This window comes from Bacillus cereus group sp. N11 (assembly GCF_016483605.1).
GTDB lineage: Bacteria > Bacillota > Bacilli > Bacillales > Bacillaceae_G > Bacillus_A > Bacillus_A toyonensis.
The window spans coordinates 1-57,671 of the sequence record NZ_JAEHBN010000007.1; the positions used below are offsets into that span (position 1 = coordinate 1).

Here is a 57,671-nt window from a genome sequence, read left to right on the forward strand (position 1 = left end):
TAGGAAAATACAAATTAGTAGAGAAAGAAAGCTTACCAGGTTACAAACAATTAACAGAACCAGTATCGTTTGAAATCGAAAAAGGTATGACGAAAGTTTTATCATTGAAAGTAGAGAACGAACTGTTAGATAAAGGTTCAGTAGAGATTACAAAAGTGGACAAAGAAAGTGGCGCAGTATTAGCGGGCGTAACATTCGAAGTGCAAGACGAAAAAGATAAAGTAGTAACAAAAGTAACGACAGATAAAGAAGGAAAAGCAAACGTTTCAGATTTATCAGTAGGGAAATATAAGCTAGTAGAGGTAGAAAGCTTACCAGGATATAAAAAACTAGCAAAACCAGTATCGTTTGAAATTAAAAAAGGTATGACAGAAGTTTTATCACTAAAAGTAGAGAACGAATTAGTAGATAAAGGTTCAGTAGAAATTATAAAAGTGGACAAAGATAGCCAGAATGCATTAGCAGGCGTAGTCTTTGAAATCCAAGATGAAGCAGGAAAAGTAGTAACGAAAGTAAAAACAGATAAAGAAGGAAAAGCGAAAATTTCAGATCTATCTGTAGGAAGTTACAAACTAGTAGAAGTAGAGAATTTACCAGGCTACAAAAAACTAACAGAGCCAGTATCATTCGAAATTACAAAAGGTATGACGACAGTCTTATCATTAAAAGTAGAGAATGAGCAGTTAGACAAAGGCTCAGTAGAAATTACAAAAGTAGATAAAGACAGTCAAAAAGTATTAGAAGGTGTAGTCTTCGAAGTACAAGATGAGCAAGGCAAAGTAGTAACAGGAGTAAAAACAGATAAAAATGGTAAAGCAAAAATCTCAGACTTATCTGTAGGAAAATACAAATTAGTAGAGAAAGAAAGCTTACCAGGTTACAAACAATTAACAGAACCAGTATCGTTTGAAATCAAAAAAGGCATGACAGAAGTTCTATCATTAAAAATAGAAAATGAAATGGTAGATACGGGAAATGTAGAAATCACAAAAATAGATAAAGATAATAAGGCGCCGTTAGCAGGTGTAGTCTTTGAAGTTCAAGACGAAAAAGGCAAAGTAGTAACGAAAGTAACGACAGATAAAGCTGGAAAAGCAACAGTTGCAGATTTATCAGTAGGAAAGTACAAGCTAGTAGAAGTAGAGAGTTTACCAGGTTACAAAAAATTAGAAAAGCCTGTACCATTTGAAATTAAAAAAGGTATGACAAAATCTTTAGCGTTCACTGTAGAAAATGAAATGGTAGATACGGGGAATGTAGAAATCACAAAAATAGATAAAGACAGTAAAGCACCATTAGAAAATGTTGTATTTGAAGTACGTGATTCAAAAGGAAAAGTAGTTGCGAAAGTAAAAACGGATAAAGAAGGAAAAGCAAACATTTCAGATTTATCTATTGGAAAGTATGAGTTAGTAGAAGTAGAAACACCAGTAGGATACAAGCCACTTGAAAAACCAATTTCATTCGAAATTGAAAAAGGTAGAGTTACAGCATTACAATTGACTGTCGAAAATGAATTAGTGGATGTAGGAAATTTAGAAATTACAAAAGTAGACAAAGAAACGAAAGATGCTTTAGCTGATGCAGTATTTGAGATTCAAGATGAAGCAGGAAAAATAGTCGCTAAAATAACGACAGATAAAAAAGGACAAGCACAAGTTACTAATTTATCAGTTGGCACATACAAGCTAGTAGAAGTAAAAGCACCAAAAGGATATAAGCAATTGGTAGATCCGATTACTTTCCAAATTGAAAAAGGTATGACGAAATCTCTTGCTTTAACAGTAGAAAATGAAATGTTAGACAAGGGTAACGTAGAAATTACAAAAGTAGATAAAGATAGCCAAAAAGTATTAGAAGGCGTAGTCTTCGAAGTACAAGATGAGCAAGGCAAAGTAGTAACCGAAGTAACGACAGATAAAGATGGAAAAGCAATAATTTCAGATTTATCAGTAGGAAAGTATAAATTAGTAGAAAAAGCAAGCTTACCAGGTTACAAACAATTAACAGAACCAGTATCGTTTGAAATCCAACAAGGTATGACGAAAGTCTTATCATTGAAAGTAGAGAATGAGCAGTTAGACAAAGGTTCAGTGGACATTACAAAAATGGCTGCTGAAAGCAAGGAAGTATTAGCAGGAGCTGTGTTTGAAGTTCATGATGAAAAGGGCAAAGTAGTCGCGAAAGTAACGACAGATAAAGCTGGAAAAGCAAAAATCTCAGATCTATCTGTAGGTAACTACACACTTGTAGAAGTAGAAGCACCAAAAGGATATGAAAAATTAACTAATCCAATTCCATTTGAAATTACAAAAGGAATGATAAGTTCGGTTCAATTAGAAGTGTTAAACAAATTGAGTCATTTAGCACCACCAGGTCCAGAAAAGCCTGAAACAACAGATCCAGAAAAACCGGAAACAACGGATCCAGAAAAACCGGAAACAACGAATCCAGAAAAACCAGAAACAACAGATCCAGAAAAACCGGAAACAACAGATCCAGAGAAGCCTGGAACACCAAATCCAGAAAAACCTGAAAAAGAATTACCGAAGACAGGACAGAAAATGCCTGTGGAACCATATATGGGAGCATTTCTTGTAATGATGAGTTTTGGATTACTCGTATTAGGTAGAAAACAGCAGAGATAATAAAAGTGAAAAGGTATCCTTCAAGTATTTGAGGATACCTTTTTTATTTTATTTGGCATAAAAAAAGCATCTAGCAAAAGTACTAGATGCAAATAAAAATACAAGGGAAGATAAATGTCCTCACGTTTTCATAGTGTTTTGTTGAAAAAAGGGCTATCTATGTAATTAATTTTAACGCGTAAGGAAAGAAGTTTCTTTCCTTACATGTTTGAAGGGGGATAGTCCAACGGTAGGTGGGGAAAATAATGTAAAAAAACTATTGTATGTTTAAAAACGTTATGTTACATTTGTGTTACAGATAAGTTACAAAACGTAACTTTTGTTACGTTTTGTTTTCTTATGTTTTCGATAGATTACGAGTTGTAGTTCGTATTTCCAATCAACTGAGAATATTTAAAGTTGAAGAAATAACAAACTATAAACTAAAAATGGTTTTTCTATGTGTATGAGAGTGTGTAGTAAAGATTTTGAGTGGGAGCTTTATCCGCATTATTAAAATTCCTTTCGGTCTTAAAAGAAGAAGACTACCAACTATTTAGGAGTTTTAAGTAATGATAGTAAATGAAATGTACTTCCGTTCCCGCACACAATGTAGTACATATTTTACTGTTAGTCTAAGTACTACACAGATTTTTATACATATGATGTTATTGTTTTAGGAGTATATAGGGGGAGAGAAAATGAGAAAGTTATTAACGGTAATTGGACTTACATTTTTAATGTTGGCTGGATGTAGTAATGGGAACTTTGAAAAAGCAATGGATGAGGGAAAGACTGCACTAACGAATAAAGAATATAAAACAGCCTTATCGTCATTTGAACGAGCGCTAGATGAGAAAAAAGATGATTCAGATGTAAAAGTACTTATAGAACAAACGAAAGCAATGATTGAAGCAGTGAAGTTAAAAGAGGAAACAAAGGTAGAAGAGTCAATCAAGTCATTTGAAAAAGTAGAGAGCGTGAAGAATGGAAGTAATACGCTGATAAAACAAGCGAAGGAAGAACGAACAGCATTACTAGCCATCTTAGAACAAAAAAAGAAATATAGCGAGCAACTGACGAAAAGTGAAGAGTTCATAAGTAAGAAAAATTATGCAGAAGCGAAAGAGATATTAGATAAGCTAGTTTCCGAAACGAAAGGTAACAAGAACTTTGAAGAATATAATAAAAAAGCTGTAGGATTAGTTACTAAAATTGGTGAAGAGGAAAAAACTGCAAAGAGTGAAACAGCAGCACCGAAGGCACAAAAAACAGATGCAGGAACGAGTCAAAAAGTGGAGCCTGAAAAGAATCAAAAGGTAGCAACAGAAAAGAACCAAAAAACAGAGACAGAGAAGAATCAAAAGGTAGAGACAGGAAAGAATCAAGATGCATTTACTTTTGAGAAAGCTAAAGAATATATTAAAAATGAATATAAAGAAGAATATGATTACACGCTAGAGAATACGCAAGTAGAAAATGGAAAGAAATATTATCAAATAAGAGTGCGTACGACATATAAAATAGAAGGTGCAGCTGGATCAGGATTTACTGGTGTATTCAAAGTATTCGAAGATGGTACAATTGTTGAAGTGCACTAGATTGATGAAAAGAATATGATACAAAACAGTAATCTGTCAAAAATAGAGATAATAAAAAGGTATCCTTCAAGTACGAGGATACCTTTTTACATTTTAAATCGTTCTTTATGACTAATCTTTAATTATTAATCCGAGTAATGTTGCAAACTGAATAGCTTGATATGATGATACTTTACATCCTCTTAGATTGTTCACTGAAACGGTAAGTGTATCAAAATTAGAAGAACTAATATCTATTCCCTTCAGTGATGTTTGATCAAAATTTGCTTCGTCAAGGCTACATGAATTGAATTCAACTTTTTTTAGTTTACAGTCAAAAAAATCTGCATTATTTAATGAAGTTTCATTAAATATGATCTTTTCTAGTTTAGAATTTCCAAGTGAAGCTAAATTCAAAATTGAATTTTCAAATGTAACATTTCCTAAGCTAGATTCCGTAAAATTAACGCCAATTAATTTACTGTTTTTAAATTCGACTCTGTGAACAGAAGAGTTGCTTAAATTAACATTTGATAAATCGCAGTTCTCAAAACAAACATCTGTAATATCAATATTGCTAAAGTCTGTATTGGTAAACTTACAATTTTTTATCACTGCATTATATAAACGCACTCTATCTACAGATTCATTTTCAAAAGTGGAATCGATGATTTCACACATTTCTAATGTTGAATCTTCTTCATAAAAAATATCGTGAAAATTCTTTAAAGATAACTCTGGCGAAATTTTTGGTCTATCAATTTTCATATTATATCCTTCTTTCATTGAATTAGTTAGCTAGAAAAAATGTATCATCTATTTTAACCTCTTTTTTAAATAAATTCGATGATTGTAATGGCACCTAGTAACTTTTCTAAGACTGCCAAGTTGATTTTTAACCTCACTTATTTATAATCTTTTCTTTTAAGGTTTCCATATTTTACACGACCCATTTTTATTATCCTTCCACTAACTTTAACGATAAAATAATAACGTCTCCCTTTAGAGGAGAGTCAAGAATAAGGGGGCAATATAAATTGGAAAATTTATTTTCTATTGGTGAAGTTGCTAATATGAAAGGCATTACAATAAAAGCTTTAAGATATTATCATCAAACAGGCATTCTTATCCCAGTATATATTGATGCAAAAACGGGTTATAGATACTATTCGGTAGATCAATTTGTTTATATTGATATAATTAAAGTTTGTAGAGCTTTAGGAACGAGTACGAAAGAACTGCAAAAAATTTTCACGGAAAAGAATATGGATGAATTATTAAAATTTTTAGCATTAAAAAGAGAAGAAACTGAGCAAAAGATAAAAGAGATGCAAGCAGTCATTCATACGATTGATAAACTAGATAATAGTGTACAAGTCGCTAAAAAGGTACTAGTACATAATCAAATAACAATACAGTATTTTGAGAAACGTTATATCGTCACTGCTCCATGCAAAGAAGTGGGTAATTTTAAAGAATTCCTTTATTATTCAGAGGTAGATAAAATTATTCAGGAGAGAAATTTAGAAACAACGATGGAGATTGGTATAGCATATACGGTTCATTCAAAATATAGATTTGAACCAAAGTATGCTTTTTCTGTGTTATGTAAATATGATTACACACAGAAAGAGCAAAATATAGATATCTTACCAGAAGGTAACTATTTAACGCTGGCCTATAAAAAGAATAATAAAGAAGAAAGTATGGAGAAATTAAAAGATTATATAGAGAAAAATAATGTAACAATTAAAAATTGCATTGAAGTGGAATTATTAGATGAGTTTTTTAGTACGGATTCTTACAGTTGCCAAATGCAATTGCTTATAGAGAATGAATGAAAACGAACTTTAGAGTATACTCAGAAATAATATAAACTAGAAAATGAAGCTGGATTATGTAAGTACAATTGTTGAAAAGGTATCCTCACATACTTTGAGGATGCTTTTTAGTATAAAAAAAGGCATCTAGCAAAAGTACTAGATGCAAATAAAAAACACAAGGGAAGACAAAATTCTTCCCTTTTCCCGTATGTAATTATATCAAAAAATTTATAAAAAACTAGCTTTATTTTTTATATAATTGATGTGTGAAGCCGTGAAAGGAAAAGATTACACTATTTTCGTAGTTTTTTGTTAAAAAAAGGAGCTGTACATATGATTAATTTTAAACCAGAAAATTTAAATCAATTATTAAAAGTGACGCTCATAAGTGCGAATAAGTCTTATGATGCGATTAAAGATTATGAGTTTACAAAAGAAGCAGTAGTATTCCGTATAGACTTCGAATATATTGACGTTTCTCTTATGATTGTAGATATGCTAGGAAGATCGGCGGCGAGATTTAACATTTTGCCATTTGCTAAACCAGATACGAATGAGATAGATTACATCCAGTTTCAAGTGTATTCGATTAATGAAGGGAATTTTAAAGAAATGCTTGATACGATGTAAAAAACTATAATTTTACAAAAATGTATATACCAACTAATATATAAGTAATACATTCATATAATTGGAGTGATGAGATGCAGCCGTTAGAAAGGGAGATTCATTCTAATATGCTGAAAGTGTGGCGAATTCACGCTTTAATTGGGGCGGCAGTTATACTAGCAGTCGTAATTGCGTATTTCTTTTTTATGATTAACTTTAACTGGTGGGGTTGGCTGTTCGGATTGTTAGTAACAGGCGCTATTACATTTATCCCGCTTGATTATTTTGTATTTCCAAATTTACGTCAACGCTATTATAGTTACAGATTAAATGAAGAAGAGATTGAGATTCAAAAGGGAATGTTCGTTGTAAAACGTGTACTTATTCCGATGATCCGTGTGCAGCACGTAACGATTGAGCAAGGGCCGATTATGAGAAAGTATAATTTAGCAGAATTACACATTTCAACAGCAGCAACTTCTCATAGTATTCCAGGTTTAACGAAAGAAGAAGCAGAACAACTGAAAAGACAAATTGGAGAACTTGCGAAAGTGAGTGATAAGGATGTATAAGAGGCAACATCCGATCACGATATTATTGGGTATTCGAATTTCGGGTTTATTTCCTTTTATCCTTCTTGTAATATTTCGCTCTGATGAAAATGAGCCTTGGTATTTATTTTATTTTGTTTTATTGTTTCTTTTATTCGTGATGGCTATTTTCTCCGCTGTGAAATGGTATTTCAAAGTGTACTGGATTGAGAATAATATTTTACATATAAAGCATGGTGTGTTTGTAAAGAAAGAAAGCTACTTAAATAAAGAACGTGTGCAAAATGTTAGTACATCTTCTAACATCATTTATCAAATACTTGGACTTACAAAATTAAATATAGAAGTTGCAGGCGGCGGTAGTGAGCCAGAAGTGATGTTAGCTGGTATTAAAGAAGATGAAGCGAAGGAACTAATTGCTTTATTGCATAAAGAAAGAAGCGTTGTGGCTGAAGAGGTGCCTGCGGAAGAAGGTAGTAAGACAGTTTATCAGTTAAAAGCGAAAGAAATTTTATTCGCATCTATTACATCTGGTAGATTTGGATTAGTGTTTTCTATGTTAGTAATCCTTTACACAGAGTTTAATCAATTTCTACCAGAATGGCTCATCAATAAAGTGGAAGCGTATGTGATGGATAACGGTGTATATGAATTAATCGTTATGACCGCAATTTTAATGGCAATTTCTTGGGTTATTTCAACAGCAGGCTATGCGTTAAAATATGCAAACTTTAAAATTGAGCGAAACGGAAATGAAATTCGCATCGTACAAGGGTTATTTGATAAGAAAGAGTTTGTGTTAAAATTGCACCGTATTCAAGCAATTACTGTGAAAGAAGGCATTCTCCGTCAGCCTTTCGGTTATTGTTCTGTGGAAGTAGAAGTCATTCAAAGTATAGAATCCGCTGGGAATGAAGTGATGTTACATCCTTTTATGAAGAAAAAAGATGTGCAGCAGTTACTCGCATATTTACAGTTGCCGTATGAAATGGAAGAGGAAATCGTTCATTTACCGAAAACGGCATTGCGCCGTTACATCATCATGGGCTGGATTACAACTGCTGTGCTCGCTGTGTCGATCGTTAGTGCGAGTATATATTTCAAACAATATATCGCGTTATTCACTCTTATCCCGCTATGTATCGGAGTTACAATACTCGCATACGCTCGTTATACTAGCGGCGGTTATATGATGAGAGAAAATCAATTAACGATGGTGTACAGAGGTCTTGCGAAATATACAGGAATCATGCGTAGAAGGCATATTCAAGCGGTGGGGTACAATCAATCATATTTTCAAAAGAAAGACGAGTTATGTACAGCTGCCGTATCGGTAGCAGGGCATCGTTATAAAGTGAAGCACATGCGAAAAGAGGACACACTTCGTATATATAATTGGTACAAAGAAAAAGGAAACACCAGTGCGTAGTGGTGTTTCCTTTTTTGTTATTAAATGGATATCTTTAGTCGAATCGTTGATATATTTCAAGATGTGATAGATATATTCGAAAAATCGTTGATATATTTCAAGATGTGATAGATATATTCGGAAAATCGTTGATATATTTCAAGATGTGATAGATATATTCGGAAAATCGTTAATATAATTTCACGTACTGATAGTGTTGTATTACTTTTTAATTAAACTAACACATCAAAAGTAGTCACAAAAGAAGGACGAGAGAAAATACTCTTTTGCTGTTCTGCATGTGGATGTGCCTGAGCCTGTGATTGTCCCTCTGCTTGCGTGGGGCGTTTTTTATGAGCGTTTTCGAATGAACGTGATTCTGTCCAGTCTTTAAAGTTTTGCTCTGTTTCCCACATCGTTAAGATGACATATGTATCGTTACTTAATGGGCGTAGAACGCGGATCGCTTGAAATCCTGGTTCGTTTTCAATAAGGCCTGCACGGTTTTTAAAACGGTTTTCAAATACCGGGCGACCTTCGTCTGTGACAGAAATGTTATTACAAACAATATAGCCAGGTTGTCCTTTAAATTCGCCAACAGCATCTAGTACGTCATATTGAAGAGATCCTTCTACAGATTCTTCTGTATTTTCTTTATAAAACATATCTTTTTCATTATATTTTGCAGTGAGATGTGCTTGTTCTAGAGGTGTTTCGTATGAAATAATAGCCTTCATTTTAATGCCCCCTTACTTATTTGTTTCTATTATATCAACTCTCTTAAAAAACTTCGAAGATTATATACATAAAGATACTTCTTTTTCAAATAATAAATGTACCATCATTTGGAAAGAAGGCCGATGTATGAAGAAAGTAAAGTGGACTTTATTAGGTGGGTTAGCGACGCTTGTATTAGCGATTGTAATCTATAAACTTATTGTGTTAGCTGGTGGCTATATGATGGATGAAAAGCAGCTCGTTTTCCACTCTTCATCACGTATCGTTGACCAGAAAGGGAAAGAAATTACGAAATTATACGTAGAAAATAGAGACCTCGTACCAATCGAGCAAATTCCAAAATACGTGCAGCAGTCGTTTATTGCGGTGGAAGATTCTCGTTTTTATGAGCATCAAGGAATTGATTATCCGTCAATATTCCGTGCTCTTTATAAAGACACGTTAGCTGGAGAGAAGGTCGAAGGCGGTAGTACGATTACGCAGCAACTTGCTAAAAACGTCTTTTTAACTCGTGAAAAAACATTTACGCGTAAGTTGAAGGAAGTCGCAATCTCCCTTCAATTAGAGCAAAAATATACGAAGCAACAAATTCTTGAAATGTATATGAATCATATTTATTTTGGACATGGAGCTTACGGTATTCAAGCTGCAGCAAAGTTGTATTTTAATAAAAATGTAGAAGATTTAACAGTAGAAGAAGGGGCAATGCTTGCAGGTCTTCCGAAGTCACCAAACGGATATTCACCGTATTTCTCTCCAGAGAAGAGTAAGGAGCGCCGTGATCTCGTATTGTCACTTATGCATAGACAAGGTTATTTGACTGCTGAAGAAAGCGTTCGCTATCAAGGAAAGACAATTGCTCTATATAAAAACTTAGATGAGAATGAACTCGCATATATGCCGTATATTGATATGGTCATAGATGAAGCGGCTCGTTTATACGGATTGTCTCATCAAGAAGTACTTCGCGGAGGATATACGTTTGTCGTATCGATGGATGAAAAGATTCAAAAGGTGGCGTATAACCAGTTTCAAGATGCGCGAAATTTCCCTGGTAAAGAAAATGGGGCGCAAGGTGCATTTTTATTAATGGATAATCGTACGGGCGGGATTAAAGCTGCGATTGGCGGAAGAAAGTATGTCCCGAGAGGATTTAATCGTATTTTTGCAAAAAGGCAACCGGGCTCTGTTCTGAAACCACTTATCGTCTATGCACCAGCATTAGAAACGAAAAAGTATAATCCGTATTCGTTATTAACAAATGACAAAGCTTCTTTTGAAGGTTATGAACCTCGAAATTACAATCGTCAATATACGAAAGAAATGACGATGTATGATGCGATTTTAGATTCAGCAAACGTACCGGCAGTTTCTTTATTAAATGAGTTAGGGGTCGAAGAAGGAAAGCAATATTTAGAGAAAGGAAATGTTCATATTGCAGATACTGGGTTAAGTACAGCGCTTGGTGGGCTGAAAAACGGTGTTTCACCATTTGATCTTGTAAAAATGTATCGTGCATTTTTAGCAAACGGCAATATTATTGAGCCACATGTTATTGATAAAGTGTTAAATAGACACGGCGCAGTCATTGGAGAATCGCCAAAAGTAGAGACGAAAGTCTTCTCGAAACAAACAGCATGGTATATGACGAAAATGTTAGAAGGAGTTGTAAAGGAAGGGACAGCCAAAGTAGGTGTCTATAACGGTGCGTTGGCTGGAAAAACGGGTACCACTTCAATTCCTAATGATGATAATGGAGCAAGGGATATGTGGTTTGTTGGATATACGCCGAATTTAGTGGGAGCAGTTTGGGTCGGCTATGATCACACGGATAAAGAGCACAAATTGCAAGGCGAAAGTGCAGCTGCAACGAAGTTATTTAAGAAAATTTTAACGAAGGCAAATGTAGAACAGAAAGAAAAGTTTATGCAGCCAGAAGGTGTAGAAACGATTGGTGCCCCAATTCGGTTGCACAAGATTGAAGATGTAAAAATGAAACTATCATTTAGTCCTTTCGGTTTATTTAAAGCAAAATTAAGCTGGACACCACTTCCAGATGAAAGAATTATGTATCGAATTTATAGAGTGGAAAACGGAATTCATACGCATGTGAGTACTGTAACAGGTGTCGGAGAATATGAGGAAAAGTTTATTAACATATTCTCAAAACCGAGTTTTTACGTTGTGCCATTTAACACACAAACGAACCGTGAAGGAGAAAAGTCAAAAGTAGCTAAACCGTAGATTTTCTCTGTGTTATAATAAGAATGTTGTGAAAATAGTAAGCGGTTTTACGAATGTTTGTGTCAATTTCATGAACAACGTACATAATGTTATGCAATTTGTTTTTACAAGCTGTATAGTAAAAAAAGATAAATATCGGAATAGAACGTATTTAAAGCAAAAGCATTGGTAGGGAAGGGAGCAAGGGTCTTGGTAAGAACTATAAATGAGACATTTTTAAAAGCATGTAGGGGGGAACGTACAGAGTATGTACCAGCATGGTATATGCGTCAAGCAGGTCGTTCGCAGCCGGAATATAGAAAGATAAAAGAAAAATATTCTTTATTTGAAATTACACACAATCCAGAGTTATGTGCTTACGTTACAAAGTTACCAGTTGATCAATATAACGTAGACGCAGCAATTCTTTATAAAGATATTATGTCACCACTACCTGCAATTGGTGTGGATGTAGAAATTAAATCTGGTATTGGACCAGTAATTGATAATCCAATCCGTTCTTTACAAGACGTAGAAAAACTAGGGGAAATCAATCCAGAAGATGACGTACCATACATATTAGATACAATTCGTTTATTAACGACAGAAATGTTAGATGTACCGTTAATCGGTTTTTCAGGAGCTCCATTTACATTAGCGAGCTATATGATTGAAGGCGGTCCATCTCGTAACTACCATAATACGAAAGCGTTCATGTATGCAGAGCCAAAAGCTTGGTTCGCTTTAATGGATAAACTTGCTGATATGGTTATTACATATTTAAAAGCGCAAATTAACGCAGGAGCAAAAGCAGTTCAAATTTTCGATTCATGGGTTGGAACAGTAAATGTAGTAGATTATCGCGTATTTATTAAACCAGCAATGGAACGTATTTTTGCAGAAGTTCGTACGATGGGTGTACCGATGATTATGCACGGCGTAGGAGCTGCACATTTAGTGAACGAATGGCATGATCTGCCTCTTGATGTAGTCGGTTTAGACTGGCGTTTACCGATTGAAGAAGCGCGTGCACGCGGCGTTCATAAGGCGGTACAAGGTAATATGGATCCTTCGTTCCTACTTGCACCATGGTCTGTTATTGAAGAACATGTAAAAGGTATTTTAGATCAAGGGATGAAGCAGCCGGGTTATATCTTTAACTTAGGTCACGGTGTATTCCCAGAAGTAAATCCAGATACATTAAAACGTTTAACTACATTTATTCATGAGTACTCTAAAGAACAGTTAGCGAAGTAAAGGAGATTGGCTGTATGAAAAAGAAAATTGGTTTGCTTGTAATGGCATACGGAACGCCATATAAAGAAGAAGATATTGAACGTTACTATACACATATTCGCAGAGGAAGAAAGCCAAGTCCTGAAATGCTAGAAGATTTAACAGAGCGTTACCGTGCAATTGGTGGTATTTCTCCTTTAGCTACTATTACATTAGAGCAAGCTAAAAAGTTAGAAATGCGTTTAAATGAAATACAAGATGAAGTAGAGTACCACATGTATCTTGGTTTAAAACATATTGAACCGTTTATTGAAGATGCGGTACAAGCTATGCATAACGATGGAATAGAGGATGCAATCGCACTTGTTCTTGCGCCTCACTATTCTACATTTAGCGTGAAATCATATGTTGGACGAGCGCAAGAAGAAGCTGAGAAACTTGGAAACTTAACAATTCATGGCATTTATAGCTGGTATAAAGAACCGAAGTTTATCCAGTATTGGGTCGATGCAGTGAAAGGTATATATAACGGTATGTCAGAAGCAGAACGTGAAAAAGCAGTATTAATCGTATCTGCTCACAGCTTACCAGAGAAAATTATCGCACTCGGCGATCCATATCCAGATCAATTAAATGAAACAGCTGATTATATTGCAAGGGGCGCTGAAGTAGCAAACTATGCAGTAGGATGGCAAAGTGCAGGAAACACGCCAGATCCTTGGATCGGTCCGGATGTACAAGATTTAACGAGAGAATTAAATGAAAAGTACGGTTATACTTCATTTGTTTATGCACCAGTTGGATTTGTTGCGGAACATTTAGAAGTTTTATATGATAATGACTTTGAGTGTAAAGTGGTGACTGATGAAATTGGCGCGAAATATTATCGTCCAGAAATGCCAAACGCATCGGATGCATTCATTGATTGCTTAACGGATGTTGTATTAAAGAAAAAAGAATCTGTATTGTAAGAAGAAAGGGGGAGCCTGCTTGAGGAAAAAAGTTGTGATCATCGGCGGTGGTATCACAGGATTAACAGCTATGTATCACTTACAAAAAGATATTCGTGAGAAGGACTTGCCGATAGATACATTACTTGTAGAAGCGTCGGGTAAACTTGGCGGGAAAATTCAAACCGTTCGAAAAGATGGATTTACAATTGAACGCGGACCGGATTCTTTTTTAGCACGAAAAGAAAGTGCGTCTAGATTGGTGAGAGAATTAGGTCTTGGCGATGAACTTGTAAATAATAAGGCCGGTCAATCATTTATTCTCGTAAACAATCGGTTACATAAAATGCCGAGTGGATCAATGATGGGAATTCCAACGCAAATTACACCGTTTCTATTTTCCGGGTTGTTCTCCCCAATTGGTAAATTAAGAGCTGGTTTTGATCTGTTAATGCCTAGATCAAAACCAGTATCTGACCAATCACTCGGGCAGTTTTTCAGACATCGCCTCGGAAACGAAGTGGTTGAAAACTTAATAGAACCATTATTATCGGGTATTTATGCAGGGGATATTGATGAAATGAGCTTAATGTCGACCTTCCCGCAAATGTATCAAATTGAGCAGAAACATCGCAGTATTTCACTCGGTATGCGTACGCTCGCTCCGAAAGAAGAGAAGGCTGAACCGAAAAAGGGAATCTTCCAAACGGTGAAAACAGGTTTAGAATCTATAGTAGAATCTCTCGAAGTGAAGATGCATGAAGGTACGATAATAAAGGGAACTCGCATTGAAAAAGTTGCAAAACTGGGGGATGGTTACACGATTACTCTTAGTAACGGAAAAGAAATAGAAGCGGACGCCATCGTAGTGGCAAGCTCACATAAAGTATTGCCTTCTATGTTTGCGCAGTATAAACAATTTCGTTTCTTCCGCAACATTCCGTCCACATCAGTTGCGAATGTAGCACTTGCTTTTCCGAAATCAGCCATTCAGCGCGATATTGATGGAACGGGATTTGTCGTATCACGAAATAGTGACTTCTCCATTACAGCATGTACGTGGACACATAAAAAATGGCCGCACACAACGCCAGAAGGTAAGGTACTTCTTCGCTGTTACGTTGGACGCCCTGGTGATGAAGCGATTGTAGAACAAACCGAAGAGGAACTCGTTCAGCTCGTACTAGAAGACTTACGAAAGACGATGGATATTATAGAGGACCCGGAGTTTGCAATCGTAAGCCGCTGGAAAGAAGCGATGCCTCAATATACAGTAGGTCATAACGAGCGAATGAAAAAGCTTACAACATTTATGGAGAAAGAATTGCCAGGTGTGTACTTAGCTGGAAGTTCTTACGCTGGTTCTGGTCTGCCAGATTGTATTGGGCAAGGTGAGTTGGTAGCGCAACGTGTGTTATCATATATTGAAAAAATAGTAGAATGTGAACGAGATGCTTTGAATGTATAAAAAACTACCACTTCCTAATGAAGTGGTAGTTTTTTATTGGAAAATAGAAGTTTGTACCTTACATATTCCATCTGTTTTTAGCATAAGTAATTTTTGTTTTAAACGTATAGCTGAGATTAATTTTTTGTAAAACTTGTCGAAATATAGTTCTATATAACGAATCATTTGTTATGATAGATATGCTGAGAAAATATGAAATAGGGAGAGGAAAATAGCTGTGAAGAAATTGTTAAGTGTCTTTTTATCATTATTACTATTGCTTTCATTTACTGGAACTTTAGCACAAGCAGAAGAAACTACTTCTATGTCGGTAGAAAAAGCAATTCAAGTATTCAAGCAGCAAGGGAAAACGAAGGGGATAGTAGAAGGATATATTGTCGGATATACGCAAAGTCCTTCTAAGTACACGAGGGATCCGGCTAAGTTTGACGACACAAATGTGGCAATTGCCGATTCACCAAACGAAACAAATCCAGATAAAATCATGCCTGTTCAGTTGCCAAAAGGCGATGTGAGATCGGCAGTGAATGTGAAAGATCATCCTGAAAATATTGGGAAGAAAGTTAGCTTAACAGGGACGCTTGAATTATATTTTAGTAGTCCGGGTTTAAAATCAGTAACAGCCCATAAGTTTCAAGGGGAAGAACAAAACCGTGTTAGCGATGTAGTGGCTTCACCTGGGGGCGGGGAAGTTGCGAAAGGAACAGCGGTAACATTAACAACGAATACAGAAGGAGCAACAATTTACTATACGTTAGATGGTTCTAATCCTACAAATAAGAGTGTTCGTTATAGCGGACAAATTGTAGTGAATGAAAATAGTGTGATTAAAGCAATCGCAGAGAAAGAAGGACTTACTTCTTCGGCGATTTCTACATTTTCATTTATTATCGTAAATAATGAACCAGTTCGTATTCATGATATTCAAGGGAAATCACATATTTCTCCTTACAAAGGGAAGAAAGTAAACAATGTGGAAGGCGTTGTAACAGCGCTTGATAAAAATGGTTTTTATATAGAAGATAATAAACCGGATAATGATCCAGCTACTTCAGAAGGTATGTACGTATACAAAAAAGAGGCAAATGTAGCAGTTGGAGACCTTATTCAAGTTGATGGAGAAGTAGAAGAATATGTTGGGCCTGGATATGCAGAAAGGTTTGAAACAGACTTAACAACGACGGAAATTAAGGCGAGTCGCGTTGCTGTAATCGCAAAAGATCAACCTTTACCAGCACCCATCGTACTCGGAGAAAACGGTGTGAAAATTCCTGATCAAATTATCGATAATGATGCATTCGGTTTATTTGATCCAAATGAAGATGCAATCGACTTTTATGAAAGTATAGAAGGTATGCGCGTTACGATGCCAACACCAAAAATTATTGCACCTCAGAAAAACGGAAATTTATATGTAACAGTAAAAAATAGCGGGGATAAAGTAGTAACGAAATATGGTACACCTCTTTTAGATGAAAATCAATTAAACCCAGAGCGTCTTTCTGTAAAAGTACCTCGTGATTATGTAGCAAAAGTAGGAGATACTTTCACAGGAGATATAACAGGGGTAGTAGGATATGATTACGGTTCGTTCCGTATTTCGCCAGTGACGGAATTACCATCTGTAGTGGACGGTGGGTTTAAGCGAGTAGGGGCAAATATTCAGCCACGTCTTGATAAATTAACAGTTGCTACATATAACATTGAAAACTTCTCAGCAAATAAAAAAGAAACGACGGACGAAAAAGTAAAAGAGTTAGCGTATTCTATTAAATACAATTTAAAAATGCCAGATATTATCGGTGTAGAGGAAATGCAAGATAATAATGGATCAATTAATGATGGGACAACAGATGCTTCATTAAGCGCAAAACGTATCATTGATGCAGTTCTAGAAATTCGCGGACCGAAGTATGAGTATGTAGAAATTGCGCCAAGCAACAATCAAGACGGGGGAGCGCCTGGAGCTAACATTCGCGTCGGTTTCTTCTATAACCCATCACGTGTGAAATTAGCAACAGTACCGAAGTTACTTGATAAAAATGTAGTTCGTATTGGAGACGAAAATGCATTATTTGATAGTACACGAAAACCGTTAGCAGCAGAATTTACATTCCAAGGACAAAACGTTGTTGTCGTTGCAAATCACTTAAACTCAAAACTAGGAGATGCAACGCCATTTGGAAAAGTGCAGCCGCTCGTATTAAAGAGTGAAGAAAAACGAATTCAATTAGCGCAAGAAGTAAATCATTTCGTACAAGGTATTCAGAAAAAGAATGCAAATGCACCTGTTGTTGTATTAGGTGATATGAACGATTTTGAGTTCTCGAAACCACTAAAAGCATTAGAGGGAACAATCTTAAAAGATATGCTAAACACTGTGCCGAAAGAGAATCGTTACACGTACATTCATGAAGGGAATGCACAAGTGTTAGATCATATTTTAGTAACGAACAACATCGCACCGCACACAATTGTAGACCCAGTACACTTAAACTCAAACATTATGAAAGAGCATGGACGTGTAAGCGACCACGACCCAGTACTTGCTCAAATTGATTTGAAGAAAGCTTCTTAAAGTGAGAGAACGCTTAGGTAACTAAGCGTTCTTTTTTTGTTTTTGCATCGTCATTTAATTACAAAGAGGGGATTCTTTTTTTTGTAATCTGACGATGTAATTAATCGAATATTCTGTTTTATAGAAAGGGAGGTGTAGTTATATGGTAGCCCAACTAAATGGGAAATTAATGAATCAACTAGCGATTTTTTTGAGTGTTTTTATATTGATTCAGTTTGTAGCTGATGTAACAGGTCTTACGCAATCACTAGGTATTCATTATTTAGGTACAATAAGGCAGAGCATCACTTATACAGCATTTGGTTTAGCTGTGATTTTTACTATATTGGGTATGAAAAAGGAATTAAGTAAATATGCAATTATTTCTTTATGTTCGGCGATAGGAATACAAATAATTTATATAGTTGTTATTGTAGTTTTATGGATGTTGGCAGGGACACCGTAAAGTATTGTTCGTTTTTTTATAGAAAAACCTATTATTATGAAGTGCACCTCCAATTGTTAGACACGGTCTAACAATTGGAGGTGCACTTTTATTCCGATTATTAGTCTTCCCCAATCGGGCTTTTACGAGCAGTTGATTTCCCACCTGACTTCCTTGTATTCACTGAATTTTGAGGTGGGCATCTAGCTATTTAGAGCTTGATTTCTGTGGGGAATTTTAGGGTTTCTTAAGCAAACCGTAGCGGTGGTCATTTTATTTGGAAAATAGAGTGTAACTAATTGCAAAAGATTATATATAGAAACTCTTTTTTGTAAAATTCATGGTAAAATTAATTGAATATTCAGGTTTTTAAAAAGGGGGGGGCAACGATGCAGGTACAACTAAATGGAAAATTAATGAATCAAATCGCAATCTTTTTTAGTAGTATCGCCATGCTTCAGTTTATAGCTGAAGTAACAGGATTTACGCAAAATTTAGATATTACGTATAACTTAATAAATACAACAACGTCATATATAACATTTAGCTTGGCAGTGATTTTTACTTTAATAGGTGCAAGAAGAGAATTGAGTAAATATGCAATTGTTTTATTATGTTTAGTAGTAGCTATTAAAGCGATTTATTTTGTAGCTATTGTTATTTTATGGGGATTGGCTGGTACGCCGTAAATGAATAAAAAACCTAATTTCCAAGAAGACATGAGGAAATTAGGTTTTTATGCTTGAAACGCTTTTCTACACCGATCCCTTCTTTGCAATCTTCTTTTGTACCTTTTTCTATCACGCTGTACGCCTTTTATATACATGCATAGGCTGAAGAAGAAGAAGAAGGCACATTGTATCGTTAATATATACGATGACATGCCCTGTAACGGTTGCTTTGGATCATATAAATGAATAGGTGCTCCGCCTATTGTAGGGAATATCGTATTGAGCAGGACGTAAGGAATGGAGGTAACTGCAAATGGAAACAGAATCGCCATATAGTCCTTTTGTGACCATGCAGATGCAGCAAGTCCTAAAAGAGCCATTAACCCTGCAAATAAAAAATTAATTCCGATATATACAATAATATAAGTGATGGGGGAGCCGTAATATAAGTTTGCGAACATCCCGTTGTCATTTATAATACCTGAACCGGCTGCGGGTGCTCCGTTTGGAATGGTTAATTTGCAAAATAATAATGATAAGATAAATGGAAACGTATAAAGAAGTCCTCCGCAAAAAAATGTAACGATATATTTCGTTACTGAATAAGGAAGTAACGAAATTTCTTTACTTATAAATGTCTTAAAACCATCTGATTTATCTGAGTTGTAACTTGTACTAAAGGGGAGACTTGCAATCACAAACATCCATTTCATTGTCGCGAAATCCAATCCATTTAAAAGCCGTTGTTACAAACGCATCCGTTCCGTCTCCAATATAACGAATTACATAATAATAATGATAGATAGAGATAAGAGCTAATCCACTAAACATAATAATTAAAGAAACACGATTACAAAAAGCTTGCTTTATACTTAAACGAAGCGCACGCATCATGACTGAAAAAGCCTCCACTATTTTGATAAACTTGTCTATTTTCTATATTACTATTAATTGTAAAGATTTTCTTGTTTTTTTATTTGATTATTTGAAAAAGAGGAATTTTGTTGTTGTTAAGTAAGGTTTATCTGAAAGTATATTTTCTAAAATATGGTTGACAATTAAGTATTACATTTGTAATCTTAATTGTAGATTACAAATGTAATACGAAGGAGTGAAATATCTATGACAAATCAATTACCTAAAATATCTGAAGCTGAATTAGAAATTATGAAAGTACTTTGGTCTAATTCTCCACAAACAGCGAATGAAATTATAGAAGAATTAGAAGATGCAATGGAATGGAAACCGAAAACAATCCGTACATTAATTAATCGGTTAGTACAAAAGGAAGCCGTTTCGTACCATCAAGATAAAGGGCGTATGTATGCTTATTATCCGTTAGTATCACAAGATAATTATTTGCAAGTTGAAACGAAATCTTTGCTAAAGCGTTTTTGCGGCGCTGCGTTTAAGCCATTACTTGTTAATTTCTTAAAAGAGGAAAAATTGTCTTCAGAAGATATTAATGAACTAAAACGCATTTTAGACGAGAAGACAGAGGAGAATAAGAGGAAGGATCGATAAAAATGATAGACACGCTTATAAATGTATACCTTCCTCATTTTTTTGATTGGCTTATAGAAACGTCACTTATGGCCAGCATATTAGTTGGATTTATTTTATGTATAAAAGTTCTATTTAGAAATAAATTAACGCCCCGGTGGCAATATATGCTGTGGATCGTATTAATGATAAGACTCCTTTTACCATGGTCGCCAGATAGCTCTTATAGCATTTATTCATTACTTTCTTATAGTTCTAGCGTATCGGAAGTTATTCCAAAAAATATGCCGTCGTCTAATGAGAGTATGATGAACATAGAAAGTGATCATGCAGTGGAATTAGAATCAAATGCTGAAACTGTGATAAAAAATAGCGAACAGAAAGTAAGTACGAGTACGGAGCAACAGACTACATTTTCTTTATCCAAAATTGTTTTGTATGTTTGGTTAGCTGGGGTAATCATATTAGCAGTCATAACGTTTATTACAAATAGGCGGTTATATTCGTACATAAAGAAACAACCGGATATTTCGGAGAAACAGGTCGTTACAGTGTTTAATCGCTGTAAGCAGTCTATGAAAATGAAGAAGGCAGTTTCATTACGTTTAGCAGGAAAGATTGCGAGTCCAACTGTTTTTAGTTTCTTTCGTCCGAAAGTATTACTATCGAAAAAACATATGAAAGTATTAAATGAGCAACAATTACAATATGTCTTTTATCATGAGTTAGCTCATATTAAGAGAAACGATGTAGCTGTAAATTGGATTATGTATAGCCTACTGCTATTAAATTGGTTCAATCCGATTCTTTGGTACGCCTATTTCTGTATGCGAGAAGATCAAGAATTAGCCTGTGATGCATATGCGCTTACTTTTATAGATAAAGAGGATCAAATTGCATACGGTCATACAATTATTACCCTTCTAGAACACTATTCCTATCAAGCACCAAGCCTAGCAAATTTAAGTAGAAATAAACGAACACTAAAAAGGAGAATCGTTATGATTAAAAAGTTCCAAAAGAAATCGTATCGTCTTTCTTTACTTGGAGTTATTGCTATAGTTGCTATAGCATCTCTTTCTTTATTCAACGCACGTGCAACGGAAGGGAAAGAAAAACAAGAGGATAAAGTAGAGCAGTCAAAGGATGCTTTCCAAAATGCTGTAGATATGCTGTTTGGTACAGAAGAAAATGCGAAAAAAGAATATCGTTATTCAGCAAGAGTGTATGAAGAAAAGACGGATTACTTATATTTAGCTGAAAAGGCTTTAACAAAAGATGAGTTTGAGCAGTACATAAAATTATATAAGAAAGTTATTAATATCCAGAAAAAAGGTGCTCCGAGAGATTCTGATTACGAGTCAATAATTTTTAGAGAAGAACGTTTAACAAAAGCTGATCGTGAAAAATTATATGTACTTTATGATCAGTCAAAACCATTTGATGACAAAGTGCACGAATCTATAAATTACACGGTAAAGGAAGCGCAGGAACATGTTGATTTTCAAATTAAGAAGCCAACTTACACAATCGAAGGATACAATCTGAAGGATGAAAAGGTAAGTTATTTTATTAAGAGAAGACCTGAGTTAATTATTGAATTAGAGTATACAAACGGAAAAGGGAACTATACAACTTATCAATCACAAGTTTTTGGAGAAAGTAAAGATCCGTTCCATGCTTTATTTGTTGTAGAAGAAAACATTGAACAGTACGAATTAGAAGGTAATCAAATATTCTATGCGACTCATAACTCAGATAGTAATTTACAAGGTATGAAGATGATTGTTCCTGCAAAAGGGAAAAATAGTGCGTATCAAATTGTCATTATTAATCATAGTTTAGAGGATCCTGGAGAAGCAGTATTTGATAAAAATGTAAATAAAGAAGAGTTAGAGAAGGTTATGCTTTCTATGTTGAAATGATAAAAAGGTGTTCTTAAGATGTATATCTCTAGAACACCTTTTCCTTTTCTCTTTTCTTCTGATAAACTATGGACAGTATGGTATACACTGACTTTAATTTTTTATACTGGAAATAATAAAAAAGAGAACTTGTATAGAATGTAAGCGTGTGGTAATATCAAATATGTACTGATTGACTATATTATCCAATTGGTCATTTTTGGAGGTGACGATGTGGCGATAGATCGAAAACGTTCTATTATTGAAGCTGCAACAAAGTCTTTTTCAGCGTTCGGTTATAAAGCAACAACGATGGATCAAGTAGCGAAATTAGCGAATGTAGGAAAAGGAACGATTTATACTTTTTTCAAAAATAAAGAAGAGCTATTTGGCGAAATTATTTCTAATTTAATTACAGAAATGAAGCAAGTGGCAGAAAACGCAATTCGTTCAGATGTTTCATTTTTTGAAAATGTACATAAAGCATTATATAGCATCTTGGAATTTAGAAAAGAACATCAGCTCATGATTAAGTTAATTCAAGAAGAGCGCGATATGGGAACGAAAGAAGTACAAGAAGTGATGCAACAAGTAGATGTGGAAATCGTTTCTGTCATTCAATCGTATTTAAAGATTGCGATTGAAAAAGGTGAAATTAGCAAATGTGACCCAGAAATTACAGCATTTATTATGCTTCGCCTATACGTATCACTTATTTTTGATTGGGAAAAAAATCATGAACCGCTAGAAAAAGAAAAAATTGCAGAATTATTTGAACTTTATTTATTAAAAGGATTGTCAAACTAAGATAATCCTTTTATTATTATAAAAAGTGACCATTTGAACAAAGTAGTCATATATTTATTTTAGGAGGGATAATATAAATATTCACTTCATAGTAAGGAACAGTTGCATAGTATAAATTCGGGGATAAGGCATATGTATGAATAAGTATAGCCTTTTTGTTTGGGTGAAAATGACTAAATGAACATTTTGGTCATTTCGATAAAGGGGGAGAAATGATGAAATGGAATCAGTTACTTCGTAAAGAGTTTACTGAAATTATAAAAAGCAAAAAAATATTAATTCCAATTATCGCAGTTCTATTCGTGCCGATTTTATATGCGGGTATGTTTTTATGGGCCTTTTGGGATCCATATAAACAGTTAGATGATTTACCAGTTGCGGTAGTCAATTTAGATAAAGGTGCAGTATTTGATGGGAAACCAATTGAGGTCGGAAAAGGGCTCGTTGATAATTTAAAAGATAATACAAGTTTTAAATGGGAATTTGTAAGTGAAAAAGAAGCGAAAAAGGGAATGGAAGGTAGAAAGTATTACATGTTAGTACGCATTCCAGATGACTTCTCAAGTAATGCTACAACGTTATTAAAAAATGATCCAAAGCCATTAAACTTAGAATACATTCCAAATGAAAGCTTAAACTTCTTATCTTCACAAATTGGCGGAACAGCGATTGAAAAAATTAAAGGTGAAGTAGCAAGTACGTTAACGAAAACATATGCAGAGAAAATGTTTGATTCTATTCAAGACGTCTCAAAAGGATTAGCAGATGGAGCGGAAGGTGCAAATAAACTGCACGACGGATCAAGTGAGCTGCATGATGGTTCAAGTAAAGTGACGGATGGCCTTCATACACTTCGAGGGAAGTCTGGGGAGATGAAGGATGGAGTTCAGAAATTAGCGGATGGATCAAATAAATTAGTAGATGGGTCAGGAAAAGTAACAAACGGTTTAAATACGCTAAATAGCAAAACAGGTGAAATGCAGGTAGGTATAGGGAAATTAGTAGATGGGTCAGGAAAAGTAACAGATGGTTTACATGTATTAAATAGCAATACTGGTATCGGAAAATTAGTAGATGGCTCCGGAAAAGTAACAGGTGGTTTACATGCACTAAATAGTAAAGCAGGTGTAGGGAAATTAGTAGATGGCTCCGGAAAAGTAACGGACGGTTTAAATACGTTAAATAGCAAAACGGGTGAAATGCAAAAAGGAATTGGCGAATTACGTGATGGATCTGAGAAAGTGACGGATGGCTTGAACAAATTAGTAAGTAAATCTGGTGAATTTAAAACAGGAACAACTGATTTATCAAATGGTATGGAACAGCTGGTTGGGGGACAAAGCAAACTAGAGGAAGCTTCTCAAAAAATTGAAAAGGGTTTGCAAGATTTGAATAGTAAAGTGAAAAGTTCTGCTGCCGGTTTAGAGGAAATGCAGTCGAAAGGCCCTTCTATATTGAATACAGTAAAAGAAAAAATAGATGGAGCTGGGGCAAATGTAAATCAATTAAATGAACTTACGCAATCAACAGCAGGAGATGCAAAAAATGCAGCGCAAGATGTAGCGAATTTACAAAAGCAAATTGAAAGTTTACCGAAAGAATATCAAGAGCAGTTACAACCATTCATAACAACTGCTGTAAAAAGTACAGCGACAGTTCAGCAAAAAGCTGCCGGAGTAGCAGGTGGAACAAATAAATTAAATGAAGAAGTAAAACAATTAAAAGGTGAAATAGATCAAAGAACAAGTGATGCACAAAACAAACTACCGAATACAGCAGGATTGCAAACTTTAACGAGTGGTATTGATGAATTAGCTAGTGCACAAAAGGGGTTTGTTGAAAAGTTCCAAGGATTTGGAAGGAATTTAAATGTAGCAAAAGAAGGCGCAAATAAATTTAAAAACGAATCCGGCCAATTTATTGATGGAATAAATCAATTAGCAGATGGCTCAGGTCAAGTAACAGACGGTTTAGGTACATTATCTGAAAGAGCAAATCAAATGGCAGGTGGAATAAATCAATTAGCGGATGGCTCAAGCCAAGTAACAGGTGGTTTAGATACATTATCAGTAGGAGTAACAAAATTAGCGGATGGCTCAAGCCAAGTAACAGGTGGTTTAGATACATTATCAGTAGGAGTATCCAAATTAGCAGATGGCTCAAGCCAAGTAACAGGTGGTTTAGGTACATTATCAGTAGGAGTAACAAAATTAGCGGATGGCTCAAGCCAAGTAACAGGCGGTTTAGATACATTATCAGTAGGAGTATCCAAATTAGCAGATGGCTCAAGCCAAGTAACGGGTGGTTTAGGTACATTATCTGTAGGAGCAAACCAAATGACAGGTGGCATAACGCAATTAGCGGACGGTTCAAGTCAAGTAACAACTGGATTAGGCACTCTAAATGGCGGCCTAAATAAAATGTCAACTGGCTCAACACAGCTAATCGACGGCGTAAATAAACTAGCAGATGGATCAGGAAAAGTAACAGATGGCCTCGTCAAAGTAAACGATGGTTCAGGTGAACTTGCTGAGAAACTTGGCGAAGGGGCAGAGAAAACTGGTGAAGTGAAAGGGACGGATAAAACATATGATATGTTTGCAAACCCTGTAAAAGTGAAGACAGAGAAACTAGCGGAAGTTCCAAACTACGGAACTGGATTTACACCGTATTTCTTATCACTCGGTTTATTCGTTGGGGCATTACTATTATCTATCGTATACCCATTACGCGATACAGTCGGCGTTCCAAAATCAGGATTTAGCTGGTTTATTAGTAAGTTCGGCGTTTTACTATCAGTCGGTATTATTCAAGCGATAGTAGCAGATGTCATATTACTGTTCGGATTAGGTGTAGAAGTGCAAAGCATTCCATACTTCATACTCTTTAGCATCGTTACAAGTTTAGCGTTTATCGCATTAATTCAATGTTTAGTAACAGCATTCGGTGATGCAGGGCGATTTATTGCCATCATCACATTAATTATTCAGCTTACAACAAGTGCTGGAACATTCCCACTAGAATTGATTCCGAAGTTTTTACAACCATTTAATACGTGGTTACCGATGACATACTCTGTATCAGGATTGAAAGCAGTCGTATCAAGCGGAGACTTTAACTTCATGTGGCAAAACATAGGAATACTCATGATCTTTATCGTCGTATTATCACTTGGAACAATCGCTTCCTTAACTTGGATGCACAAACGACAATTTAGAAATGTTGTTGAAAATCAATCGATTGAAGTTTAAAAAAAGCACCTTGTAGGTAAATATTTATAATAACGAAACATTGGAATGAAGAGCCTGTATCAATAATTACTCAGTGATTATCGATACAGGCTCTTTTTATTGGATCTGTTCATAAAGATTGTTGTTACTAGAGCATTTTTCTTTTCGTTCTTTCATTCCATTTTTATTCTTTTTAATGCTAATTCAGCTGCCATTTTCCCGTTATGTTGTCCGTGTTCTTTAACCCAATTTAGTTTTTCGCTAGCTGGCACGTATCTATGGAAACCTAGAATTTCAGCCGCTCTCTCTTGTACCCACATATCCGATTCGTCCAAGAGGGGAAGTATTTCATGCAATTGTGTGTAAGGAGTTAAAGCCATAATTGAAAATAAATATTGAGCTCTTTTTTCTTCCGTTAATTCAGGTTTTTTAAGAAGGTTTTTCAATTCTTCAATGGCTTGTACATCTTGCTGTAGTTGCAGTTCATCCGTATTTTCTTTGGAACAAGGATAATCTTTAACTTCTAATTGCAGTCTAAACGAAAGAAAAGGACTTACAGCAATTTACAGAGAAAACTAGAATAGGGGAGTTGATATGATGAAACAAAAATCTCGCTTCTATTTTATAATATATCCACTAATCACCTTCTTGGTTTATACACTATATCCGATTTTATTTCACAAAAAAGAACATACGAGCATAAAGGATATATTGGGAATGATTGTAACGTATTACATTTTAATTAGTGGATATTACTTTATTGATTTTTTAAGTGAAAGAATAAAGAAAAACGGTAAAGAAAAACAGTAAAGTTTCACTATTTAAAAGCTGATGGAGGATAACAAAATGACCGAAAGCGAAATGAAATTTAGGGATACGAACATTCGTAACTTTTTCGATAAAGAGAATCGTTTAAAATCGATTCCAGGTCAAAAAAAGAAAAAGTTAGTGTTATTAGAACATTTGATTAGCAAGTTAAACGTTGAAAATCAATATACAGAGAAAGAAATAAATGTGTTCATAAAACAATATCATGATGATTTTTGTACGATTAGAAGAGAATTTATCGTGCATGGGTTTATGGATCGAGAGGATAATATGTACCATATAAATGGGAGAGAAGTTTGGACGAAGTGGGAGGAGTTATAAATGTAATGAGTAATTCCTAGTTTGCCTCTCTTATCTAAAGAAGGAACTATTATGGGCTTTGGTGGTAGTTGCGGTGAATTTGCTTTATTAGTTATATTGTTTATTTTATTAATCATCGTTGGAGCTGCTTGCTTTTGCTAAAAAACTATGGAAAAGACACTCTTATAAGAGTGTCTTTTCTTTATGAAGATGTAATCCCACAAAAACATTTATTTATGGGGGCTTGCCAAATACTCATCAACCTAAGAAAATAGATCACCTCATAATGAAAAATTCACGTTTTTACAGTTAGTACTGAAAATTCGGCTCATCCTTTTCGTTTTAGAACAAGTAATATTTTAAGTTGATAGATGTGTAATATCACCTACAATGTAACAAAAAAGTGAATTTAATGACGTTAATTCTACTTTTATTTTATTTTATTTAAAAATATTACGATTATATTACAAAAACTATTGATTATATCTAAATAGCGTAATATAATACTGTTTGTGGAAATAAAAACAAAAATTATTCATTATTTGGGGGATATAGAAAATGAAGAAAGTTATTTTACCAATTTTAATGTCTGCTATGGTTATAGTTCCGGCGGTATCACATGCTGAAAAACAAGATAATGTGAAACAGACTACTGCAAAAACAGAGCAGACAATTCAACAAAGTGGTTGGGTAAAAGAAGGGGATACATGGTATTTCTATGACCAAAAAGGTATGAAGAAAACAGGCTGGTTACAAGATGGTGGAAAATGGTACTATTTTGATGGTAATGGAAAAATGAAAAAAGGATATATTCGAGATGAAGGTACAGATATAGGCTATTTATTAGGAACAGATGGTGCCATGTATTCAAATAAAGGTTGGGTTCAGTACGAAGGAGATTGGTATTACGTTCAACAAGGTGGAAGTCTACATTATGGTACTCTTAAAGATAACGGTAAAACCTATCATTTGACCCCAGATGACGGGAAAATGTGGAAAAACAATTGGATAGGTGGATATCCTAATGGAGTCTATTTCCTTGCAGATGGGTCGATGGCAACAGGGTGGAATTTAATTAATAATCAGTGGCATTACTTTGGTAATGGAGCTGCTTATAATGGTTGGCTAAACTATCAAGGAAGTTGGTATTATTTAGCGGGTGCTAAGATGCAAACAGGTTGGGTACAAGATAATGGAAAATGGTACTACATGAATACAGACGGCACAATGAAAACAGGCTGGGTAAAAGATAATGGAAAATGGTATTATCTGAACTCAAATGGCACGATGAAAAGTTCAGAAAATGGATGGAAAGACTGTTGGTTAGATGAAGGAGGAAAGCGCTACTTTTTCGATGACAGTGGTGCTATGCGTACAGGGAAACTAGCTGAAGGCGGCACTTCATGGTATTTTAATCCAGATGGATCTATGGTGACTGGATGGAAAATAGTGGATGGTGACTGGTGTTACTTTGATGAGAAAAGTGGAGCGAATCATGAAGGTTGGTTAAACTACAATGGCAAGTGGTATTACTTTTATGATGGCCCAATGACAACTGGTTGGGTACAAGTGAATGGCACATGGTACTACTTGAATGAAGATGGAACGATGAAAACAAATTGGTTACAAAAAGATGGAAAATGGTACTATTTACAATCCAATGGTGCAATGGCAGTGGGCAAACATTTCATTAATGGAAAATGGTATTCATTCAAAAATGATGGCGTTATGATGTAACAAAGATTTTTAATTGAATAAATGACAATAGATATCTATTTTAAGATATTTCTATGATGAAAAAAACACCTGTGAAGGTGTTTTTTTCATCTTTACAGTTAGTTATTACTTATTCCTCTTATTCTTGCACTTTTCGTTTTCACTAGTTTATTAGCGAGCATGGCTGGATTTATGCAGGAAATATCTAAACTGTAAGGATATGTGGGAAGTAGAATTATAAAACTTTTGTTTCCAATCTTTCTTTCTGACGAAGATGATGTGCAAAATGCATAGAAATGAGCTGAAACCATTCTGCCGCATTTAAGTAACCAAGCCCAGGGTGTTCGACTTTACAAGCACTTCGAATAGAAGTAATTGTTGGTTCAATGTCTTTAACAACTGTAATTAATTTCAGAAAACGCTCTTGTACTTCTTCTTTGTTAATTGGATTTTCTGGCGTATATCCAGGATGATTTGGTACTTTGATTTGTATGTCTGGGAAAGCACCAAGTTTATATACTTTTTCACCCATATCCGTTTTTTTGTTAGTTACTGATGGTGTTTCGCCTTTACATTTTGTGATTGCATCTAATTGCATGTATGTGGAAGCAATTAAATGATTATACATTTGACCGAGAGACCATTCCTCACTAGAAGGCTTCATCCTAAATTGCTCTATAGAGTATTTTTCTAATTCCTCTATGTAATACGTTGCTAACTCCTCAAATTTATTCATATTGTTAACTCCTTTTTATGAAAATGTATTTGTTAATACCTACTATAAAGGAGGGATACTGACAACATTATGTCAGTAGTGAAATTAAAGTTTTAACATTTTTTTTGCTTCATCACGGATTTTCTCAGAAAGAATTTTTGGCTCAAGTACTTGCACTTGGCTTCCCCAGCTCAATACCCATTGAAACACTTCGTCTATGTTTCTTGATTTCAAAAAGACGTGAAAACTGTTATCTCTATGTTCATATGAATCTATAAAAAAATATCGTGATTCAATAATTTTATGTGCAATATGAGATGGAAACAATAAATGGATTGTAACAGTACGATTGCTTTCAGGCTTATAGTTTTGTAAAGAAAAGTCCTTCGGTTTTGTGAAAAATTCTTGTTCTTGCTGTAATGTATCCATACGGTCTAAACGAAAATTACGTATTTGTTTCCGAAGTAAGCAATGAGCAACGATGTACCAAATTCCTGAAATATTGACTAAACCGTAAGGATGAACAGTCCGCTCTATTTTTGTGGTTTCTCTTGGCTTACGATAAGAAAAAGAGATAGCTTGCTCGTTTTGAATTGCTTCTTGTAGCAAGAAAAGTTGGTTCTCTAGTTTTTCTTGCTCGGCTTGCTGGTTTGAAAATATAGGAGAAAGGAAACGGAAAGTACCTCGTAACCCCTCAACTTTCTTTTTTTGATCAGTAGGGAGGATAACCTCAAGTTTCTCTTTTGCCGATTGTGCATGTGCAGAAAAAGAAGAAGTGAAAGTTTTCTCGATATAATCACCGCCTAATAAAAGGGTAACAGCCTCTTCAGGGGTAAGCTGAATGGGTGGTAAGAAATATCCATCCATTAATGAGTAGCCGTGGCCGGGCATTGCAAAAATTGGGACACCAGATTCACTAAGTGCATCCATATCTCGATAAATAGTTCTTATACTTGTCTCAAATTTTCCAGCTAAACTTTGTGCTGTAACAGTTTGTTTTCTTTGTAATTCAATTAATATCGCTAATAAACGATCCGTTCGATTCATGAAATATCATCCTTTATTTTTATAAATATGATCACTGTAAATTTCTAAAAGTAATACATTTTCCCCTACTATTAACAGACTTTTCCCTATGTATAATATTAATATAGTAAAATCATAACAACCGATATTGCAGTTTCCAATAATATACTATATAATCAATTTAAGAAAACGTTTTCATGCAAAGGGGGAGAATTTCGTGTCGACTATCGAGGACGTGGCGAAATTAGCGGGGTTATCAAGGACAACGGTTTCTAGGGTGATCAATAATCATCCATATGTTTCAGATGAGAAGAAAAAAAGGGTTCAATTAGCAATGAAGCATTTAGGCTTCGTTCCTAATTCTGCGGCGAGAAGGCTTCGTAAACAAAAAACAGAAACAATTGCGGTGCTTGTTCCAAGGATTACAAATCCTTTTTTTAGTAGATTTATTGAAGCAATCGAGATTGCTGCTTCTGAGCATAAATATAAACTGATTATTTGTCAAACAAGATATTTACCAGAAAAAGAGATGGAGTATTTACAATTATTATCTACGAAACAAGTAGATGGGATTATTCTATGTTCACTAGAAAATCCGTGGGAAGATGTAGAGCCGTACTTACAGCACGGTCCAATCGTGTTATGTAATGAATATATTGAGGAAGCAAATGTTCCAACAGTGAAATTTGATCATGCACAAGGAGCATACATAGCTGCCAATCATGTATTAGAACAAGGATATCGTAATCTTATTTTTTGCCGTGGTAACGAAACCAAAGTTGTTAGCCAACAGCGGAAAATGGGCTTTTTACGTGCAATAACTGAGAAGAGCCGCCAAGTAGAAGCGATTGATTTTCTTGAAAACGCTTTCTCTTGGGATGATGGGAAGCGAATATTCCATGAAGTATTAAAGGACAAAAAAAATCCTACCGCGATTTTGGCAGGAGGCGACGAGGTTGCAGCTGGAATTATCTCAGAGGCGAAGCGCCATAACTGGAGTATTCCAGAGGATCTCGCTGTTATCGGTTTTGATAATCAAATTTTATCGCAGATTACTGAGCCAGGTATTACGACAATTGAACAGCCAATTGATGAAATGGCTCGAAAAGTTGTCGACCTGATGATGGATAAAATCCATACGAAAAATTATCGTAAAAAAGAATTGTATGAGTTTGAACTGGAGCTCTTGGTGAAAGGTTCAACGATGAAGGATACGATGTTATTAGCCTAGTAGACTATGTCTGCTAGGTTTTTTTTCTGTTCACAAACTACTACTCTTCGTGAACGCAGTCATCACATTTGTTATGGTATGCTTCGTGCTGCTCATCAATTTCTTTCCCGCAGTGCGCACAAGTTTTCGTCGGTAAATTTCTGAAAAACTCCATTGGTTGATCGATCATGTCAATTCCTCCATTTCCATTTCTTACTATCATTGTATTAGTACAAAAAATAAAAGTCAACAACTGTTTTATAACAAATTGAAAATTAATGAAAAAGTTTAGGAAATGGATTATAGTTAACAATGTAGGATGTAAGTAAAAAACTTTCTCAAGTACGGAGAAAAACTGCATTCCTACTCGGTTTTAGAAAGGATGGATACATATGAAAATGACTGTTGTCGGCTTTTGGGGCGGCTTTCCAGAAGCGGGAGAAGCAACGTCGGGGTATTTGTTTGAACACGATGGTTTTCGTTTACTTGTAGACTGTGGTAGTGGTGTACTAGCACAGCTTCAAAAATATATAACACCATCTCATATAGATGCAGTTGTACTTTCGCATTACCACCACGATCATGTTGCAGACATTGGGGTATTGCAATATGCGAGATTAATTACAAGTGCGACAAAGGGACAACTACCGGAATTGCCAATATACGGTCATACGTTTGACGAGAATGGATTCCATTCTTTAACGCATGCACCGCATACGAAAGGAATCGCGTACAACCCAGAAGAAACACTTCAAGTTGGACCGTTTTCTATTTCATTCTTAAAAACTGTTCATCCTGTTACATGCTTTGCGATGCGTATTAAAGCTGGTAGTAACGCTGTAGTATATAGCGCAGATTCCAGTTATATTCCTGAATTTATTCCATTCACAAAAGATGCGGATCTTTTCATTTGTGAGTGTAATATGTATGCACATCAAGAGGCTGCAAAAGCAGGGCATATGAATAGTACAGAAGTGGCAAGTATTGCGAAAGATGCGAATGTAAAAGAACTTTTATTAACGCACTTACCGCATATAGGAAACCCATCTGATTTAGTAACAGAAGCAAAACAAATTTTCAGTGGCCATATTACGTTAGCGCATAGTGGCTACGTATGGAATTCATGAGGTGATACGATGTTATTTATTGATAATAAAGGGATTACAGATCCTACGATAAACTTAGCGATTGAAGAATATTGTGTGAAGAATTTAGATATTAACGAAACGTATTTACTGTTCTACATTAATGAGCCTTCGATTATCATTGGTAAAAACCAAAACACAGTAGAAGAAATTAATGCAGATTACGTAAAAGAACAAGGTATTCATGTTGTTCGTCGTCTATCAGGCGGAGGCGCAGTATATCATGATTTAGGAAACTTAAACTTCAGCTTTATTACGAAAGATGATGGAGATAGTTTCAGCAACTTCAAAAAATTTACTGAGCCTGTAACGAAAGCGCTTGGTAAACTAGGCGTAAATGCAGAACTAAGTGGTCGTAACGACATTTTAGCTGAAGGAAGAAAAATTTCAGGTAACGCGCAGTTCTCAACGAAAGGTCGTATGTTCAGTCACGGTACGTTACTATTTGATTCTGAAATCGATCACGTTGTATCGGCATTAAAAGTAAAAATGGATAAGATCCAATCAAAAGGAATTAAATCAATCCGTAGCCGCGTTGCGAATATTACAGAGTTCTTAAACGAAAAAATGACGACAGAAGAGTTTAGACAACTTCTTCTAGAAACCATTTTCGAAGGTGAAACAGAAATTCCAACGTACGAATTAACAGAAGCGGATTGGAAAGAAATACACAAACTTTCTGAAGAGCGCTACCGCAATTGGGATTGGAACTACGGAAAATCTCCGAAGTTCAACTTACAACATTCGCACCGTTTCCCAGTTGGACAAGTTGACGTTCGTCTTGAAGTGAAAAAAGGAACAGTAACAGAATGTAAAATTTACGGTGACTTCTTCGGATCACTAGATGTTCATGACATTGAAGAACGCTTAACAGGCGTACAGTTCGATAAAGATGCATTCACTGCAGCTTTAGAAGGCGTAGATATCGCACGCTACTTCGGTAATATTACAACAGAAGATTTCTTACATTTATTCTTCTAAAAATGGGGGAGGCTGTCATAAAGGGCAGCCTCTTTCTTTTTGTGTGGATTGTCACTTTTGGTTTTGAGTTGCGGCTAATATAATTTCACTTATCACAAATATCTTCCTCAAAACACCACTCACAAGTCATCTGCCCCTTATAAAGGAATATACATAATAAAAGGAGGTGGATCAAAATGAAAAGAATAATGTGCGTTGTATTATTGCTCAGCTTCCTCATCGGGATGACAGCGTGTAACGATGAAACCTCCTCAAGTCGTACAACTTTATCTATTGGAAAACCAGCGAAGGATAATGTTATATATTATACGCATACTGATAACAAACGAAAGATAGATGATATACAAACTATGTTTCAAAATAAGAAATGGAAAAGAAATGAAATGTTTAGTACTGTTGGTAAAATACCAGATGTTGTCTTGTCTATAGATGAAGACGATACAGGGTTACCGATAGTATATGTTACAGTGTACTTTCATGAAAATGGAGCGGACGCGATAAACTTGTATGGAGAGCATACAAGTTTAAATAAAGAAGAACTTGAAAAGCTTAGAGAAACGATAGGTGCATATTATCCTACAATGATTTTTGTCCTCTTTTAATAATTTGCTGGTAAGTGAAATCACTATATTTTCCCAAAGTTATTCAATAGGAAGTACGCCGTGTATATGCAGTTAATAGGATATTACTTGCTACTTTAATTTTCTTTTAATATAATTAATTTAGAATTTTTAAATATTCTAAATTTTATAAAGGTGGGGTTTGTGTGAATCTCGTTCAATCTTTGGCTGAAACGGCAAAAAAGAAGGGGGATAAACCGGCTTATGTTTTTATGGATCAGTCGGTCTCATATGACCAATTAAACAAAATGGTCACAAGGTTTTCTAGCAATTTAGCAGAAATGGGCATTGGAAAAGGGGACAATGTCGCATTAGTTGTTGGGAATTCACCACATTTTTTAGTCGGTTTATACGGAACAATGAAAGCCGGGGCAACTGTTATACCAGTTAATCCAATTTATACAGCAGACGAAATGCATTATATTTTACAAAATGGAGATGTAAAAACAATCATCGTACTCGACGTCCTTCTACCTGTTATACAATCTCTTACAACAAGACTTCCTTCACTAGAGAACATCATCATATGCGAAACCTCATCAGATTTTAATCATATAGAAACCGAAAAAATGAAAACGTTTACTAGTTTTATAGGAACTGGAGATGCGACTTACGAAGGTCCGGAACTAGATGAAGAAGATGTAGCGGTTATCCTCTACACTTCAGGCACAACTGGAAAACCAAAAGGTGCTATGTTAACACATAAAAATTTATATAGTAACGCAAGCGATGTGGCGTCGTATTTACAATATACGGCCGATGATCGCGTCGTTGCGGCACTGCCGATGTTCCATGTATTCTGTTTAACAGTTGCGGTAAATGCACCGATTGTGAACGGGGCAACGATTTTAATGTTACCGAAATTTAGTCCGAAAGAAGTATTCCGTATTTGTCGTACGTACGAACCAACGATCTTTGCTGGCGTACCGACGATGTACAATTATTTATATTTATTTGAAGAAGCAAGCGCAGAAGATGTGAAGACGCTTCGCCTTTGTATTTCCGGTGGTGCATCGATGCCTGTTGCTCTTCTGCAAAACTTTGAAAAACGTTTTAACGTTATTGTTTCAGAAGGATACGGTTTATCAGAAGCATCACCAGTTACTTGTTTCAATCCGCTAGATCGTCCTCGTAAACCAGGGTCGATTGGCACAAATATTTGGCATGTAGAAAATAAAATTGTAAATGAACTTGGGGAAGAAGTACCTGTCGGCGCAGTCGGTGAATTAATCGTTCGCGGACCTAACGTTATGAAGGGTTACTATAATGCACCAGAAGATACAGCTGCGACATTAAAAGATGGCTGGCTATATACAGGAGACTTAGCGAAAATGGATGAAGAAGGTTACTTCTATATCGTTGATCGTAAAAAAGATATCGTCCTAGTTGGTGGTTATAACGTCTACCCTCGTGAAGTAGAGGAGGTACTATATACGCACGAATCAGTAGCTGAAGTTGTCGTAATTGGTGTACCAGACGAAAACTTAGGAGAAGCAGTGCGTGCTTTCGTCGTTCTGAAACAAACGAACGTAACAGAAGAAGAGCTGATGCATTATTGCACGTTACATTTAGCAAAATATAAAGTGCCAATGAGCATAGAGTTTTTAACAGAATTGCCGAAGAATACGACGGGTAAGTTGTTAAGAAGAGCTTTGAGAGAAAAAGCGATGCAAGTGTAAGAATGGGGGCAACCAGCTTTATGAAGTTGGTTGCCTCTATTTTTTGCATTGGTTAAGCTATGACGCCATATATTTAAACCGTAATATGACTAGTAGGGAGGAGATATACATGGAGCAGAAGGAATTACGTTTGCGGCGAGTGCAATATCTTATTTGTGACATTATGGATGAAATGAACGCTGAAAATGAGAAGAAAAACTTAGAAACACTGCAGAAAGTAATTGACCAGCTTTCAGGAGCAATTGGTGATTTAGTAGATCCATCTGGTATGTATTCAATTGATTATTTGGAGAGGAAAGTTCATACAGCGCACTATTTATTATTTAAAAATGATCGTAAAGCATATTTGTGTAATAAATAAACATTCATCATTTGATGGGATGTTTATTATTTTTGATATTTATTGATAATAATTATCAATAAAAGGATGAGTACAATGGGGTTAAGACGATAAATTAATCTGCTTATAATTGTACTTATAAATAATAAAGCTCGAAATAAAAGCCTTGCTACACGTTTGTAGTAAGGCTCTTTACAGTTGTTTTGTTCTTAATGAATGAAAGCACCTGCCACTTTTTAGTTGGAAAAGTTACTCATTAGAAGTGTTATTAATCGCTTGAATAGCAAGTTCCAACGATTTAATCCTTCTTTCTAAAAGAGTTCTTTGAGGACTACCAACCTTTGACTTAACGTAAATTTTTTCAATTGATGGAAGCAAACCGGTAAGAACATTGCGAGCTGCTGCTAAATCTTCCTGGTTGTAATGATGAGGTTTTTGATTCCAAACACTCTCTAGCATTGCTAAGCCGATACAAGCTGCCTGAAGGCGTTTCTTTACTAACGTAGTATTTGAGCCTTTCTGAGTCATTTGTGACAAGGCACTTTCGAGTTTACGGATTGTGGACTGTAAGGATTTTATTGATTCCTCTTTATGTAAATCTGATAAGTTTTCCATGTTAGTACCATCCTTTCTTCGTTTTTAAATGATTTTGTTTAATACGTGATAAAATCGTTAAGGACAGAAACTTACTCGCAATATTTTAACATAAATAACGAACTTTCTTTGAGAGGGAGTCTTAAAGAGCTAGCTCAATTGTTGAAAGTAAGGTAATGAACTTTAAAAACCGAACCGTCATCTAAGTGGCGGTTCGGTTTTCTTTATTTTTTCTCTACTAATTTTTTATTCTTTCAATCTAGTGTAAATGATTTATTAAATGTTTTTTGATCAACATCTTTTACGTTGTTTCCAACCCAACCTGCATCGCAACATATTCAATATCATTATCAATTTCACCTAACACGTAAGATTCTAAAATGCCCATTACAGCAGTTCCTAAAAATTTTAAAACGATGTGCTTATCAATGTTTTTATTGTGAAGATTGCTGTGCTTAATATTTACGTTAAACGTGCATAACAAGTTATAATAGAAGAAATCAATAAGGAGGCTAGCTGTGAAGAATCTTCGTTATTTCAATATATTTACTATGTTAATTATATACACGCTACTTATGTTTTACATCGGCTGGAACGGATGGGTTTGGCTTCATGCAGTATTTGGCTGGGAGTCCTGGGGGTATTATGCTTTCGTAGTCGGATTTATTTCTTATGCGTATATTCTCGTGCAAGTGTTTAAGTTTCTCCCATTCCTTCGAACGATTGGTTCAATTTGGTTTGCAGTCATACAATACGCCCTTATGTTATTGCCGTTAGCTGATATAACAGTCTTTCTTTTACAGTTTTCGGTTGAGAAAGAAACAGCAATTATTTGGACAGGGGCGGCTGTGTTAGCTGCGTTTATCTTTATCTTTGCATATGGAGTATTTAATGCGTATAGTCCAGTAGTAAGAAAATACGAAGTGCACATACCGAAAAAGGTAGAGGGGCGTAAAAGTTTACGTATTGCGATGGCTTCTGATATGCATTTCGGTAAACTGTCTGGCGTTTCGCATTTGAAAAGACTTGTTCGTCATGTAAATGAAATGGAACCTGATATTATTTTACTGCCAGGTGATATTATCGATGATCATCCAGGAGTATTCATTCAAAAAAACATGGGTCATATTATGAAACAAATGAAAGCTCCATTAGGCGTATATGGTGTTTTAGGAAACCATGAATACTACGGCAGAGCGGTTCCAGAGTTTTTACAAGAGATGGATAAGATTGATATTCGTATTCTTTTAGATGAAGTGATCACAATTGAAGATGGCTTTTATCTCGTTGGAAGAAGAGATAAAACAGAGCGAGATCGCCAAAGCTTTGAACAACTTATGAATACAGTGGATAAATCGATGCCTGTTATAGCGATGGATCACCAGCCATTCGAGTTAAAACAAGCAGCAGCGGCAGGTGTAGACTTATTATTATCCGGTCACACGCACCGCGGACAAATGGCACCAAATCATATTGTAACGAGAAGAATGTACGAGCTAGACTGGGGATACGCACAAAAAGGCGCATTCCACGCAATTGTTTCTTCTGGATTCGGATTTTGGGGACCGCCGCTTAGACTTGGTAGTAGGTCGGAGATTGTGCAGGTAGAAGTTACGTTTGAATAAGGTTAAATAAAAGGGATTATACATGATTAATATGTATAATCCCTTTTATTTTTTATTTCGTAATCGCGACCTTTACTTGAATATAATCTCAATTAGTTGTTGTGGATGTGCATTAATTAATCCATGAACAATAATAATTACCCATACCTTGCGATAACGCGCCCACAAATATCCAAGGAATAGACCTACGATACCATGGTTCACAATGACCGTAGCTGTATCAATATCCCAATGACCAGAGCCGTGTAATGCAATATGCCAGCTTGCCCATAACAATGATGTAAGAAGTATAGCCGGCCAAGTACCTAGTAATAGTTCCAAACGTGTTTGCAACCAAACTCTATAAAAAAGCTCTTCCAGTACACTATTTATAAGAAATCCTACAAGTAAAATTAAGATTAAAATCGTGGGTTCCATTCTCGCTGAAACAAATGGTGTAGAGAATGTAGAAAAGAAGTTGAAGTAACCCCAGACTATAATGACAATAAGTGGTGTAAACCGATACCATCTATTACCTCCCGTTGATTTTACAGGCTTTTGTCGTTCTTTTTCGGGGTTACTTTTATAAAACAAAAGAAGCATGAATGGAGTGAATAATAATAAAATAATTTTAAATATCATAAACCACAATTGTAATGTCATTCCTTCAAAGTTCGTGGTGAGGAGACAAATCGTGAAGAGGGAACCACTCGAGAATAAAATAACAGTTTGAATTATGATGCGCCTTAGTTCAAATTGTTGAAGGGGATTATAGTTTTTATGATGAGATGGTAAGAAACGAACAAGGAGTATACCGACAATAACAGGGATCCACTTGTTCCAAAAAGGCAGTGTGCCCGTATGATCCCCACTGTAACGAATGTTTGTTTCTCCGATCCATATAAGCCAAAGAGATGAAAGTAAAATAAGAAGTATAATGATTCCACCAATGAGCTTCCCCGCTTTTGGAAAATAACTATCCATAGTTATCCGACCTTTCATACTATAATGGTGAAGCGATTTCCAATTATTTCTGTTTTTAAATGAATATGCATTTATGAATCTATTAAAACAAAAAAGAAGAACTGTGGGAATATTTTAATTTTTATGATTTAACTTGATGAGAATAGAGGACCGCTTTTTTGAAAACAGAACGTTCATATTGGAATGACAGAATAGTATATTTACTCTTCTTTAAAAAAGAGATATTATAAAAAGACTCTGCTTGAAAAGGGGGACTGTAAGTGATCATATCAGATGTACTATACGGAGAATTTGAAGTAGATCAAGTGTTAAAAGAATTAATTTTAAGTAAACCAGTGCAAAGGTTGAAGGGGATTCATCAAGCCGGAGCAAGTTACTTAATGAACGAGAAATGGAATGTAACGCGCTTTGATCATTCAGTTGGTGTTATGTTGTTAGTTAAAAAACTAGGTGGTTCAGTAGAAGAACAGATTGCTGGTTTACTGCATGACGTATCACATACTACTTTTTCTCATGTAATAGATTACGTTTTTGATAATATGAATGAAAGTTATCATGAAGAGATATTTAGTTCTGTTGTGAAAAACTCAGAAATTCCAGCAATTCTTTCAAAGTATGGTTATAACTATGAAGATATTTTGTTAGATGATTCGAAGTGGACGTTACTGGAAAGATCCGCGCCGGAATTATGTGCAGACCGGGTGGATTACACATTACGAGATATGTATACATGCGGATATGTTTCTTTAGAAGAAGTTCACAATTTTTTATCGGATGTCATCGAAGTAGATGGGAAAATGGTTCTTCAAAATATCAAAATGGCAGAATGGTTTACAGAAACGTATTACAAAGAAGTAATCGATTTCTTTATGCAACCAACTAATATTTACGGAAATGATATGTTAGCTAAGACGTTAAAGTTAGCTCTTCATAAACAAGTTATTCATGCAGATGATTTTCTTCTTGAAGATCATGAGCTTATAGTAAAATTGCAGCTATGTAACGATTCAGAAGTACATGCTTTATTAAGAAAAGTCCATCCAAATGTAAAAGTAAGAGAAGATAGAAGTGAGTATGATTTACATCAGAAAAATAAAGTCCGTCTTATTGACCCGCCATTACTTCGTGAAGGGAAAATCGTTCAGTCATCTGTCGTATCAGAAAAAATAAGAGAGATGAGCGATATCGCTTATGAAAAATCGGTGAGAGGGATGTATGTGAAAGTGATTTCTAATTAAAAAGAAGTAGAGCATCACTTTTGGATGCTCTACTTCTTTCCTGTTAATTATCAAACCAATTCCAAACTTCAATATCTCCAAGAGTCGCATAACGTACGTGCGGGGAGTTTTGTAATTTTAATAATTCTTTCGACGGGCCGGTAATGACAATGCCATATACTTTTACGCCGTTATCTTTTACATATTGATAACGTTTATCTAAGTTTAGTTCGTTTTCTGGAAGCGCAGCTATTTTGCTTACCGTTTTTTTATGGGTAGAAAGGACGCGCATCATTTCGATTACTTTGTCTTCTTGCGTTTTCTGCCTGTCAGTTTCATTACCGAGGAATCTTACATGTTCTGGAAATCCTATAGTTTCTCCGCCATGGAGGATATAGTCTTCTGCATTTTTTCTTTCTTGTCCTGTATCTAAAGCGTACCATACAGGAGTTGGGGGGAGTTCTTGTGCTTCAAATATGCTATATAAAAGCGGTTCTAATTCTTTTAAAGTGTAAGCTTTATCAAAAGAAATTGCTACTTCTGCAACCGTGCCATCATGTACTTTTGCAAGTGTATCCCATACTTTTTTTGAGGAATCCTTTAAATCATCACCCTGCTTTGTTTTAGGATGAACAAAGAAAAGCTTTGGTTGATAGAACGGATTCATCCAAGTTTGTTTCGTGACATCTACAGATGATAAGAAGCTTTTTGTTTCTACTGTACCGAGTGGCATTTCTTTTTTACCGACGGTTCTTACTAAATCAAAGCTGCTGTTCGTACGGAAAAAAGCTTCTACACTTGTTCCGCCCCCCATAACGCGGCTATTTGGGATCGTTGCTTCAAGTGCAAGTGAAGGAACCTCTCTAATTTCTTCTAGCCTTTTATCATTATTAGCTTGAAAATAAAAGGCTGATAATACCCCGCCGATTATATATATAACGATGCAAATGGATAATATAAAACCAAACGTTTGTAACCGATGTTTCCACTTAATTCTCCAAAAAGGAACTTTAAGATCTTTTGGCGGTAATTTTTTCTTTACGGGTTCACTCTTCGTAAGTAATTCATCTAAATGAGCTTCACATTCTGCACAAGTTTCTATATGACTTTCTAACTGTTCTTGCTCATCACGTGTGAGCGTTCCTTTTTCATATTTCTCCCAAAGTTTTTTAAACTCTGCACAACCCATCTGTATCACTCCTTTATGCTTTTCGCTTCTTTTCGTCCGCGGTGTAATTCAATTTTTACTTTCGCTAATGAGAGACCAGTCATTTCTGCTATTTCCTTATAAGAGAATCCGTAGTAATCTCGTAGTAACAGGACATTTCGTCTTTCGAGCGGAAGAGAAGATAAACCTTCTAACCAACTAGCAATCTCATGTTTTACAAAATAAGAGTGCTCTGTACTTGGCACGTTTGGTAAATGGAATTCTTCAATTTTCGTTATTTTATATTTTTTCTCTTTTCGGTACCAATCGATAAAGGCGTTGTAGGCAATTGTAAATAACCAAGGTCTAATTTCTTCTCCTTTATAATAGTCAATATGGACGAGCATTCGGTAAAATGTTTCTTGCATAAGATCTTCCGCGTAGTGGGAATCTCCGGTTAGGGAGAGAAGATAGCGAAATAAATCATGCATATGATCTGAATAAATGTCTTCTAATGATTGTTTGCGTTTCACTAATTTCCCTCCCTTCATACATAACAACGAAATACATATAAAAAAGTTACATTTGTTTTTAAAATTATAGTAAAAAACGTCAAGAATTGGATAGGATTCTCTTTTATCATAATACATATAAGGCGGGTGAACAGAGATGGAAAGCTATGAAACACAAATTCAAAGGTCCATTGATTATATTGAGGAAGATGTAATGGAAAAACAGACGCTGCGTAATTTAGCTCGCATTGCAGGTTTTTCTGAGTCGCATTTTCATCGTGTATTTCAGGCGTTAGTAGGTGATACGGTAATGGAGTATGTTCGAAAGAGGAGGTTAGCCCGGGCAGCTTATCAACTTTCTCATACGGATGAAAAAGTTATTGATATCGCGTTTGAGCATGGCTTTCAATCTCATGAAACGTTCACGAGGGCCTTTAAAAAATTATTTCAAATGACACCGAGTGAATATCGAAAACAAGAAATTGAAACACCGATGTATTACAGTGTGAATGTAAAACAAAGAAAATTAAATCCGTATTTAGGGGGCATACAAATGGAATATCGTATTGTAAATAAACCAGAATTTTTAATGGCAGGTTATGAACTGAAGACGACAAGTAAAGAAGGGAAAAACCACCAAGACATTCCAGCATTTTGGCAAGAATATTTACAAAAAGATCTTGGAACGACAATTCCGAATCGTAAAGATACGAGTCAATGGGTAGAGCTTGGATTATGTACTGATTTTAATTTAGAAACAGGGGACTTCACTTATATTATCGGAATGGAAGTTACAGGCTTTGAAAATGTACCAAATGAAATTGCAAAGCGTACATTCCCAGCAGCGACATATGCCGTATTTACAACGCCGAAAGTTCCTCATGAAGAAATGGTAGCGTCTATTCACCAAACGTGGAATGCTGTATTCTCAGAATGGTTCCCGCATTCAGGCTATGAACATTGCGGCGTTACAGAGTTTGAACTATATGATGAGCGTTCCCATGCAGATAAAAGTGAGTTTGCTCAAATTGAACTTTGGCTACCAGTGAAGAAGAAATAATAGGGGGAAAAGCGAACCAGAGAGGTTCGCTTTTTTAGCCGTAATACGGGGAGAATATTGAATTGTTTTTTGTAAGAAGTATGAAATACAGATCCTCTTATCATATAGATTGCTATATTTGATGATTTTTGTCGACAAATCGATATATCTGGAAAATCGCTGATATATTTTGAGTTGCGGTCGATATATTTGAAAAAACGCTGATATATTTCGAGTTGCGCCGATATAATTTCTTTTACCGACGAACCACTGATAAAAGACACGCGACATAATTTCATTTACCAAAAAATCACTCCAAAAGAGAAAAGACGCCACATAGCGCCTTTCCTACGAACGAAACGGAAATACAAGAACAATCGTCGTTCCTTTCCCGAGTTCACTATCAATAGAAATTGTCCCGTTATGGGCATGAACGAGCTGCTTCGTAATGGCGAGACCAAGTCCGGTTCCGATGTTGCTTTCTTCTGTATTCGTTCCTCTGTAATATCGCTCGAATAGAAGTTCTTTCGTTTTATCGTCCATTCCTTTTCCGTTATCTGAAATAGATAGTGTAAATGAATTTACATCCTGCGAAAGCTTTACGATTACGTTTGTCGTTTCATTATTATGTTTCACAGCGTTTGCTAGTAAGTTTTCGATAATACGCTGGAACCATTTTTCTTCAATGAAATATTGAATTTTATTTGAGCTCGGTACGAATTCAATATTTTGATTTTGCAGTGTCGGATTATTAATAAATTGTAATAATACTTTTTGGACGAATTGATTCATTTCAATGTTTACGTGCTGGGCAGGAAGGCTGTTATTTTTTAATTGATACGTTAAGCTTAAATCGTCAATTAGTGTAGTCATATATTGAGATTTCTCTTTCATAACGCTGCCGAATTGCTGCATGTCACGATCAGTCCAGTTATACTGCTTTGATTCTAGTAATAATGCGTAGCCATATATAGAGCTAAGTGGTGTTTTTAAATCGTGCGTTAGACCGGTAATCCATTCTTCACGTGTTTGCTGCAGTACTTGCCTCATCGCATCATTTTTTTTGAGTGTAATTGAAAGGTGCTCTAGTGAGCTAGTAACATCTCTAAATAAGCGAAATGACCATTTTTCTTTACCAGATCGCCTGAATCGAACTGGTTTTCCTTTTTTATTAACAGGCTCTTCATATTTTCCACCAGCGATATTTTTAAGCCAACGCATTGCGTGTAGTAACGGTTTCCCGAACTTATTTCCGTACCAAATAGATAGAATGACTAAATAAACAAAGACGATAAGAAGGATTAATCCACATCCAATTAGAAACTTCTTAGTAAATATATCCTCAATTTCATCATCTGGGTAGTAGCGTTCATTTTTTGCGGTAATGACGAGAAGCTGACCGCTATTTGCATCGTAAAAGCTAGACGTGTTTTCTTTATGATTCCACGGTTCTTTTTCGTTAAGAGCAGTCTGTATTGTTGAAAGTGTTTTTTTCTTTCCAGTCGGATAGGAAAAAACCTCTTCGCCATTATGATTAAATATTTGCATTGTTGCTTTTTCTTTAGAGAGTAGCTGTTTTTCTTGTTCCGTTAATGTGAACGAATCTGTAGATACAGAAGGGTGTTCTTTCTGAATTGTTTTTAGTAATGCATTACTTTTTAACATACCGCCATAAATAACAAGTACGTTTTTTTCTTCTACTTCAATTTCCCAATATGTAAATGTATAAGGGCTTTCTATATGATTCTGTATATGTGCGAGTAAAGATGTTTTCGTATAAGAAGTTGGGACATCACTTGGTGTATTAAATTGATAGAGGACTTTGCCGTTTTCTTCTACAATCTGAATCCAATCATTTTTCTCTTTAATTAAATCTTTTACTTCCTTTTTTAACGTAATATCGCCATCTTCTGAAGAGATATATCTTGAAATTGTAAAACTATCAGAATCCGGAATATTAGGTTCGTATGAAATACTAGTAACAAGAAAAATTAAATAAGTGAAAGCAGCGACTACAGCAATAAGTAATGTAACTAAAACAAAAACGTGTTGCAGTATAAATTGGATGATAAGTCGTTTATTAAGATTCATATTGTCACCCTACTTTGTAACGAACTTATAGCCAAGTCCGCGAACAGTTTTTATGTATTCTGGTTTACTTGGGTCTTGTTCAATTTTTTCGCGTAGCTTTCGAATGTGGACCATAACAGTATTGTCATCGCCATTATAGGCGGGTGCTCCCCAAACTTTTTCGTATATTTCTTCTTTCGAAAATACGTAGTTCGGATTCTCACAAAAGAAGAGTAGTAGTTGAAACAGTTGAGCGGAACATTCGACAACGTGTCCATTTACTGTAAGTTCTGCGGAATGTTGATCAATTTCAAATCTCCCAAATGAAATGGAGTGTGCTTTTTGTTCGTGTGGTACGGTTTGTTTCATATGTCTTCGAAGTTGTGCTTTCATACGAGCTACGACTTCTAATGGATTAAATGGCTTCGTAATATAATCATCTGCACCGTATGAAAATCCAGATATTTTATCTAGATCAGATGCCTTCGCTGATAGGAAGAAAATCGGACAATCTGTTTGTTGGCGAATAATTGGACAAATATCAAAACCAGATTGTCCAGGAAGCATGACATCTAAAATAATTAAATCGTAATTGTTTTGTTCGATGAGAGATAAAGCTAATTCAGCTGATGTTGCAGTTGTAATATGAGAAAAACCTTCTTTTTCAAGAATGGTAGTTAGTAGTTGTAAAATTGCTGTTTCATCATCGACGAGTAATATATTTGCTTGATACATAAGAATCCCCCTTAATTTCCTCGAATATCATATCATCTTTTTGTAACATATGGAATTTTTAAGGAAAATTTAAGGTTTTCTTTTATAAAAAATTAAGAATCAAATGATATGATAAAAGTAACATAGGGGAGGAGATGAGTGTGAATCCGTTTCAAATGATGCGAGCTAGATATTTTTTAATTGTATTTGCACTATTAATTTTAGTAGCGAGAAGTAGTGAAAAATTGCTAGAAAGTACATTTCATATACAAAATTCATCTTTTATAAATATACTTATATTTTATATCCTTCCGATTGCATGGATTTTTTATGAGTATAGAAAGCACCGTGTTTCATTTTCATTATTTCTTAATAAAAATGAAACATTTAACTTGGTGCAAGTTATATACATTACGATTATGTTGTGCATGTTCAGTTACGGGTATCTGATTTTATACATGTACAGCTTTGCATGGATTACACCAGATTTTATTATGAATGCTTTACACAAACCGATTGTAGATAGTGCCGGGGGATATATATATCAATTTATTATGGTTGTATTTATCGCACCTATTATTGGAGAATTTGTTTTTCGTGGATTTTTACTTCAGCGCTTTGCTGCGAAATGGGGAACGAGTATAGCGATGATTGCAGTGGCACTTTTATTTGCGATATTACATGTCGATTTTCTCGGTGCCGCCGTATTTAGTATCGTATTATCAATCGTATATATTCGTACGAAAAGCTTACTCATGCCAATTGCGATACATATGTTAAATAATACATTTGTACTTTGTGCATCGTTCCTAGTAAGTAGAGAAAAGATCATGAGTTTTGCAGATTTCTCAAACTATACGACGTTCTTTCCAGGACTGATTATTTTTATAACAGGATTAAATTTAGTACTCATCTTTTTATTTGTTAACCGCAAATACTGGAGTAAAGAAGTGCCAGTTATATACGCAGAGCAGGTAGAGAGTTTTGCAGATGTAGTGGGAGATAAATGAGACGAAGAAAACGATTGAAAAAATATTGAAAGACATTATAGATGCTACGTCTATTACAGATATGTGTGATAAAGGCTTTTGTCATTGGCTTTTTAACCTGTAGTAGATACAATTGTGTTTCCGGAGTATTACTTATTTTCTAGTACTCATTTAAAAGAAAATATTATTTCTCTTCTTATTGTATTAGGGATTTTAATAATATTCGGTCTAATGTTAGAAGCAATGATGAAGCGTATCTTCAGAAAAAATGAAGAGAAGTATGTGCGGGTTCATAAAGTATTCGCGAAAGTAATGGGAGCTTTCCTTTTGTTTTATGGTATGAAAACAATCATTTACTTTATAGCTTTGAGACATCATTAATTCTAAATTTGAAAGGAATGTATAAAATTATATGAATGAAACAATATCATCAAATAAGTTTTTTTATTTGATTTTACTTAGCATAGTGCTAATAACGACAGTAAATGTTATTCTCCGCTGGGAGGAAGCCTACTTTTTCATGTATTTAGCGCTCCATTTATTAGGGGTCTTATGTATAAGTGGTGGCATGGTTACTGAAAAAAAGGGTGACGAAAGTGTTAACTATATGTGTGTGATCGGTCTTGTTTTACTTTTAGCTGTACAAGGTATTATGAAATATAGTTCTTTTTCTGTACAAGATTTCAGTTTGTTAATAGATGTACTGCCTTAAGGGGGATAAGTATTTATGTTATCGAAGAAACAAATAGGGTATATATTTGTTTTAGTAGGTTTTTTTACGATTATTATAACGACGCTATTTTTTCAAGACTATGAATATGTAAAATATGTAAAAGGCGCTGGTTTAATGTGCTGGTTTGTAAGTGCTTTTCTTATTCCGAATTATGAACCGAGGAAAGTGTCTAAAAATAGGTAAAACTCTTCTTATGTAGAAGAGTTTTTTTTATCCCGCATTAACGGGCAGTAAGACTCCCACCTCAAAATTCAGTGACAGCAAAGAAGTTAGGCGGGGGATCAACTGCCCGTAAAAGCCCGATTGGTGAAGGCTAATAATCAGTGGGGGATGAAGAAAACCCCCACTGATTAAAGTTTCACTTTATGTAAATAGAAGGCTCTCGAGCAATTCTCGTAATTAGCTTGTTCTAATTTAGCATGTACGAACTTACAATAATAATAGACAGGCAGCATAGAGGAGGGAATAACGTGAGGAAAGTTATTGGGTGGTCGCTTTTTTTGTACGTTGGATTTGCGTTATTTATATATTGGTATTTATTTGGATGGAATCATGAACTCATTCCGGACATGTATAAAGGAACGAGTGCAGATCCAGAAACCTTTATGAATGCGAAAGAGCTTACGCTAAGCCAAGATTATTCGCGCGTGAAAAATTTACTTTTCTTTTTAGCGACGCCCCTTGAATGGATTATTTTATTATTTGTACTCGTGCTCGGTATTTCAAAAAAGTTTGAGAAGTGGTCGAAGGAAACGACCAAAATAAATGTCTTACAAATTGCGATTTATTTCTTTTATTTATCACTACTGACAACCATTCTTGCATTACCGATGCAATGGATCGGCCGTAAAGTGTCCGTTGATTACGGTATTTCCACGCAAAGTACACAAAGCTGGATAAAAGATCACGTTATCGATTTTTGGGTTAATTATGCGACGATGTTACTCATTGTTACAGTTCTTTTATGGCTTATCCGTAAATTTCCGAAGAGATGGTGGCTAGCAGGATGGGCACTCTCTGTACCGTTTACAATTTTCTTAACGTTCGTGCAACCTGTTATTATTGATCCGCTTTACAATGACTTCTCGACGCTGAAAAATAAAGAGTTAGAAACGAAAATTTTAGCGATGGCAGACAAAGCTGACATTCCTGCTAAACACGTATATGAAGTAAATATGTCGGAAAAAACGAATTCGTTAAATGCATATGTAACAGGAATTGGCCTTAACTCGCGTATTGTAATGTGGGATACAACGCTTAAGCAATTAAAAGATAAAGAGATTTTATTTATTATGGCCCATGAAATGGGACATTACGTAATGAAACATATATATTGGGGCGTTGCGAGTTATATTTTCATATCGTTTATAGGTATGTATTTAATTAGTCGTATTTTAAATATGTGTATTCGAAAATGGGGAGATACGCTGCAAATTTCCAAAATGGCATGTTTTTCAATTTTACCTTTGTTTTTCTTAATTTCCTCTTTATTATCTTTTGCATCACAACCAGCAACAAACTACGTTTCACGAATAGAAGAACGAGCGGCAGATCAATACGCTTTAAATATGACGAAAGATGGGAAATCTGGTGTGAGAACTTTTCAATATTTATCAAAAACAAGCTTAAGCCAAGTGAATCCACCTGCGTTAGTCAAATTTTTCTTATACACACATCCACCAATTTTCGAAAGAATTCATACGTTTGAACAATATGAGAAACAAAAAAACAAGAAGTAGCGATTATGCTACTTCTTGTTTATAGAAATATCAGTTTGGTATTGGGAATATTTATCATTGCTTTTTATTGAGATTTTGTAAATAATAAGCTATAAAATTCTAAAAATCTATATATAAAGGAATAAAGGTGGAAATATGTATTTTTTACAAAATTTAAAAGTGAAACATAAATTATTCTTACTTATCTCATTAGCAGTTTTGGGCATGACAATTATGAGCTGTGTAGCAATTAATTCTATTAATAAGATTAAGCGCGATACAGAGATTGTAGTAGATGATTATCAAAATTCTGCAGTTATATTAGAAGGAATGCTTCGTACACAAAATTCACTAGAATATAACTTACTAGAATTAATTACAACGTCACAAAATGAGGGGACAAATAAAGAAGGGATTATTAGTAATGTTGAAAAGGATCTTAAAAAATATGATTCTTTATTAAAAGAATATGATGATGGCGTTAATTTAAGTAAGCAAGAGGATGAGCTGTTTCAGAAGATGAAGAAATCTTTGCCAAGTTATATGGAGACATATAAGAAGTTGTTTGACAAAGCGAAGGGAACAAATGAATCTCAAATGGTAAACGAATTTCAAAAGGACTTAAAACCGAAGGGAGTAGAGTTAGCTGGTTATGCTGTAGATTTAGAAACTTATGTTTCAAACTTAGCTGACCAAGTATTTAAAGATTCTCAAAAAATGATAGATCGGTCCGTTATTACCTTTATCATTCTTGCAGTAGTTACTACAATCATTATATGTATAGTAAGTTATATTATTAGCAAGCTTATAGTTGCTCCTTTACAAACGGTTAGTCGTATGATGGAAAGAGCAAAAGAGGGAGATTTAACTGTACATGGTGATTATAATGCTAAAGATGAATTAGGTATATTAGTAAGTGATTTTAACGAGATGATTGCAGGGCTAAGAACAAATATGCAAGAAGTAGAGAATAATATTCAGCTTTTATTCCAACATGCAGACGGAGTAGTATCTGCATCAGAAGTATCTAGCGGTGCAGCAAAGAAAATCACTATGGATATTGAAGAAGTTGCCAATGGCGCAGAGAGCCAAATGCAAGCAATGGAACAGACTGCGGGTGCGATGGAAGAGTTAACACAAGGAATGCAGAGCATAGTGAATACATCATCCTCTGTAAATGAATTGTCTGCTCAATCAGCATTAGATGCAGAGAGTGGTAACAAATTAATGAAACAAATGATTCAGCAGATGGATACAATCCAAAATTCAGTACATAGCGGTGTGAAACAAGTAGAGACGATGAAAGAACAATCAGAAGAAATTGTTAAAATCATTGATGTTATGCAAGGTATTACCTCTCAGATTAACTTATTAGCATTAAACGCCGCAATTGAGGCTGCACGTGCTGGAGAAAGTGGTAGAGGATTTGCAATTGTGGCAGATGAAGTACGAAAATTAGCAGAACAATCTAGTGATTCTGCTAAACAAATTGAGAAGCTTATTACTCAAGTTATGGGAACAACGAATCATACGGTACATATGATGGGGAAAGTAGATAATGAGGTACAGGCAGGTACACAAGTAGTAATGCATACAGAAAAAGTATTTGGAACTATTACAGAAAAAGTGCAGCAAGTATCTGAGCAAATTCAAACGGTATCTATGTCTACAGATGAAATTGCAGCGAGTAGTGAGGAGATTTCTGCTTCTACAGAAGATATGGCGCAAATTTCTCAAAGATCATCTGATCGAACTGATAGGGTAAAAGAGTCTATTCAACAGCAAGAAAAATCTGTTCAAGAGATTTCGACTTCAATTGAACATCTGCACAACGTAGCAGGAGGACTAAAACAGATAGTTTCCCAATTTACTCTTCAAAAATAGTAGAGTATATGTAAGTCTTTATAAATATATAGACCTCTCAATACGTATAAAAAATCATCCTATGGAATACAAAAGGATGATTTTTTATTATGAAAATTTTGTGTGGATGTCACTCGTTATATTCTAGTTTTTTACAATTTTTTGATTGTAATATATAATAATAAGTAATGTTTTTAGAATTTTTAGTTTTATAAGAGAGTGATTGTAGGAGGAGAGAAAGGGTGTACAATAAAAAATCAATGCCGGCTATAAAAATGATCCTTTCGATGTCTATTTTCGGATCAATTGGATTTTTTTCTGTCCAAACAGGTTTACCGTCTTTTGAATTAGTATTTGTTCGTTGTATTTGTGCAACTATATTTTTAGCGTTATGTTGGTTAGTGACCGGACAATATAAAAATGAAAAGTGGAATAAAAAAGAGATTGTGCAAATATTAGCGTGCGGCGTATTTCTCGTTTTTAACTGGGTATTTCTATTTAAAGCGTTTGAAGTTATGTCAATTACAATTGCAATTTCTGTCTATCATCTCGCTCCAATTATCGTATTAATGATTGGGAGTATCGTATTTAAAGAGAGGCTAACAGCGTTTGCCGTTATGTCCATTGTCATTTGTTTCCTCGGCACGGTTTTAGTAGCTGGAGTAGATGGAAGTGTGTCGCTCGAGAAACTCATGTCATCTGGAATGGTATGGGCACTACTTGCAGCGTTATTTTATGCTTTTACGACTTTATTAGGAAAAGGAATCAAGCATACGAGTGCATATGCGATGACATTTGTACAAACGTTTTTAGGTATATTTTTATTGTTACCATTTGTGGATTTCGGACAGTTTCAAGGTTTAACAGAGACGAACTGGATGATGATAACGGCAACAGGACTTATACATACTGGGTTTGTATATTACTTGTTTTTTGACAGTTTAAGAGATTTATCGACGAGACTTATTTCTGTATTAGTGTTTTTAGATCCTGCTGTTGCAATTTTGTTAGATACGGTCTTTACCGGATTTAGACCGACTAGTATGCAAGTTGCAGGGATTGTCCTTATTTTTGTAGGAATGGCACTCACTTTTCGTAAAGGAAGAGAAAAGGAGCTATCGGTGAAGGGAAGTGCTACCTCTGAAATGTAAAGTTGTATTTGATATAATTTCATTTTTAATTTTGGAAGATGTTACGAAAAGGCCGTTGTTGTATAACAGTGGCCTTTTTTGTATGGAATAGAGCACGAAAGAACGGCGTTTTCAAAAAAAAATGAAATGAATTTTCAAAAAAAACTTCCTTTTCTGAAGATTTGTTATATAATATAAAACATAAAATCAAATCTGTTATAAAACAGTTTAAGAAGGGGATGCTAATATGTCGACGCGAACTTCACGGGTTACATTGCCCGGAGAAATGTTACCAGCGTACAACGAAATATTGACACCTGAGGTGCTTAGTTTTTTAAAGGAACTACATGAAAATTTCAATGAGCGCCGCACAGAACTATTACAAAAACGTGTAGAGAAACAAAAAAGAATTGATGCAGGGGAGTTTCCGAAGTTTTTAGAAGAAACAAAGCACATACGTGAAGCGGATTGGACAATCGCCAATCTTCCGAAAGATTTAGAGGATCGCCGCGTAGAGATTACTGGACCGGTAGATAGAAAGATGGTCATTAACGCTTTAAATTCAGGAGCTCATCTTTTTATGGCGGATTTTGAAGATTCGAATTCACCAACTTGGGAAAATGCGATTGAAGGCCAAATTAACTTACGAGATGCAGTAAAGGGAACGATCTCACACAAAAATGATAAAGGAAAAGAATATAGATTAAATGATAAAACAGCTGTACTCATTGTGCGTCCAAGAGGATGGCATTTAGAGGAAAAGCATATGCAAGTTGATGGGAAAAATATGTCCGGCAGCTTAGTGGATTTTGGTCTGTATTTTTTCCATAATGCGAAGGCGCTTTTAGAAAAAGGAAGTGGCCCGTACTTTTACTTACCGAAAATGGAAAGTTATTTAGAAGCGAGATTATGGAACGATGTATTCGTATTTGCTCAAAAATACATCGGTATTCCAAACGGAACAATTAAAGCGACTGTGCTATTGGAGACGATTCACGCTTCGTTTGAAATGGATGAAATTTTGTATGAGCTAAAAGATCATTCTGCTGGCTTAAACTGCGGAAGATGGGATTACATTTTCAGCTTCTTAAAGGGTTTCCGTAATCATAATGAATTTTTACTGCCAGATAGAGCGCAAGTCACGATGACGGCGCCGTTTATGCGCGCGTATTCTTTAAAAGTAATTCAAACATGTCATCGCCGTAATGCACCAGCAATCGGAGGAATGGCAGCACAAATTCCGATTAAAAATAATCCAGAAGCGAATGAAGCGGCTTTCGAAAAGGTGCGTGCTGATAAGGAGCGTGAAGCTTTAGACGGTCATGATGGGACTTGGGTTGCCCACCCGGGACTTGTACCGGTTGCAATGGAAGTATTTAATCACATTATGAAAACGCCGAATCAAATTTTTAGGAAACGTGAAGAAATACGTGTTACAGAAAAAGATTTATTAGAAGTACCAGTGGGAACGATTACAGAAGAAGGTCTTCGCACGAATATTAGTGTAGGTATTCAATATATTGCATCTTGGTTAAGTGGACGGGGAGCAGCGCCAATTTATAACTTAATGGAAGATGCAGCAACTGCGGAAATCTCCAGAGCACAAATATGGCAATGGATTCGTCATGAAGGCGGAAAGCTAAATGATGGCCGCAATATTACGCTCGAATTAATGGAAGAATGGAAAGAAGAAGAATTAGTAAAGATAGAAAGAGAGATTGGTAAAGAAGCCTTTAAGAAAGGGAGATTCCAAGAGGCGACAACATTGTTTACAAACCTCGTTCGGAATGATGAGTTCGTACCATTTTTAACATTACCGGGTTATGAAATTTTATAAAGTGAAAAGGGGATGGAATAAATGAAAAACGAAAGAATCGATAAATTACAAGAGAACTGGGAATTAGATACGAGATGGAAAGGAATAACACGTCCGTATTCAGCTGAAGATGTAATTCGTTTGCGTGGTTCGATTGATATTGAACATACAATAGCACGCCGCGGTGCTGAGAAGCTTTGGACATCGCTTCATACGGAAGATTATATTAACGCACTTGGTGCATTAACAGGAAACCAAGCGATGCAACAAGTGAAAGCGGGATTAAAAGCAATTTACTTAAGTGGTTGGCAAGTAGCGGCTGATGCAAACCTTTCTGGACATATGTATCCAGACCAAAGCTTATATCCAGCGAACAGCGTACCAGCTGTAGTAAAACGAATTAACCAAACACTTCAACGTGCGGATCAAATTCAGCATATGGAAGGAAGCGATGATACAGATTATTTCGTACCGATTGTAGCAGATGCAGAGGCTGGATTTGGCGGACAATTAAACGTATTCGAGCTTATGAAAGGTATGATTGAAGCGGGTGCATCAGGTGTACACTTTGAAGATCAATTATCTTCAGAGAAAAAATGCGGACATTTAGGTGGAAAAGTATTACTGCCGACACAAACAGCGGTACGTAATTTAATTTCCGCACGCCTTGCTGCGGACGTAATGGGAGTGCCGACAATTATCGTTGCAAGAACAGATGCAGATGCAGCTGATTTAATTACGAGTGATATCGATCCGGTTGATAAAGCGTTTATTACAGGAGAAAGAACACCAGAAGGATTTTATCGTACGAAAGCAGGACTGGATCAAGCAATTGCACGTGGTTTAGCGTATGCACCGTATGCAGACCTCGTTTGGTGTGAAACGTCTGAACCAAATTTAGAAGATGCAAAACGATTTGCAGACGCAATCCATAAAAAATATCCAGGGAAATTACTCGCTTATAACTGTTCACCGTCATTTAACTGGAAACAAAAATTAGATGAAAAAACGATTGCGAGCTTCCAAAAAGAAATCGCATCTTACGGTTACAAGTTCCAGTTCGTAACACTTGCTGGATTCCACTCATTAAACTACGGCATGTTTGAATTAGCACGTGGCTATAAAGACCGTGGCATGGCAGCATATTCTGAATTACAACAAGCGGAATTCGCAGCAGAGAAACACGGTTACTCTGCAACTCGTCATCAACGCGAAGTAGGAACAGGTTATTTTGATGAAGTAGCACAAGTCATTACAGGCGGTACTTCATCAACAACAGCGTTAAAAGGTTCTACAGAAGAAGCTCAGTTTACGAAATAAAAGGAAGGTGATCACAATTAAGTGATCACCTTTTTTATTACTCTTTATATAAACTGATAACATCTTCTCCCGTTAAATATATTACGGTTACTTTTTTATTATCCTTCTCATAAACTTTCATTCCACCCTCTGCAAAATTTTTATCCCATCCTTTTAATTTTATATGTATTTGATACCATATAGATAAACCTGATTCAAAACAATCGCCTTTATATACATACTCACCTATCTCCTCAGTAGTATGAATTAATTTAGCTTCATAAGGTATAGGGAATCCTTTAATTTCAGAATCAATAGTCTTATTAAAAACTAGAAGGTATGTTAACGTAATAATAGTAGCCAATAACAAAAATAAAATCTTTTTCATGTATGTAAATCCCCCATGGCAAACGGCCTTGTAATTTTATCCCGCTATTTGCGGCAGTAAGAATCCCGCCTCAAAAGTTGGCTGGAGCAAAGAAGTTACGTGGGAGATGCACAAAACCCCACTGATTAAAGTTTCCCTTTAACTAGTTGTATTATAATATAATATTTTTATAACGTGATTTTAATTATTATAAAATTTTTGTGAAACGAAAAAATGGGCTGAATTCTCTTACATAACTATAGAAAGCTAAAATTTCGTTAGGGGGTATCTCGAGATTTTAGCTTGATAGTTCCGATAGGAAAAGAAACGATATGAACGATTATTCGGATATATGTAACATAACTTAAAATATATTTACTAACAAAAATAGAAATAATATTAGATCCATTCTTTCCCATGCTTACGAATAAACGTCATATCTTTTTCATAATGATCTAGATGTCCTTCATCAATCATTCTTTGGAAATTTCCGTCTCCTTCTTGTGCTTTTCTTTTCACATATGTACATAACCCTTCTAAACGTAGTAGCACCATTTCGAAGTAATTTTCGTCCATATCTTTATCGTAGGACTGAGCAAACAACTTTACTCTTTCTTTAATACGACCTGCGTGTTGCGATGAGTCGTAATGAACGGCTTCTCCTGATTCTGTATAATACACTCGACTTAAAGGTACACAAGTATACAGCGTATAAGCGATATCCCACATTCTTGGACCAGGAGCAGCGACGTCAAAATCAATAATACCGACTGGCTTTTCATTATTGAAAATAATGTTATATATAGCAAAATCATTGTGGCATAAAACCTCAATGTTATGTGGGGTATGATCCATCGGTTTCCAATCATCTAATAACGGAAAGTCACTTACAGCATCATGGTACAGACGGAGCATCTTTGCGATTTCTTTCAGCACATCATTAGACCACATGTATTCTTTTAAAGGATAATTGCCTGCGTCGCCT

The 57,671-nt window shown here is 35.4% G+C and carries 53 protein-coding genes and 4 pseudogenes (1 of these 57 running past the window's edge); 41 read left to right on the plus strand and 16 right to left on the minus strand.

Features of this window, described 5'->3' with window-relative positions:
• On the plus strand, positions 1-2,648 hold a 2,648-nt coding region (locus JDS98_RS12800; protein WP_199633948.1), incomplete at its 5' end, for a SpaA isopeptide-forming pilin-related protein.
• Positions 2,649-3,328: 680 nt separating this feature from the next.
• Entirely contained in the window at positions 3,329-4,228 is a 900-nt protein-coding gene (locus tag JDS98_RS12805; RefSeq protein WP_097958815.1) for a hypothetical protein, read from the plus strand.
• Between the two features lie 111 nt (positions 4,229-4,339).
• Here the strand turns inward: JDS98_RS12805 and JDS98_RS12810 are convergent, their stop codons facing one another.
• The gene (locus JDS98_RS12810) at positions 4,340-4,975 is read right to left on the minus strand and encodes a pentapeptide repeat-containing protein (RefSeq protein WP_000687251.1); all 636 of its coding nucleotides are present in this window, start codon (positions 4,973-4,975) and stop codon (positions 4,340-4,342) included.
• A 269-nt stretch (positions 4,976-5,244) separates the two neighbouring features.
• Here JDS98_RS12810 and JDS98_RS12815 point away from each other — a divergent pair, with 269 nt between their 5' ends.
• From JDS98_RS12815 to JDS98_RS12830, 4 genes are all read left to right on the plus strand, one after another.
• Positions 5,245-6,048 (plus strand): MerR family transcriptional regulator, encoded by an 804-nt coding sequence (locus JDS98_RS12815; RefSeq protein WP_000429187.1) that lies wholly within the window; start codon positions 5,245-5,247, stop codon positions 6,046-6,048.
• 315 nt (positions 6,049-6,363) lie between these two features.
• Entirely contained in the window at positions 6,364-6,660 is a 297-nt protein-coding gene (locus JDS98_RS12820) for a hypothetical protein (protein WP_000606830.1), read from the plus strand.
• A gap of 74 nt (positions 6,661-6,734) precedes the next feature.
• The gene (locus JDS98_RS12825; RefSeq protein ID WP_001182713.1) at positions 6,735-7,211 is read left to right on the plus strand and encodes a PH domain-containing protein; all 477 of its coding nucleotides are present in this window, start codon (positions 6,735-6,737) and stop codon (positions 7,209-7,211) included.
• Complete coding sequence (locus JDS98_RS12830; RefSeq protein WP_199633949.1) at positions 7,204-8,619, plus strand: PH domain-containing protein; 1,416 nt, start codon at positions 7,204-7,206, stop codon at positions 8,617-8,619. The genes JDS98_RS12825 and JDS98_RS12830 overlap by 8 nt, the downstream gene beginning before the upstream one ends.
• 212 nt (positions 8,620-8,831) lie before the next feature.
• Here JDS98_RS12830 and hmoB read toward each other — a convergent pair whose 3' ends face one another.
• Positions 8,832-9,335 (minus strand): heme-degrading monooxygenase HmoB, encoded by a 504-nt coding sequence (hmoB, locus tag JDS98_RS12835; RefSeq protein ID WP_199633950.1) that lies wholly within the window; start codon positions 9,333-9,335, stop codon positions 8,832-8,834.
• Positions 9,336-9,462: 127 nt separating this feature from the next.
• Between hmoB and JDS98_RS12840 the strand changes: the two genes are divergently transcribed.
• The 7 genes from JDS98_RS12840 to JDS98_RS12870 all read left to right on the plus strand — a co-directional run bounded on the left by JDS98_RS12840 (position 9,463) and on the right by JDS98_RS12870 (position 18,904).
• A complete protein-coding gene (locus JDS98_RS12840) occupies positions 9,463-11,580 on the plus strand; it encodes a transglycosylase domain-containing protein (protein ID WP_199633951.1) in 2,118 nt (705 codons plus the stop codon).
• Positions 11,581-11,769: 189 nt separating this feature from the next.
• A complete protein-coding gene (hemE, locus tag JDS98_RS12845; protein ID WP_070172836.1) occupies positions 11,770-12,816 on the plus strand; it encodes a uroporphyrinogen decarboxylase in 1,047 nt (348 codons plus the stop codon).
• A 14-nt stretch (positions 12,817-12,830) separates the two neighbouring features.
• A complete protein-coding gene (gene hemH, locus JDS98_RS12850) occupies positions 12,831-13,766 on the plus strand; it encodes a ferrochelatase (protein ID WP_199633952.1) in 936 nt (311 codons plus the stop codon).
• A gap of 19 nt (positions 13,767-13,785) precedes the next feature.
• Positions 13,786-15,213, plus strand: a complete 1,428-nt coding sequence (gene hemY, locus JDS98_RS12855; RefSeq protein ID WP_199633953.1) for a protoporphyrinogen oxidase — start codon at positions 13,786-13,788, stop codon at positions 15,211-15,213.
• Positions 15,214-15,424: 211 nt separating this feature from the next.
• Complete coding sequence (locus tag JDS98_RS12860; protein ID WP_199633995.1) at positions 15,425-17,791, plus strand: DUF6359 domain-containing protein; 2,367 nt, start codon at positions 15,425-15,427, stop codon at positions 17,789-17,791.
• Between the two features lie 142 nt (positions 17,792-17,933).
• Complete coding sequence (locus tag JDS98_RS12865; RefSeq protein ID WP_000226526.1) at positions 17,934-18,236, plus strand: hypothetical protein; 303 nt, start codon at positions 17,934-17,936, stop codon at positions 18,234-18,236.
• A gap of 368 nt (positions 18,237-18,604) precedes the next feature.
• The gene (locus JDS98_RS12870; protein WP_001198068.1) at positions 18,605-18,904 is read left to right on the plus strand and encodes a hypothetical protein; all 300 of its coding nucleotides are present in this window, start codon (positions 18,605-18,607) and stop codon (positions 18,902-18,904) included.
• A gap of 47 nt (positions 18,905-18,951) precedes the next feature.
• Here the strand turns inward: JDS98_RS12870 and JDS98_RS12875 are convergent.
• Positions 18,952-19,780, minus strand: a pseudogene (locus JDS98_RS12875) (hypothetical protein).
• A gap of 228 nt (positions 19,781-20,008) precedes the next feature.
• On the opposite strand from JDS98_RS12875, the gene JDS98_RS12880 reads away from it, so the two are divergent.
• The 4 genes from JDS98_RS12880 to JDS98_RS12895 all read left to right on the plus strand — a co-directional run bounded on the left by JDS98_RS12880 (position 20,009) and on the right by JDS98_RS12895 (position 26,351).
• Positions 20,009-20,410 (plus strand): BlaI/MecI/CopY family transcriptional regulator, encoded by a 402-nt coding sequence (locus JDS98_RS12880; RefSeq protein WP_000184505.1) that lies wholly within the window; start codon positions 20,009-20,011, stop codon positions 20,408-20,410.
• A gap of 2 nt (positions 20,411-20,412) precedes the next feature.
• Positions 20,413-22,314, plus strand: coding sequence for a M56 family metallopeptidase (locus tag JDS98_RS12885; RefSeq protein ID WP_199633954.1), 1,902 nt, complete (start codon positions 20,413-20,415; stop codon positions 22,312-22,314).
• Between the two features lie 213 nt (positions 22,315-22,527).
• Positions 22,528-23,100 (plus strand): TetR/AcrR family transcriptional regulator, encoded by a 573-nt coding sequence (locus JDS98_RS12890; protein WP_000963370.1) that lies wholly within the window; start codon positions 22,528-22,530, stop codon positions 23,098-23,100.
• A 215-nt stretch (positions 23,101-23,315) separates the two neighbouring features.
• A complete protein-coding gene (locus JDS98_RS12895) occupies positions 23,316-26,351 on the plus strand; it encodes a YhgE/Pip domain-containing protein (protein ID WP_199633955.1) in 3,036 nt (1,011 codons plus the stop codon).
• Positions 26,352-26,503: 152 nt separating this feature from the next.
• On the opposite strand, the gene JDS98_RS12900 is transcribed toward JDS98_RS12895, so the two are convergent.
• Positions 26,504-26,650 carry a LacI family transcriptional regulator gene (locus JDS98_RS12900; protein ID WP_098162778.1) on the minus strand — a complete coding sequence of 49 codons (147 nt, stop codon included), beginning with the start codon at positions 26,648-26,650 and terminating at the stop codon, positions 26,504-26,506.
• A gap of 274 nt (positions 26,651-26,924) precedes the next feature.
• Between JDS98_RS12900 and JDS98_RS12905 the strand changes: the two genes are divergently transcribed.
• The 5 genes and pseudogenes from JDS98_RS12905 to JDS98_RS12925 form a co-directional block, all read left to right on the plus strand.
• Positions 26,925-27,140, plus strand: coding sequence for a hypothetical protein (locus JDS98_RS12905; RefSeq protein ID WP_097958833.1), 216 nt, complete (start codon positions 26,925-26,927; stop codon positions 27,138-27,140).
• Between the two features lie 36 nt (positions 27,141-27,176).
• The gene (locus JDS98_RS12910) at positions 27,177-27,479 is read left to right on the plus strand and encodes a DUF2087 domain-containing protein (RefSeq protein WP_000140282.1); all 303 of its coding nucleotides are present in this window, start codon (positions 27,177-27,179) and stop codon (positions 27,477-27,479) included.
• A gap of 51 nt (positions 27,480-27,530) precedes the next feature.
• Entirely contained in the window at positions 27,531-27,620 is a 90-nt protein-coding gene (locus JDS98_RS12915; protein ID WP_000505668.1) for a YjcZ family sporulation protein, read from the plus strand.
• Positions 27,621-28,016: 396 nt separating this feature from the next.
• Positions 28,017-29,195 carry a glucan-binding protein gene (locus tag JDS98_RS12920; protein ID WP_199633956.1) on the plus strand — a complete coding sequence of 393 codons (1,179 nt, stop codon included), beginning with the start codon at positions 28,017-28,019 and terminating at the stop codon, positions 29,193-29,195.
• A 108-nt stretch (positions 29,196-29,303) separates the two neighbouring features.
• Positions 29,304-29,390 (plus strand): annotated as a pseudogene (locus tag JDS98_RS12925) (YknW family membrane protein); the annotation flags it as partial.
• 19 nt (positions 29,391-29,409) lie between these two features.
• Here the strand turns inward: JDS98_RS12925 and JDS98_RS12930 are convergent.
• Together JDS98_RS12930 and JDS98_RS12935 are read right to left on the minus strand one after the other, a co-directional pair.
• The gene (locus JDS98_RS12930; protein ID WP_097895907.1) at positions 29,410-29,910 is read right to left on the minus strand and encodes a DinB family protein; all 501 of its coding nucleotides are present in this window, start codon (positions 29,908-29,910) and stop codon (positions 29,410-29,412) included.
• Between the two features lie 84 nt (positions 29,911-29,994).
• Positions 29,995-30,936, minus strand: coding sequence for a helix-turn-helix transcriptional regulator (locus JDS98_RS12935; RefSeq protein WP_199633957.1), 942 nt, complete (start codon positions 30,934-30,936; stop codon positions 29,995-29,997).
• A gap of 196 nt (positions 30,937-31,132) precedes the next feature.
• On the opposite strand from JDS98_RS12935, the gene JDS98_RS12940 reads away from it, so the two are divergent.
• Entirely contained in the window at positions 31,133-32,146 is a 1,014-nt protein-coding gene (locus JDS98_RS12940; protein ID WP_000103728.1) for a LacI family DNA-binding transcriptional regulator, read from the plus strand.
• 40 nt (positions 32,147-32,186) lie between these two features.
• On the opposite strand, the gene yhfH is transcribed toward JDS98_RS12940, so the two are convergent.
• Positions 32,187-32,315, minus strand: coding sequence for a protein YhfH (yhfH, locus tag JDS98_RS12945; protein WP_000567010.1), 129 nt, complete (start codon positions 32,313-32,315; stop codon positions 32,187-32,189).
• Between the two features lie 202 nt (positions 32,316-32,517).
• On the opposite strand from yhfH, the gene JDS98_RS12950 reads away from it, so the two are divergent.
• The 5 genes from JDS98_RS12950 to JDS98_RS12970 all read left to right on the plus strand — a co-directional run bounded on the left by JDS98_RS12950 (position 32,518) and on the right by JDS98_RS12970 (position 36,911).
• Complete coding sequence (locus JDS98_RS12950; protein ID WP_000784682.1) at positions 32,518-33,252, plus strand: MBL fold metallo-hydrolase; 735 nt, start codon at positions 32,518-32,520, stop codon at positions 33,250-33,252.
• A 9-nt stretch (positions 33,253-33,261) separates the two neighbouring features.
• Complete coding sequence (locus JDS98_RS12955; protein ID WP_097958840.1) at positions 33,262-34,251, plus strand: lipoate--protein ligase; 990 nt, start codon at positions 33,262-33,264, stop codon at positions 34,249-34,251.
• 176 nt (positions 34,252-34,427) lie between these two features.
• Positions 34,428-34,853, plus strand: a complete 426-nt coding sequence (locus JDS98_RS12960) for a hypothetical protein (RefSeq protein WP_199633958.1) — start codon at positions 34,428-34,430, stop codon at positions 34,851-34,853.
• A 164-nt stretch (positions 34,854-35,017) separates the two neighbouring features.
• Complete coding sequence (locus JDS98_RS12965) at positions 35,018-36,550, plus strand: fatty acid--CoA ligase family protein (RefSeq protein ID WP_173781571.1); 1,533 nt, start codon at positions 35,018-35,020, stop codon at positions 36,548-36,550.
• A gap of 109 nt (positions 36,551-36,659) precedes the next feature.
• Positions 36,660-36,911, plus strand: coding sequence for a hypothetical protein (locus tag JDS98_RS12970; protein ID WP_199633959.1), 252 nt, complete (start codon positions 36,660-36,662; stop codon positions 36,909-36,911).
• A gap of 228 nt (positions 36,912-37,139) precedes the next feature.
• Here the strand turns inward: JDS98_RS12970 and JDS98_RS12975 are convergent, their stop codons facing one another.
• Both JDS98_RS12975 and JDS98_RS12980 read right to left on the minus strand, forming a co-directional pair.
• On the minus strand, positions 37,140-37,505 hold the full coding sequence (locus JDS98_RS12975; RefSeq protein ID WP_199631874.1) for a hypothetical protein: 366 nt from the start codon (positions 37,503-37,505) through the stop codon (positions 37,140-37,142).
• A gap of 280 nt (positions 37,506-37,785) precedes the next feature.
• Positions 37,786-37,968 carry a hypothetical protein gene (locus tag JDS98_RS12980; protein ID WP_002042824.1) on the minus strand — a complete coding sequence of 61 codons (183 nt, stop codon included), beginning with the start codon at positions 37,966-37,968 and terminating at the stop codon, positions 37,786-37,788.
• A gap of 34 nt (positions 37,969-38,002) precedes the next feature.
• Between JDS98_RS12980 and JDS98_RS12985 the strand changes: the two genes are divergently transcribed.
• Positions 38,003-39,109 (plus strand): metallophosphoesterase, encoded by a 1,107-nt coding sequence (locus JDS98_RS12985; protein WP_097958844.1) that lies wholly within the window; start codon positions 38,003-38,005, stop codon positions 39,107-39,109.
• Positions 39,110-39,181: 72 nt separating this feature from the next.
• Here JDS98_RS12985 and JDS98_RS12990 read toward each other — a convergent pair whose 3' ends face one another.
• A complete protein-coding gene (locus JDS98_RS12990) occupies positions 39,182-40,072 on the minus strand; it encodes a CPBP family intramembrane glutamic endopeptidase (RefSeq protein ID WP_000378921.1) in 891 nt (296 codons plus the stop codon).
• A 260-nt stretch (positions 40,073-40,332) separates the two neighbouring features.
• Here JDS98_RS12990 and JDS98_RS12995 point away from each other — a divergent pair, with 260 nt between their 5' ends.
• The gene (locus tag JDS98_RS12995) at positions 40,333-41,310 is read left to right on the plus strand and encodes an HD domain-containing protein (protein WP_199633960.1); all 978 of its coding nucleotides are present in this window, start codon (positions 40,333-40,335) and stop codon (positions 41,308-41,310) included.
• Positions 41,311-41,353: 43 nt separating this feature from the next.
• On the opposite strand, the gene JDS98_RS13000 is transcribed toward JDS98_RS12995, so the two are convergent.
• Both JDS98_RS13000 and JDS98_RS13005 read right to left on the minus strand, forming a co-directional pair.
• Positions 41,354-42,478 (minus strand): anti-sigma factor, encoded by a 1,125-nt coding sequence (locus tag JDS98_RS13000; RefSeq protein WP_199633961.1) that lies wholly within the window; start codon positions 42,476-42,478, stop codon positions 41,354-41,356.
• Between the two features lie 5 nt (positions 42,479-42,483).
• Positions 42,484-42,987, minus strand: coding sequence for an RNA polymerase sigma factor (locus tag JDS98_RS13005; protein ID WP_138921140.1), 504 nt, complete (start codon positions 42,985-42,987; stop codon positions 42,484-42,486).
• Between the two features lie 118 nt (positions 42,988-43,105).
• Here JDS98_RS13005 and JDS98_RS13010 point away from each other — a divergent pair, with 118 nt between their 5' ends.
• Positions 43,106-44,008: an AraC family transcriptional regulator gene (locus JDS98_RS13010; protein WP_199633962.1), complete on the plus strand. Its 903-nt coding sequence runs from the start codon at positions 43,106-43,108 to the stop codon at positions 44,006-44,008.
• 327 nt (positions 44,009-44,335) lie between these two features.
• Here JDS98_RS13010 and JDS98_RS13015 read toward each other — a convergent pair whose 3' ends face one another.
• Positions 44,336-46,078 carry an ATP-binding response regulator gene (locus tag JDS98_RS13015; protein ID WP_199633963.1) on the minus strand — a complete coding sequence of 581 codons (1,743 nt, stop codon included), beginning with the start codon at positions 46,076-46,078 and terminating at the stop codon, positions 44,336-44,338.
• 9 nt (positions 46,079-46,087) lie between these two features.
• The gene (locus JDS98_RS13020) at positions 46,088-46,792 is read right to left on the minus strand and encodes a response regulator transcription factor (protein ID WP_000283866.1); all 705 of its coding nucleotides are present in this window, start codon (positions 46,790-46,792) and stop codon (positions 46,088-46,090) included.
• A gap of 140 nt (positions 46,793-46,932) precedes the next feature.
• On the opposite strand from JDS98_RS13020, the gene JDS98_RS13025 reads away from it, so the two are divergent.
• From JDS98_RS13025 to aceA, 10 genes and pseudogenes are all read left to right on the plus strand, one after another.
• Complete coding sequence (locus JDS98_RS13025) at positions 46,933-47,781, plus strand: CPBP family intramembrane glutamic endopeptidase (RefSeq protein WP_001067942.1); 849 nt, start codon at positions 46,933-46,935, stop codon at positions 47,779-47,781.
• A 61-nt stretch (positions 47,782-47,842) separates the two neighbouring features.
• Positions 47,843-48,141, plus strand: a pseudogene (locus JDS98_RS13030) (malate synthase).
• 31 nt (positions 48,142-48,172) lie between these two features.
• Positions 48,173-48,472: a hypothetical protein gene (locus tag JDS98_RS13035; RefSeq protein ID WP_002105543.1), complete on the plus strand. Its 300-nt coding sequence runs from the start codon at positions 48,173-48,175 to the stop codon at positions 48,470-48,472.
• A gap of 15 nt (positions 48,473-48,487) precedes the next feature.
• A complete protein-coding gene (locus JDS98_RS13040; protein WP_000949414.1) occupies positions 48,488-48,676 on the plus strand; it encodes a hypothetical protein in 189 nt (62 codons plus the stop codon).
• A 287-nt stretch (positions 48,677-48,963) separates the two neighbouring features.
• Positions 48,964-50,232 carry a M48 family metallopeptidase gene (locus JDS98_RS13045; RefSeq protein ID WP_199633964.1) on the plus strand — a complete coding sequence of 423 codons (1,269 nt, stop codon included), beginning with the start codon at positions 48,964-48,966 and terminating at the stop codon, positions 50,230-50,232.
• Between the two features lie 135 nt (positions 50,233-50,367).
• Positions 50,368-51,147: pseudogene (locus JDS98_RS30870) on the plus strand (MCP four helix bundle domain-containing protein); the annotation flags it as partial.
• Positions 51,148-51,303: 156 nt separating this feature from the next.
• Positions 51,304-52,095 carry a methyl-accepting chemotaxis protein gene (locus JDS98_RS30875; RefSeq protein ID WP_404841128.1) on the plus strand — a complete coding sequence of 264 codons (792 nt, stop codon included), beginning with the start codon at positions 51,304-51,306 and terminating at the stop codon, positions 52,093-52,095.
• Between the two features lie 221 nt (positions 52,096-52,316).
• Positions 52,317-53,225, plus strand: coding sequence for a DMT family transporter (locus tag JDS98_RS13055; RefSeq protein ID WP_000282397.1), 909 nt, complete (start codon positions 52,317-52,319; stop codon positions 53,223-53,225).
• Between the two features lie 226 nt (positions 53,226-53,451).
• The gene (gene aceB, locus JDS98_RS13060; RefSeq protein ID WP_000107648.1) at positions 53,452-55,041 is read left to right on the plus strand and encodes a malate synthase A; all 1,590 of its coding nucleotides are present in this window, start codon (positions 53,452-53,454) and stop codon (positions 55,039-55,041) included.
• A 21-nt stretch (positions 55,042-55,062) separates the two neighbouring features.
• Positions 55,063-56,340 (plus strand): isocitrate lyase, encoded by a 1,278-nt coding sequence (aceA, locus tag JDS98_RS13065; protein ID WP_000787332.1) that lies wholly within the window; start codon positions 55,063-55,065, stop codon positions 56,338-56,340.
• A gap of 37 nt (positions 56,341-56,377) precedes the next feature.
• On the opposite strand, the gene JDS98_RS13070 is transcribed toward aceA, so the two are convergent.
• A complete protein-coding gene (locus JDS98_RS13070) occupies positions 56,378-56,707 on the minus strand; it encodes a hypothetical protein (protein WP_199633965.1) in 330 nt (109 codons plus the stop codon).
• 378 nt (positions 56,708-57,085) lie between these two features.
• Positions 57,086-57,671, minus strand: the 3' portion of a protein-coding gene (locus JDS98_RS13075; protein WP_098138331.1) for a phosphotransferase. The gene runs 206 nt beyond the window's last position; the window shows 586 of its 792 coding nt (coding positions 207-792); the start codon falls outside the window, past its right edge; its stop codon occupies positions 57,086-57,088.

What these genes read in the sequence shown, in the direction of transcription:
- JDS98_RS12830 (WP_199633949.1), top strand. Translation starts at nt 7,204, where the DNA reads ATGTATAAGAGGCAACATCCGATCACGATATTATTGGGTATTCGAATT.
- JDS98_RS12880 (WP_000184505.1), top strand. Translation starts at nt 20,009, where the DNA reads ATGACAAATCAATTACCTAAAATATCTGAAGCTGAATTAGAAATTATG.
- JDS98_RS12870 (WP_001198068.1), top strand. Translation starts at nt 18,605, where the DNA reads ATGCAGGTACAACTAAATGGAAAATTAATGAATCAAATCGCAATCTTT.
- JDS98_RS12975 (WP_199631874.1), bottom strand. Translation starts at nt 37,505, where the DNA reads ATGGAAAACTTATCAGATTTACATAAAGAGGAATCAATAAAATCCTTA.
- JDS98_RS12915 (WP_000505668.1), top strand. Translation starts at nt 27,531, where the DNA reads ATGGGCTTTGGTGGTAGTTGCGGTGAATTTGCTTTATTAGTTATATTG.
- JDS98_RS12990 (WP_000378921.1), bottom strand. Translation starts at nt 40,072, where the DNA reads ATGGATAGTTATTTTCCAAAAGCGGGGAAGCTCATTGGTGGAATCATT.
- JDS98_RS13020 (WP_000283866.1), bottom strand. Translation starts at nt 46,792, where the DNA reads ATGTATCAAGCAAATATATTACTCGTCGATGATGAAACAGCAATTTTA.
- JDS98_RS13070 (WP_199633965.1), bottom strand. Translation starts at nt 56,707, where the DNA reads ATGAAAAAGATTTTATTTTTGTTATTGGCTACTATTATTACGTTAACA.
- JDS98_RS12920 (WP_199633956.1), top strand. Translation starts at nt 28,017, where the DNA reads ATGAAGAAAGTTATTTTACCAATTTTAATGTCTGCTATGGTTATAGTT.
- JDS98_RS13005 (WP_138921140.1), bottom strand. Translation starts at nt 42,987, where the DNA reads ATGAAGGGAGGGAAATTAGTGAAACGCAAACAATCATTAGAAGACATT.
- hemH (WP_199633952.1), top strand. Translation starts at nt 12,831, where the DNA reads ATGAAAAAGAAAATTGGTTTGCTTGTAATGGCATACGGAACGCCATAT.
- JDS98_RS13035 (WP_002105543.1), top strand. Translation starts at nt 48,173, where the DNA reads ATGAATGAAACAATATCATCAAATAAGTTTTTTTATTTGATTTTACTT.
- JDS98_RS13000 (WP_199633961.1), bottom strand. Translation starts at nt 42,478, where the DNA reads ATGGGTTGTGCAGAGTTTAAAAAACTTTGGGAGAAATATGAAAAAGGA.
- JDS98_RS12970 (WP_199633959.1), top strand. Translation starts at nt 36,660, where the DNA reads ATGGAGCAGAAGGAATTACGTTTGCGGCGAGTGCAATATCTTATTTGT.
- JDS98_RS12930 (WP_097895907.1), bottom strand. Translation starts at nt 29,910, where the DNA reads ATGAATAAATTTGAGGAGTTAGCAACGTATTACATAGAGGAATTAGAA.
- JDS98_RS12960 (WP_199633958.1), top strand. Translation starts at nt 34,428, where the DNA reads ATGAAAAGAATAATGTGCGTTGTATTATTGCTCAGCTTCCTCATCGGG.
- JDS98_RS12865 (WP_000226526.1), top strand. Translation starts at nt 17,934, where the DNA reads ATGGTAGCCCAACTAAATGGGAAATTAATGAATCAACTAGCGATTTTT.
- JDS98_RS13040 (WP_000949414.1), top strand. Translation starts at nt 48,488, where the DNA reads ATGTTATCGAAGAAACAAATAGGGTATATATTTGTTTTAGTAGGTTTT.
- JDS98_RS12820 (WP_000606830.1), top strand. Translation starts at nt 6,364, where the DNA reads ATGATTAATTTTAAACCAGAAAATTTAAATCAATTATTAAAAGTGACG.
- yhfH (WP_000567010.1), bottom strand. Translation starts at nt 32,315, where the DNA reads ATGATCGATCAACCAATGGAGTTTTTCAGAAATTTACCGACGAAAACT.
- hmoB (WP_199633950.1), bottom strand. Translation starts at nt 9,335, where the DNA reads ATGAAGGCTATTATTTCATACGAAACACCTCTAGAACAAGCACATCTC.
- JDS98_RS13015 (WP_199633963.1), bottom strand. Translation starts at nt 46,078, where the DNA reads ATGAATCTTAATAAACGACTTATCATCCAATTTATACTGCAACACGTT.
- JDS98_RS12840 (WP_199633951.1), top strand. Translation starts at nt 9,463, where the DNA reads ATGAAGAAAGTAAAGTGGACTTTATTAGGTGGGTTAGCGACGCTTGTA.
- JDS98_RS13010 (WP_199633962.1), top strand. Translation starts at nt 43,106, where the DNA reads ATGGAAAGCTATGAAACACAAATTCAAAGGTCCATTGATTATATTGAG.
- JDS98_RS12950 (WP_000784682.1), top strand. Translation starts at nt 32,518, where the DNA reads ATGAAAATGACTGTTGTCGGCTTTTGGGGCGGCTTTCCAGAAGCGGGA.
- JDS98_RS12955 (WP_097958840.1), top strand. Translation starts at nt 33,262, where the DNA reads ATGTTATTTATTGATAATAAAGGGATTACAGATCCTACGATAAACTTA.
- aceB (WP_000107648.1), top strand. Translation starts at nt 53,452, where the DNA reads ATGTCGACGCGAACTTCACGGGTTACATTGCCCGGAGAAATGTTACCA.
- aceA (WP_000787332.1), top strand. Translation starts at nt 55,063, where the DNA reads ATGAAAAACGAAAGAATCGATAAATTACAAGAGAACTGGGAATTAGAT.
- JDS98_RS30875 (WP_404841128.1), top strand. Translation starts at nt 51,304, where the DNA reads ATGCAAGCAATGGAACAGACTGCGGGTGCGATGGAAGAGTTAACACAA.
- JDS98_RS12910 (WP_000140282.1), top strand. Translation starts at nt 27,177, where the DNA reads ATGACCGAAAGCGAAATGAAATTTAGGGATACGAACATTCGTAACTTT.
- JDS98_RS12825 (WP_001182713.1), top strand. Translation starts at nt 6,735, where the DNA reads ATGCAGCCGTTAGAAAGGGAGATTCATTCTAATATGCTGAAAGTGTGG.
- JDS98_RS12805 (WP_097958815.1), top strand. Translation starts at nt 3,329, where the DNA reads ATGAGAAAGTTATTAACGGTAATTGGACTTACATTTTTAATGTTGGCT.
- JDS98_RS12905 (WP_097958833.1), top strand. Translation starts at nt 26,925, where the DNA reads ATGATGAAACAAAAATCTCGCTTCTATTTTATAATATATCCACTAATC.
- JDS98_RS12935 (WP_199633957.1), bottom strand. Translation starts at nt 30,936, where the DNA reads ATGAATCGAACGGATCGTTTATTAGCGATATTAATTGAATTACAAAGA.
- JDS98_RS12885 (WP_199633954.1), top strand. Translation starts at nt 20,413, where the DNA reads ATGATAGACACGCTTATAAATGTATACCTTCCTCATTTTTTTGATTGG.
- JDS98_RS12895 (WP_199633955.1), top strand. Translation starts at nt 23,316, where the DNA reads ATGAAATGGAATCAGTTACTTCGTAAAGAGTTTACTGAAATTATAAAA.
- JDS98_RS12810 (WP_000687251.1), bottom strand. Translation starts at nt 4,975, where the DNA reads ATGAAAATTGATAGACCAAAAATTTCGCCAGAGTTATCTTTAAAGAAT.
- JDS98_RS12900 (WP_098162778.1), bottom strand. Translation starts at nt 26,650, where the DNA reads ATGTGGGTACAAGAGAGAGCGGCTGAAATTCTAGGTTTCCATAGATAC.